General features: G+C 71.8%; 39 protein-coding genes (1 of these 39 running past the window's edge). 11 read left to right on the forward strand and 28 right to left on the reverse strand.

Annotated elements, in window-relative coordinates; genetic code table 11:
- The 5 genes from JNK12_12225 to JNK12_12245 form a co-directional block, all read right to left on the reverse strand.
- Nucleotides 1-1,092: hypothetical protein (locus JNK12_12225; GenBank protein MBL8776699.1), on the reverse strand; the 1,092-nt coding region annotated here is incomplete at its 3' end.
- Nucleotides 1,093-1,161: 69 nt separating this feature from the next.
- On the reverse strand, nucleotides 1,162-2,196 hold the full coding sequence (locus tag JNK12_12230) for an alcohol dehydrogenase catalytic domain-containing protein (GenBank protein MBL8776700.1): 1,035 nt from the start codon (nucleotides 2,194-2,196) through the stop codon (nucleotides 1,162-1,164).
- 149 nt (nucleotides 2,197-2,345) lie between these two features.
- Entirely contained in the window at nucleotides 2,346-2,939 is a 594-nt protein-coding gene (locus tag JNK12_12235) for a hypothetical protein (GenBank protein ID MBL8776701.1), read from the reverse strand.
- Nucleotides 2,940-3,063: 124 nt separating this feature from the next.
- Nucleotides 3,064-4,104 carry a hypothetical protein gene (locus JNK12_12240; protein ID MBL8776702.1) on the reverse strand — a complete coding sequence of 347 codons (1,041 nt, stop codon included), beginning with the start codon at nucleotides 4,102-4,104 and terminating at the stop codon, nucleotides 3,064-3,066.
- Nucleotides 4,105-4,158: 54 nt separating this feature from the next.
- The gene (locus JNK12_12245; GenBank protein ID MBL8776703.1) at nucleotides 4,159-4,908 is read right to left on the reverse strand and encodes an SDR family NAD(P)-dependent oxidoreductase; all 750 of its coding nucleotides are present in this window, start codon (nucleotides 4,906-4,908) and stop codon (nucleotides 4,159-4,161) included.
- A gap of 115 nt (nucleotides 4,909-5,023) precedes the next feature.
- Between JNK12_12245 and JNK12_12250 the strand changes: the two genes are divergently transcribed.
- Entirely contained in the window at nucleotides 5,024-5,524 is a 501-nt protein-coding gene (locus JNK12_12250) for a nucleoside 2-deoxyribosyltransferase domain-containing protein (GenBank protein ID MBL8776704.1), read from the forward strand.
- Nucleotides 5,525-5,748: 224 nt separating this feature from the next.
- Here JNK12_12250 and JNK12_12255 read toward each other — a convergent pair whose 3' ends face one another.
- Nucleotides 5,749-6,549, reverse strand: coding sequence for an MBL fold metallo-hydrolase (locus JNK12_12255; GenBank protein MBL8776705.1), 801 nt, complete (start codon nucleotides 6,547-6,549; stop codon nucleotides 5,749-5,751).
- Nucleotides 6,550-6,668: 119 nt separating this feature from the next.
- Between JNK12_12255 and JNK12_12260 the strand changes: the two genes are divergently transcribed.
- Together JNK12_12260 and JNK12_12265 are read left to right on the forward strand one after the other, a co-directional pair.
- On the forward strand, nucleotides 6,669-7,256 hold the full coding sequence (locus tag JNK12_12260) for a TetR/AcrR family transcriptional regulator (protein MBL8776706.1): 588 nt from the start codon (nucleotides 6,669-6,671) through the stop codon (nucleotides 7,254-7,256).
- A 37-nt stretch (nucleotides 7,257-7,293) separates the two neighbouring features.
- A complete protein-coding gene (locus JNK12_12265) occupies nucleotides 7,294-8,028 on the forward strand; it encodes a phosphotransferase (GenBank protein MBL8776707.1) in 735 nt (244 codons plus the stop codon).
- Between the two features lie 92 nt (nucleotides 8,029-8,120).
- Here the strand turns inward: JNK12_12265 and JNK12_12270 are convergent, their stop codons facing one another.
- Both JNK12_12270 and JNK12_12275 read right to left on the reverse strand, forming a co-directional pair.
- Complete coding sequence (locus tag JNK12_12270; GenBank protein ID MBL8776708.1) at nucleotides 8,121-9,188, reverse strand: RDD family protein; 1,068 nt, start codon at nucleotides 9,186-9,188, stop codon at nucleotides 8,121-8,123.
- Nucleotides 9,189-9,243: 55 nt separating this feature from the next.
- Complete coding sequence (locus JNK12_12275) at nucleotides 9,244-10,209, reverse strand: NAD(P)-dependent alcohol dehydrogenase (protein ID MBL8776709.1); 966 nt, start codon at nucleotides 10,207-10,209, stop codon at nucleotides 9,244-9,246.
- Between the two features lie 705 nt (nucleotides 10,210-10,914).
- On the opposite strand from JNK12_12275, the gene JNK12_12280 reads away from it, so the two are divergent.
- On the forward strand, nucleotides 10,915-13,866 hold the full coding sequence (locus tag JNK12_12280; GenBank protein MBL8776710.1) for an SMP-30/gluconolactonase/LRE family protein: 2,952 nt from the start codon (nucleotides 10,915-10,917) through the stop codon (nucleotides 13,864-13,866).
- 398 nt (nucleotides 13,867-14,264) lie between these two features.
- Here the strand turns inward: JNK12_12280 and JNK12_12285 are convergent, their stop codons facing one another.
- The 3 genes from JNK12_12285 to JNK12_12295 form a co-directional block, all read right to left on the reverse strand.
- Nucleotides 14,265-15,491: an IS256 family transposase gene (locus tag JNK12_12285; protein ID MBL8776711.1), complete on the reverse strand. Its 1,227-nt coding sequence runs from the start codon at nucleotides 15,489-15,491 to the stop codon at nucleotides 14,265-14,267.
- A gap of 377 nt (nucleotides 15,492-15,868) precedes the next feature.
- Entirely contained in the window at nucleotides 15,869-16,555 is a 687-nt protein-coding gene (locus tag JNK12_12290; protein ID MBL8776712.1) for an HD domain-containing protein, read from the reverse strand.
- A gap of 95 nt (nucleotides 16,556-16,650) precedes the next feature.
- Nucleotides 16,651-17,727, reverse strand: a complete 1,077-nt coding sequence (locus JNK12_12295; GenBank protein ID MBL8776713.1) for a sensor domain-containing diguanylate cyclase — start codon at nucleotides 17,725-17,727, stop codon at nucleotides 16,651-16,653.
- Between the two features lie 143 nt (nucleotides 17,728-17,870).
- Between JNK12_12295 and JNK12_12300 the strand changes: the two genes are divergently transcribed.
- Complete coding sequence (locus JNK12_12300) at nucleotides 17,871-27,728, forward strand: DUF11 domain-containing protein (protein ID MBL8776714.1); 9,858 nt, start codon at nucleotides 17,871-17,873, stop codon at nucleotides 27,726-27,728.
- A 165-nt stretch (nucleotides 27,729-27,893) separates the two neighbouring features.
- Here the strand turns inward: JNK12_12300 and JNK12_12305 are convergent, their stop codons facing one another.
- From JNK12_12305 to JNK12_12315, 3 genes are all read right to left on the reverse strand, one after another.
- Entirely contained in the window at nucleotides 27,894-30,233 is a 2,340-nt protein-coding gene (locus JNK12_12305; protein ID MBL8776715.1) for a response regulator, read from the reverse strand.
- Nucleotides 30,208-31,422 (reverse strand): EAL domain-containing response regulator, encoded by a 1,215-nt coding sequence (locus JNK12_12310; GenBank protein ID MBL8776716.1) that lies wholly within the window; start codon nucleotides 31,420-31,422, stop codon nucleotides 30,208-30,210. The genes JNK12_12305 and JNK12_12310 overlap by 26 nt, the downstream gene beginning before the upstream one ends.
- A gap of 117 nt (nucleotides 31,423-31,539) precedes the next feature.
- A complete protein-coding gene (locus JNK12_12315) occupies nucleotides 31,540-32,559 on the reverse strand; it encodes an endonuclease/exonuclease/phosphatase family protein (GenBank protein MBL8776717.1) in 1,020 nt (339 codons plus the stop codon).
- A 127-nt stretch (nucleotides 32,560-32,686) separates the two neighbouring features.
- Between JNK12_12315 and JNK12_12320 the strand changes: the two genes are divergently transcribed.
- Nucleotides 32,687-33,373 (forward strand): response regulator transcription factor, encoded by a 687-nt coding sequence (locus JNK12_12320; GenBank protein MBL8776718.1) that lies wholly within the window; start codon nucleotides 32,687-32,689, stop codon nucleotides 33,371-33,373.
- Nucleotides 33,374-33,410: 37 nt separating this feature from the next.
- Here JNK12_12320 and JNK12_12325 read toward each other — a convergent pair whose 3' ends face one another.
- From JNK12_12325 to JNK12_12380, 12 genes are all read right to left on the reverse strand, one after another.
- Entirely contained in the window at nucleotides 33,411-34,064 is a 654-nt protein-coding gene (locus tag JNK12_12325; protein MBL8776719.1) for a hypothetical protein, read from the reverse strand.
- Nucleotides 34,061-34,612 (reverse strand): heme NO-binding domain-containing protein, encoded by a 552-nt coding sequence (locus JNK12_12330; protein MBL8776720.1) that lies wholly within the window; start codon nucleotides 34,610-34,612, stop codon nucleotides 34,061-34,063. The genes JNK12_12325 and JNK12_12330 overlap by 4 nt, the downstream gene beginning before the upstream one ends.
- Before the next feature lie 37 nt (nucleotides 34,613-34,649).
- Nucleotides 34,650-36,644, reverse strand: coding sequence for a response regulator (locus tag JNK12_12335; GenBank protein MBL8776721.1), 1,995 nt, complete (start codon nucleotides 36,642-36,644; stop codon nucleotides 34,650-34,652).
- A gap of 7 nt (nucleotides 36,645-36,651) precedes the next feature.
- Nucleotides 36,652-37,992: an oligosaccharide flippase family protein gene (locus JNK12_12340; protein ID MBL8776722.1), complete on the reverse strand. Its 1,341-nt coding sequence runs from the start codon at nucleotides 37,990-37,992 to the stop codon at nucleotides 36,652-36,654.
- Complete coding sequence (locus tag JNK12_12345; protein ID MBL8776723.1) at nucleotides 37,989-38,411, reverse strand: STAS domain-containing protein; 423 nt, start codon at nucleotides 38,409-38,411, stop codon at nucleotides 37,989-37,991. The genes JNK12_12340 and JNK12_12345 overlap by 4 nt, the downstream gene beginning before the upstream one ends.
- Complete coding sequence (locus tag JNK12_12350) at nucleotides 38,411-38,773, reverse strand: STAS domain-containing protein (GenBank protein ID MBL8776724.1); 363 nt, start codon at nucleotides 38,771-38,773, stop codon at nucleotides 38,411-38,413. Before JNK12_12350 ends, JNK12_12345 begins: the two co-directional genes overlap by 1 nt.
- 233 nt (nucleotides 38,774-39,006) lie before the next feature.
- Nucleotides 39,007-40,962, reverse strand: coding sequence for a glycosyltransferase (locus JNK12_12355; GenBank protein ID MBL8776725.1), 1,956 nt, complete (start codon nucleotides 40,960-40,962; stop codon nucleotides 39,007-39,009).
- A 97-nt stretch (nucleotides 40,963-41,059) separates the two neighbouring features.
- Complete coding sequence (locus JNK12_12360) at nucleotides 41,060-41,647, reverse strand: hypothetical protein (protein ID MBL8776726.1); 588 nt, start codon at nucleotides 41,645-41,647, stop codon at nucleotides 41,060-41,062.
- The gene (locus tag JNK12_12365) at nucleotides 41,644-42,843 is read right to left on the reverse strand and encodes a hypothetical protein (protein ID MBL8776727.1); all 1,200 of its coding nucleotides are present in this window, start codon (nucleotides 42,841-42,843) and stop codon (nucleotides 41,644-41,646) included. Before JNK12_12365 ends, JNK12_12360 begins: the two co-directional genes overlap by 4 nt.
- 50 nt (nucleotides 42,844-42,893) lie before the next feature.
- The gene (locus JNK12_12370; protein MBL8776728.1) at nucleotides 42,894-46,160 is read right to left on the reverse strand and encodes a hypothetical protein; all 3,267 of its coding nucleotides are present in this window, start codon (nucleotides 46,158-46,160) and stop codon (nucleotides 42,894-42,896) included.
- Between the two features lie 169 nt (nucleotides 46,161-46,329).
- Entirely contained in the window at nucleotides 46,330-48,864 is a 2,535-nt protein-coding gene (locus tag JNK12_12375) for a sigma-70 family RNA polymerase sigma factor (GenBank protein ID MBL8776729.1), read from the reverse strand.
- Nucleotides 48,865-49,102: 238 nt separating this feature from the next.
- Nucleotides 49,103-50,293, reverse strand: coding sequence for a hypothetical protein (locus JNK12_12380; GenBank protein ID MBL8776730.1), 1,191 nt, complete (start codon nucleotides 50,291-50,293; stop codon nucleotides 49,103-49,105).
- Nucleotides 50,294-50,656: 363 nt separating this feature from the next.
- On the opposite strand from JNK12_12380, the gene JNK12_12385 reads away from it, so the two are divergent.
- The 5 genes from JNK12_12385 to JNK12_12405 all read left to right on the forward strand — a co-directional run bounded on the left by JNK12_12385 (nucleotide 50,657) and on the right by JNK12_12405 (nucleotide 56,560).
- Nucleotides 50,657-51,364, forward strand: a complete 708-nt coding sequence (locus JNK12_12385; GenBank protein MBL8776731.1) for a hypothetical protein — start codon at nucleotides 50,657-50,659, stop codon at nucleotides 51,362-51,364.
- Between the two features lie 13 nt (nucleotides 51,365-51,377).
- A complete protein-coding gene (locus JNK12_12390) occupies nucleotides 51,378-52,790 on the forward strand; it encodes an S-layer homology domain-containing protein (protein MBL8776732.1) in 1,413 nt (470 codons plus the stop codon).
- 111 nt (nucleotides 52,791-52,901) lie between these two features.
- Complete coding sequence (locus JNK12_12395; GenBank protein MBL8776733.1) at nucleotides 52,902-53,639, forward strand: hypothetical protein; 738 nt, start codon at nucleotides 52,902-52,904, stop codon at nucleotides 53,637-53,639.
- Nucleotides 53,640-53,694: 55 nt separating this feature from the next.
- Complete coding sequence (locus JNK12_12400; GenBank protein MBL8776734.1) at nucleotides 53,695-55,683, forward strand: TM0106 family RecB-like putative nuclease; 1,989 nt, start codon at nucleotides 53,695-53,697, stop codon at nucleotides 55,681-55,683.
- A gap of 412 nt (nucleotides 55,684-56,095) precedes the next feature.
- Nucleotides 56,096-56,560 (forward strand): hypothetical protein, encoded by a 465-nt coding sequence (locus JNK12_12405; protein ID MBL8776735.1) that lies wholly within the window; start codon nucleotides 56,096-56,098, stop codon nucleotides 56,558-56,560.
- A 232-nt stretch (nucleotides 56,561-56,792) separates the two neighbouring features.
- Here the strand turns inward: JNK12_12405 and JNK12_12410 are convergent, their stop codons facing one another.
- Nucleotides 56,793-57,563 (reverse strand): hypothetical protein, encoded by a 771-nt coding sequence (locus tag JNK12_12410; protein ID MBL8776736.1) that lies wholly within the window; start codon nucleotides 57,561-57,563, stop codon nucleotides 56,793-56,795.
- Between the two features lie 106 nt (nucleotides 57,564-57,669).
- A protein-coding gene (locus JNK12_12415) for a hypothetical protein (GenBank protein ID MBL8776737.1) crosses the window boundary here: on the reverse strand, nucleotides 57,670-57,671 show a 2-nt sliver of it. The gene runs 955 nt beyond the window's last position; only 2 of the gene's 957 nt are visible here; the start codon falls outside the window, past its right edge; its stop codon straddles the right edge of the window (only 2 of its three bases are visible, at nucleotides 57,670-57,671).

Raw genomic sequence — 57,671 nt, forward strand, 5'->3', positions numbered from 1 at the left:
GGCGAGGGCCGGGGCGTCGCTGGTGAGGGTGCCGGCAGGGTCGACCACGAGGACTGCGTCGGCGGAGTTCGCGGCGAGGGCCTGGTGGTAGTGGTTGCTGCGTCGCAGGGCGACCTCAGCGGCGTCCTTGTGGCGCAGCAGTCGCACGCTGCGCATGAGGACCAGCCCCGCGAGCACCACGATGGCCACGATGAAGGCGACCGCCGTCGCGGGCTCGTCGGACAGGTCCGCGGCCGCCGCCGCGACGCCTGGCACCGCCACACAGGCCACCCCGAGCGCGAGGCGGTACGGGCGCTCCGCGCGCGGTTCTCCCCGCTCGTCGGTCAGCGCCGCCATCTTCGGGTGCAGGGCGACGGCGGCGACGAGGAACATGCCCACCAGGAAGAGCTGGTCCAGCCAGGCGGTGGCACCGAACTCGTAGTTCCCGGTGGCCGCCAGCGTCGAGTAGGCGGCATCTGCCACGAGCCACGTGGCGACGGCGATGGCGAAGAGGACGACCGGGGTGCTCCGGAGGCGGGTGTCGAGCATCAGCCGGACGAGCAGGGCCAGGAGCACGACGTCGAACACCGGGTACAGGGCGTAGAGGACAGTGGTGGCCAGGCCGGCGCCGGGGTCGATGGTCGGCTGGATCAACAGGTCCCAGGACATGACCAGCGCCGCGACCCCGACGGCCCCGGCGTCGAGCAACGCGTCGAGGTCGCCGCCGGGCTTGCGGGCGCGGATCACCGCCACCAGGCCGACGGCCACGGTCACGTAGCCGACGACGTACAGGGCATCGGCGACCGAGATGCCGGGATCGGTGTGCCCGAACCACCCGTAGGCGGCGTAGACGACGTCGGCGGTCGCCCACGCGGTCATGCCCGACGCCAGCCAGCGCCAGGGGCGAACGATCCGAGGCCGCCGCAGGGCGATGCCGACCCACATCGCCAGCGCGGCCACCACACTGCCGACGAGGTACGCCGCCTGCACGGAGCCGGCGCCACCGGACGCCGGCGCGGTCAGCCACAGCACGGCGAGCAGCACGGCGCCGACGGCGAGCGCCCGGCCACCACGGCCTCGTCGCCGGGCCGCCGGGGAGGCGGCCTCGTTCATCCCGCTCCTGTCGGCGGCGAGCCCCGTTCGTGAAGGATCCTGGCCTGGCCTGGGCCGGACGGCCCTTCGTCAGCTGGAGAGGTCGGTGAGCACGGCGCGGCCGAGATAGGCGCCGGCCTCGAGCTCGGAGAAGATCTGTGGGACCTCGGACAGGCTGCCGGTGCGCGAGACGTGGGTCTTCACCTTGCCGTCCGCGGCCAGGGCGATCAGGTCGCGCATCTCCTGGACGGTGCCCACCGCCGAGAAGATGAGCGTGGGGTCCCGCCAGAAGAACTCGAACGGGCTGATCTCGAAGTTGCCGTCGCTCGTCGGCGGCAGGCCGACGCCCACGAACAGGCCCTGCTGGCGCAGCATCGACAGGCCGAGCTGGAACCCGGCCACCCGGGCGGCGAACACGAGGACCGCGTCGATGCCGCCCTTCATCATGGCCACGCCGGCGGCATCCTCCGCGCCGACCGCCTCGTCGGCGCCGAGCGAGCGCACGAACTCGAGGCGCTCCTCGCCCACGTCGACGCCGAGCACCTTGTAGCCGAAGGCCTGGAGGATCTGGACCGCGTAGTGGCCGAGGCCACCGGCCGCGCCGATGACGCCGATGGTGCGCCCCGGCGGGATGCCGTGGAGCTGCAGCTTGCGCACGGCGCTGTAGGCGGTGAGCCCGCCACAGGCGAGGGGGGCCTCCTCGTCGCCGATGCTGTCGGGCAGGACGACGAGGGCCTTCGACCAGATGGCGAAGTGCTCGGCGAACGTGCCCATGACGGTGCCGCCCTGGGTGCAGTGCCGGGGGCGGCCGCCGAGGCAGTACTCGCAGGCGCCACACCAGAACGCGCCGCCGGCGCCACCGAGGCCGAGGATCACCCGTTGGCCGACGGAGACGTCCGCCTCGGCGCCCTCACCGAGCGCCTCGACCACCCCGATGGCCTCGTGGCCGAGCTGTGGGGTGGTCACCCCCATCCAGTCGCCCTTCGCGAGGTGGAGGTCGGAGTGGCACACCCCGGCGCTGGTGATGCGGACCAGGGCCTGGCCGGCCGTCGGCTCGGGCACGTCGAGGTCCCCGACGCTGACCACGCCGCCGTCGACCACGATCGCCTTCATCTGCTCGCTCATGGACGAGAACCTACGCCTCGGCGCGGGTGCCCGCGTTCAGTCGGGCAGCAAGGCCTCGATCTCGCCGAGCGTCGAGGCACCTGGCGAACAGAACGGTCACGCTGCCGACCGAACGGGCCGCGAGTGCACCGTGGTCCCACGGAGGGAGTTCAGGTGACCAGAAGCACGACGCGCACGACGAGCGCCACCGGGACGCAGATCAGGAGGGCGAGGGTCAGCACAAGCGCCACGCCGCTGGTGATCAGGGTGTACGGGCGGAAGGGGGCGGTGATGCCGAGGGCGTCAGTCACGTGCCCCTGCAACGGCGAGATGGTGCCCCGGTAGAAGCGCCACGCCCGGCGCACGCGTCCGCCGCCACTGCCTGGGGCAGCGTCTCCGGGCTCGCCCGTGCCTCTGATCCGGGCGTAGGTCTTGAGCGCCGTCGCCGTGGCCGCCGGCGCCAGCTCAGTGGCACGGATGGCGGCCCGGTCGAGCCACCAGCGATGGAACATCAGCCAGCCGCCAGGGGCGCACAGCACGAGGAGCGACACCGCGCTCGACCACCACGGGGGCCGGTCCGGCCACACCGGGGCGGGCAGGAGCAGCCACACCCCCAACCCGGCGACGAGCCCGATCCGGCCCGCGATCCCGACGGGCCGCGACAGGCGTCGGGCGAGGACGCTGACCCGCCCGACGAGCTCCTCCAGCCGGCTGGCGGGCAGCGGCGGTTCGCCCGAAGGGGGCTCTCGCGGGGCGTCGCTCACGGTCGGCCCTTCCCGTTGGGCGCGACTGGATGCCAGAGCATCCTCGTATCTTTCCCCACCGTCACGCCGGGCGGTCATGCCCCGCCGGCGCGCCCGCTCTCGGGCTGTGTCGTCGGCGCGAGCGTCAGGCGGCCCAGTCGGTGGTCGGGGCGATGGTGTAGGTGTGCATGAGCGCCTGGATCCAGTCCACGTCGTGGAACGGGTCACTGGGCTCGGCCACCTCGACCCCCCGGCTCCGGAGGTCGGCGAGCAGCGTGTCCACCACCTGGTCGTGGGTGAGGTCGTCGGTGTGGTCCATCACCTTGTGCAGCTCGGCCTCGTCGGCGTACACCTCCGCGTTCCAATGCACGAGGAAGCGGATCTGGTCCGGGGTGAAGCGCAGGACCACGTCGCCGTCGGTGGTGACCAGCCATTCGTCGGCGGCGGCATCGAAGTGGAACAGCGACCGGGCCCGCACGCCCTTGTGGCTGCGCTCGTCGGGGCGCCCCTGCGAGTCCCCGCGGTGGAACATGAGCTCGTTCTGCACCACGACGCCCTTGTTCCACATCGGGTGCTCGATGCGTTGCGGCGCCTCGTGGGGGCCGTCGGGCCAGTAGGTGAAGGTGCCCTCCTCGCCCTGCCACCACCACGTGACGACCTGGGCCATCTTCACGACGTACTCGGTGAAGAGACCGGACTTGGCCATCACGTTCTGGAGCCAGACGGGGGTGTTCTCGATGCGGACCCCCCGGAAGGTCACGGCGTCGAGGTGCGGCACACCGCCGCTGTCGTGCGGGCCGCTGATGTTGAACAGCATCATCGTGGGCCGGGCGTACCGGCAGCCCCAGTAGTCCTTGACGAGTTCGAGGAACTTCTCGTTGTAGAAGGCGTCGAACAGCTCGGGATACAGCACCGTGGAGTTCTGGGCGAGGTAGCCACGGAACAGCGGCCCGGTGAAGTGGTCGAGGGTGAGGCCGTGGCCCTCGGGCACCACACCGGTCTGGGTGGCGATCATCTCGTCCACCGTCTCGAAGTGCTGGCCGATGATCGTGGCCCACGGTCCGTTGCGCTTCACCACGTCGAGCAGGGCGGCGTGCTGGGCGTCGGTATAGACGTCCTCGAGCACCACGGGAGGCGCGCACGGACGCAGGACGTGGGCCAGGTCGTTCGGGGTGCCGGCGCTCATAACAGCGTTATGTTACTCGGCCCGGACTGCCCGGGGAAGCGCCGCGGACGCCGATCAGCCCTGCGGGTTGATGAGCTCGAGGATCCCCGCCGGCAGGAAGGTCTCGACCGGGGTCTCGTCGGCCTCGGTCAGGTCGGCCATGGCCTGCACCACCTCGTCGGGGTCGAGCTGGCCGGTGAGGACGATGGCGCGGACGAACTCCTCGGCCTCGGCGGCCGGGGCGTCGCCCTCTTCGATGTAGGTGGCGATGCCGTTGACCATGGCGTCGTTGAAGCCGGTGTCATAGGGACCGGGGTTGAGCTTGGTGACGTCGATGCCATACGGGGCCAGCTCGTCACGCAGCGCCTTGGTGAAGGCCTCCACCGCGTGCTTCGTCATCGCGTACGGCGCCGTCATCGGGCCCGAGAGCACGCCCGCGATCGACGACATGTTGATGATCCGGCCGGCGCCCTTGGCCTTCATCCCCGGGATCACCGCCTGGCACATCGCGACCATGCCGAAGACGTTCACCTCGAAGCCCGCCTTCATGCGCTCGAGCGGCACGGTCGGCAGGGGCGCCATCACGCCGAGCCCGGCGTTGTTGATCAGCACGTCGGGGTCCAACGCGGCGACGCCGGCCACGTCGGCGGGGTCGGTCACGTCGAGCTTCTGCGCCGTGAGCTCGGGGTGCTCGGCGGCGAGGGCCGCAGCCTGCTCGGCGGTCTCGGTGGTGGCGATCACCCGGTGCCCGCGGGCGGCGAGCTCGACCGCAGCGCCCTTCCCGAACCCCGAACCTGCACCGGTGATGACGACGGTCTTGGCCATCGCCGCACCGTAGTGGGCCGGTCGGAGCAGGCGTCCCGGCCTACGATCGGCGACCCTGCGTCGGGTCGGGGGCAGCGCGCTCCGGAGCCGGCGTGACCGAACGACGGGAGGACCCTTGGCGACGATCCTTCGAGCCCCGGAGCGACTGACCGCAGCCCAGAAGAAGGCCACGACCACCCTCTTCCTGGCCGGCCCGTTCGAGGAGGCAGGCGTCTCCTGGCGCGACGAGGTGATCGAGGCCTTCGACGACCTCGAGGTCACGGTCATCGACCCCCGCAACGACCGCTGGCCCGAGCTGGAGGTGGGCTCCGCCGGCCGGCGTGGCGCCTACGAATGGCAGTGCGACAGCGCCTTCGACGCCGACGTCGTCCTCGTGTGGGTCCCCGAGGGCAGCCATGCGCCGACCGCACTGATGATCCTCGGCTACCTCGGGGCGAAGAGGAACAACGCCAAGAAGGGCAGTTCGGTGGTGGTCGGCGGCGACGGCTGGGATGGCCTCGTCCGGCTCTTCGCCCAGAACCAGCGTCTCTTCCCCTCCGGCGGCGACCTGGCCGAGATGATCCGCCTCGCCCGCCTCCAGGTCGAGGCCGCCATCGCGGCGAAGGCCGGCGCCTGATCCTCCGACGTCTGTTCCGCGTCCTCAGCGGGGGCCCGGTCAGAGGCGGACGAGCACGTTCACGACCACGGTCAGCAGCACTGAAGCGACGATCGACACCAGCACCATGGTGAGGCATCCGACCCCGCCGCCCAGCGGCCGCACCTCGATCTGGTCGCGCCGTCGGAATCGCATGCCGCCCTCCTACCCGGGCAGCGACCGACCAGCAGCGCGACCGCTCCGCGTCACACCTCGACCCGGAGCGCGGTGCCGGTCGGCGCGTGGTGGACCGCCACCGGGCTCCCGACCTCGGCGAGTGCGCGTAGCGCCCCCACACCTGAGGGGCATCGGATGACGCCCGCCACGGGGCGCTGCGAGCAATGGATCGGGAACAGGTGCCTCGCGCCGAGCGTCCTGGCCGCTCGGACCGCCGCCTCGGCGTCCATGACGAGGCGCCGCCCGAGGAAAGTCAGACCGTCGATCGGGAGCACGGCCGCGTCCACACGATGGTGCGTCGCGCAACGCTCGACCGGCTCGAGCGAGCGCGCCTCCGTCCCGACGTACACGCTCACCTCGGGCGTCTCCACCAGGTAGTTGTTGGTACGCACCCCCAACGGGCGCTCGCCGGGAAGGCAGGTGACGACGAGGTCGTCGTGGATCCGTCGCCGCTCGCCCCAGCGGAGCACCTCCACCCGGTCGAAGCCCGAGTGCCTCGCCCGCCGCGCCATGCCCTTCGTGGCGACGAAGACCGCGGTTTCGGCATGGTGGCGGTAGGCGCGCATCGACTGCGGCTGCCAGTGGTCGAAGGCGGCGTGGCCACCGAGGATCGCGTCGAGCGGCGGCAGGTCCGAGGGTGCGAGCCCGATGGGCTCGATCATCGGGAACCAGCGGTGATCCTCGAAGTACGGGTCGGTCAGCACCGAGGCCACGCCGCCGAGCTCGATCAGTGCGCAGGGGTTGATGATCCGGGTGACGGACACCGCCCTCGCCGATCGGCCGTCGCGCCCCGGGCGGCCGGACCTGGTCGGGTCGTTTCGGTCGTCCATGTGACAAGAATACGAAGTATTCTTCGCTTTCTCGATTCGCATTCCCTTCGAGCGGAAGAGGCCTCACCAGGATGGACCTGTCGCCCAGGAGAGCACCGAAGCAGGAGCGTTCCCGTCGCATGCGCGACCGGATCGTCGAGGCGGCCCTTCGTGTTCTGCGCGAGGACGGTCCGCTCGGGTTCACCACCACCAAGGTGGCCGACGAGGCCGGGATCAGCGTCGGCTCGCTCTACCAGTACTTCCCCAACAAGCACGCGATCGTCGTCGCTCTCCACGACCAGGATGTCCGGGAGGGGCTGGATCGCGTCACCGCGATCCTCGACGACGACCGCTGGTCACCCCGCCGGAAGCTGACGGAGCTGACTCGGTGGTTCTTCGCCAGCGAGGCCGAGGAGGCGGCCGCGCTCGGCGTCGCGATGGGCGACATCGAGCTCTTCCTCCGCCAGGGCGGGACCGACGCCGCGACGACGGAGGCGCGCGCCCTTGCCTTCGAACGTTGCGCGGCATTCCTCGCCACGGCGTCCCCCACCCTGCAGACGGCCGACCAGGTCCGGTTCGCCACCGAGCTCGCGATCACGACGGTGGAGAGCGTGGCCAAAGCCGTGGCCGCCCGCCCCGACGCGCTGGCCGTCAACCGCACGTGGGCGGACGCCCTCTCGGGGATGCTGGCCGAACACTTTGACCTCCACGACGAACCTCCGACCTGACCGGCGGAGGGCGTCTCGCTTCCGCGACGATGTGCTGGTGGGTTGGGACGCACTCGAGCAGTGGGGCGAGGACGTCGTCCGCGTCGAACCATTGACCGGTGGCGTCGGCGTCAACGAGGTGTGGAGCGTGCAGATCGACGGACAGAGCGCCGTCGCCCGTCTCGGTCGGCGCAGCGACGCCGACCTCGCCTGGGAGACCGACCTGCTCCGCCATCTCGACCGTGAGGGGATGGTGGTGCCTTCGCCGATCCCCACCACGGACGGCCGGTTCTTCGCCGACGGACTGGTGGTGATGACCTACGTAGAGGGCGAGCCACCCGCGACCGAGGCCGACTGGCGTCGCGTCGCCGACACCCTCTGCCAGCTGCATCGCCTGACCGAGGACTGGCCGCAGCGCCCGGGGTGGCGGTCCTCGATCGACCTCCTCCACGCCGAGCGCGGGACGAGGGTCGACCTCGGAGCGATGCCCCCCGAAGGCGTGGCCCGGTGCCGAGCCGCATGGGCGCGCCTCGCCGGCCGTGAGCGGCGCGTCGTCCACGGCGACCCCAACCCAGGGAACATCCGCATCACCCCGGAGCGCGTGGGCCTGATCGACTGGGACGAGGCGCACGTGGACGTCCCCGACCTCGATCTGGCGCTCCCCCACAACGCCGCCGGCCTCGACGACGTCGCGCTCGACACCGCGTCGCAGGCGTCGGCGGCGTGGGAGGCGGCCGTCTGCTGGGACGACGACCACGCCGTCGCGCAGCTCGCCGAGGTTCGACCGGCCTGAGCGGGTCGGCATCCTGCGGTCGTGCCCTCGCTGTCGAGGGTGGCCCGACGGCCGCCTCGCTCTGTGGGCACCTGAGGTGAGGTGGACGATCTTCAGGAGCCAGGGGCGAGCTCGCGACGCCGCACCCGGGCGGACAGCTGTTCACGGATCGTCACCGGTTGCTCGGCCTCGCGGGCACCCCAGTCGTAGACCACCGTCGTGCCCGCGGCGCGATCGTGCAGGGTCAGTCGCTCGTCACCGAGCACGAGGCCGAGGAACAGGACCGGGACGAACAACGAGACCGGCAGCAGGAGGGCGCGGACGAAGGCCCGGGCACCGCTGACCACCCCGCCGTCGCGACGGACCACCGCGAGGCCGAGCAGGGCCATCGCCGGCGTCCGTCCGAGGAAGGCCACCGGGAGCCAGAACCACGCGAGGAACAGCAAGGACAGCGTTGCGAGCGAGACGAGTGCGGTCACCCGGGACGACGGATCGAGGCCCAAGATGCTCCCGAAGAAGAACGCCAAGACGGCGACCAGACCGGCGTTGAGCGTCACGACCGCAGCGACGTCGGCGACCACCGCCAGGAGCTGGGTGACCGGCCCGGCGTAGTGGCCGCTCACATCACGGCGCTGGAGTTCGTTCGGGTCGGCGGCCGGCGTCGCCCGCTCGACGACGTCGTCGACGAGCCCGCCCGGCATCGCGGGACGGCGACCGGGCCGGCGCCGCAGCACCCGGCCGACCACGCCGTCCACCGTGGCGTCCATCCGGACGAACTGCCGGCGAACGAGGTCGAGCCCGGACACCGCCACGTCCTGGCTCGCGCCCGCCGTGAGCTTGGCCATGTCCAGCCTGCCGATCAGGGCCTCGAGGTCCAACCGTGCGGCGATCTGGTCCACGTCGAGGCGGGCCAGCAGCGCGTCCAGGTCCAACCGGTTCGCGATCTCGTTGACATCGAGCCGGGCCACGAGCGCGTCGAGGTCGAGTCGGGCCGCGATCTCGTTCACGTCGAGCCGGGCGATGAGCGCGTCGAGATCCAGGTCAGCGGCGATGACGTCGACGTCGATCGCGTCGACGAGGTCGTTGGTGTCGATCTGACGCATCACCACCGGCGCCAGCCGACCGACGACACCGCCGATCAGCCCGGGACGGTGCGGCGTGCCCTCCGGAGGTTCGACCACCACGGCGACGCTACTTGTAGACGCGCCTGATCGGGCCTGCCCGACCACTCAGCGGTCAGGAGGACTCGGCGACGGTGACGACGACCTTCCCCAGCGCCCGGCCCTCGCCGACGTAGGCGAGGGCCGCGTCGACCTCGTCGAGCCCGAACGTCCGGTCGATGTGGATCCCGACGTCGCCATCGACGCAGAGCCGGGCGAGCGGCGCGAAGTGCTCGGGCCCCTCCTGCACGGCGAGCACTCCCATCCGACGGCCGGTGAGTACGCCCGCGATCGACCCGATCGTCAGGATCCGCAACAACGTGGACACCGACCCGCCGACGCAGCGGTACCGCCCACCCCTTCGCAACGCGCGTCGGTAGGCGAACACCGACCGGTGCGCGACGAGATCGAGGATGAGATCGGAGGGCGGCACCGAGCGGGTGAAGTCCTGGGCCCGATGGTCGACGACCTCGTCGGCACCGAGCGACCGCATGAAGTCGAGCTTCGCCCCGTTGTCGACCGCGATCACGTGCGCGCCGACCCGCTTGGCGAGTTGGATGGCAAACGCCCCCGAACCACCGCCCGCCCCGTTGATGAGCACGCGCTGACCCGCGACGGCGCCTTCGGTTCCCTGGAGCGCGATCGCTCCTGACTGCGGGATCGTCGAGGCCTCGCTGAACGTGAGGCCTGGCGGCTTGGGCGCGAGGACCGACTCGCCCGCCAACGCGAACTCGGCGAAGCCACCCTTCAGGGCGAGGTTGTCGCCGTACACCTCGTCACCGACCCGGAACCGGGTGACACCGTCGCCGACGTCCTCGACCCAGCCGGCGATGTCCGAGCCGAGGACCGGACGGGCGGGTGCGCGGAGACCGCCGACGCGGGCGTACAGCGGCGAGCCCCGCAGGGTCTCCCAGTCGCTGAGGTTCACCGACGTCGCCGCCACGCGCACGAGCACCTGGCCGGCACCCGGGCTCGGCGTGGGGAGGTTGCCGATCCTCAGCGCTTCCGGCCCGCCGTACCGCTCGTGGACGACCGCTCTCACCGGCATCTCCCAGGGGCCATCACCCACTCCCCACGAGGGGCAACCTAACCCACCGTCCGGCAGGGACGATCTCGCCAGCCCAGAGGCGAACGTCGACTACGAGCCCCTCGCGGGCTCGGTCGGGTTCACCGACGGCGCAGACACGACTGCAGCACCTGCGTGACGCCGCCGACAAGGCGATCGCGTTCACCGAGGGCCGCGACCGGGCCGCCCTCGATCCGGCGAGCAGGGCGATCACGACGAGCTCCGACGCCTCGCCGGCCTTGGCAGCCAGGACGCTGCGGACGTGTTGGCGGAGCTGGAAGCGGAGTAGGCGTACCGGGCGGACGGTCGCCGGCTCCCCGCATCAATCCGACCAGCTCCGAGGATCGATGCCAGACAAGACCCTCTCGTGGTGATCACGTTCCTCGGCTCCGGCCCCGTCGTGTTCGGTTCTAGCCATAGTCGACCGCGCCGTGCTGTGACGTCGGCTTGGCCCGTCCACGGCCACCGAATTGGGAGCATCGCGATCATCTATGGTTCGCTGCCGTGCGGGCGGCGATCAGACCACGAATGCCGAGGTCGATGCTTGCGGTGTTGCTCGTGTCGGCCGTGAGTGTGGTGGGCCCGACCATCTCAGCCGGAGCGGAGGAATTCCCGCCTACCTACGTCACCCAATTTGGAAGCTCTGGGGCCGGACCCGGCCAGTTCGACCTACCTGGCGGCGTGGCGGTCGACCCTGACGGCAACGTCTATGTCACCGATGCCCTCAACAACCGGGTGCAGAAGTTCACCTCGAGCGGGCAGTACCTCATCGAGTGGGGAAGCCCTGGGAACGCCACGGGGCAGTTCAACACCCCGGCCGGGATCGCGGTAGACCCTGACGGCAACGTCTACGTCGCTGATGTCCTCAACCACCGGGTGCAGAAGTTCACCTCGAGCGGCGAGTTCATCGCCCAGTGGTTCCCCTCCTGGTCGGGCGAGTCGCTGTCGCCACAAGCGCTGGCAGTCGACGCCGACGGCAACGTCTACGTGACGGTCAATGGCAGCATCTACCCGATCTATCCCGGGCCGCGTCTGCAGAAGTTCACGTCGTCGGGAGCGCTCCTCGCAGAGTGGGGCACCTTCGGTGGCGGCGACGGGCAGCTGACCTTCTCGACCGGCGTGGCCGTCGATGCCAACGGCCACGTCTATGTGACCGATGGGGTCAACCGGGTGCAGAAGTTCACCTCGTCCGGGAACTTCCTCGCCCGGTGGGGAACCACCGGGTCGGGTGCCGGGCAGTTCGACCGCCCGGGTGGCGTGGCGGTGGATTCCACCGGCAACGTCTACGTCGCCGACGCCGGTAACAACCGGGTGCAGAAGTTCACCTCCTCAGGCACCTACCTCACCCAGTGGGGAAGCGTCGGCTCCGCCGAAGGACAGTTCGATCGCCCGAACGTGATCGCCGTCGAGGGCAACGGCGACATCTATGTCGGCGAGGGCGGCGACCGCATCCAGGTGTTCGCCTCCTGCGCGACACCGTCACCGGGTGGGACCGCATCACCGACGATCACCCTGAGCGTGGAGGGCAACCACTCCGGGGGCGATGCGCTGCGGCCCACGGTCGCTCGGCGCCTGCAGCCGGGCGTGTGGGAGCAGGACGCGACGGTCGGGTACGCCGAACTGGTGGCCGAGGTGGGAGCGACGGGGTCGTGCCCCTCCAACGACCCGGTCGAGTTGCTCCTCACGTTCGGCCAGGGGCTGGTTCCGGTGGGGCCCTCGACGGAGTCTCAGTCGGCAGGTTGGGCGTGCGACCCGCCGGAGGTCGGCATGAGCCTGGTCGCGCGCTGCACCCTTACCGACCACGCTCCGATCGGCCCAGGGAGTCCCGCTCCGACGCTGACCTACCTCGCGGATGTCGGGTGGGACGCCGTGCAGGAAGCTTCCGCGCAAGCGCTCGCGTCGATCGGGGACAACTCCGCGGGCGCGATCGACACGATTCCGGTGAAGCCGACCATCGTGGGCATGGGCGACTCGTACTCGTCGGGCGAAGGCGCCGGGTCCTACACACCCGACACCGCGGCGAGCGGCGGGTGTCACCGTTCGCCCGCCTCCTGGCAGCACTACTGGGCCACGGCGATGCTGACCGGGACCGATCCCGGCGGGGCACCGGCGACCTACACCGAGGGCTTCCGCCACATCGCCTGCTCTGGTGCTGTGTCCGGCGACGTCATGGGTGACCAACCCGGCGACATCCCCGAACACAACCAGGTCAACCAGTTGAGGGCGATCCGCGATGACACCGGCGTCGATGCCGTCGTCGTCACCATCGGCGGAAACGACGCCTTATTCGCCGCCATCATCAAACGCTGCCTGCTGCCCTCGCTGGGTCCCGCCGGTGAGTGCCAGAACAGCACCTGGAACGCCGCAAGCGGAACCGACCGGGTGACCCGGCGCATCAACTCGCTCTACGCCCGGATGGTGGACACGTTCAGGACAATCCGCCGAGCAACGAGCACCGCTGGCTCGACCGACCACGACTTCGCGCCCGTGTACGTCTCGGGCTACCCGCGGCTCGTCCCGAACGCGGCGGAGGACGCCAACTGCCCCAGCCTCTCGTACTTGTCCCAGAGCGAACGCGTCTGGCTCCGCCGGAAGATCACCGACGCCGACAGCATGCTACGGGCAGCGGCGTCGACCGCCGGCGTGCACTACCTCAGCGTCCTGCCCATCTTCGACGCCAACCAGCGATGCCAGCCGAGCGACCCCCAACCGGCGGTGAACGGCAACATCGTCCCGCGACTCGGACGCTGGCAGCTCCAGGAAGGTTTCCACCCCACCTCGGTCGGATTCGGGCTCTGGGGCCGAGCCGCCCTCACCCAGGCGCCGAGCCCCACGGCGAACCCTGCGCCCACAGCTGGTGGCCAACCGACCCCGTACGACAACCCGGTGCTCGCCAGCAACCTCGCCGCAGACACACCCGACGCCATCGGCACACCCTCGACCGCGACCGTCGATCACTTCCTTCGCGGCTCCGAGCCCACCTCCATCTTCTATGACGGCCTGCGCCCCGACAGCGCGGTCACCGCCTACCTGTTCTCTGACCCCATTGGCCTCGGGTCGTTCCCCGTCGACGCCACCGGCCGGGCCACCGTGGTGCTACCGGCCGGCACCGCCCGCCAGTTGAGCTTCGGGCTGCACCACCTCCTCCTGTCCGGCACCGACGTCGACCAACAGCCCTGGGAGAGGATCCTCAGCGTCCCCGTGAACCCAGCCCCGGACGGGCGCATCAAGAAGGGAGCCACCGGCACCAACCGGGGCAACGATGTCTACAACACGACCGGCACCGACCAGACCGCCAACGGGTCGGCCCCCCGCGGCGGCACCATCACTTACTACGTGTCCGCCCAGAACGACGCCCCTGTCCGCGACCGACTGCGCGTCAAAGGCACCGCGTCCACCAGCAGGTTCACGGTCACCTACACCACCGGCGGCACCAACATCACCTCCGCCGTCACCTCCGGTACCTACCGAACTCCGTCCCTCGAACCCGGGGCCACCCAGAAGATCAAGGTCACCGTCACCGTCCGCACCACCGCACCCACCGGCTCGACCTTCACCGGCACGCTCGCCGTCGCCTCAGACGCCGACCGCGCCGTCAAGGACAAGGTCAAGTTCGTGACGAGCAGGCGGTGACTAGCGCAGCAAGGTCATCGAGTTCAGGCGCTGATCTCGGGGTCACGCGGCCTCACCAAGAACCGAGCTGGCGGAGCCGACCCACGCCACGGGACCCTGAAGGCGACGGAACCCCCGCCGAGACGGGGGTTCCTCCGGGTGGGCGATACTGGTTTCGAACCAGTGGCCTCTGCCGTGTGAAGGCATCGGGCCGCCCCTCGGAAAACCCCAGAATCCCGGGCTGACCAGGGATTACGTGATCGGGGCCTCTATCTCGGGTTGCCCCCGGTTTACCACCCGCGACCCCGGTTCCCGCGCCATTCGCGGACATTTCGCGGACAGTCCGTGGGCACCGTGGCTGGCGCCGCTTGACAGAGTCCCGTGAGGTGGTGGGGTTTCGAGGGTGATCCTCGGTGTGTTCAGCCAGTGATGGCCGGCTGGTCTGGGTCAGTGTCGCGCGGGTGGTCGAGCAGGGCCATCGAGGTCTCGGAGAGGTAGCGGCGGGCGATGGCCCATTCGTCGTGTTGGTCGGCGAGGACCGCGCCGATGAGGCGGATGGCGGACCGGTCGTTGGGGAAGATCCCGACGACGTTGGAGCGGCGCTTCACTTCCTTGTTGAGCCGCTCGAGCGGGTTGTTCGACCAGATCTTGCGCCAGTGGGCCCCAGGGAACGCGGTGAAGGCCAACACGTCGGTGCGCGCGGCGCGCATGGACTCGGCGGCCTTGGGGAACCGTTCGGTGAGGGTGTCGGTGACCTCATCGAAGCGGGCTTCGACCTCGTCGGGGGTGCCGAGCGCGAAGATCGACCGGAACGCGGCGGCGACGAACTCCATATGGGACTTCGGGACCGTGGCCAGCAGGTTCCGGGCGTAGTGGACCCGGCAACGCTGCCAGGACGACCCCGCGAAGCACTTGCGGATCGACGCCTTGAGCCCGGCGTGCGCGTCAGAGATCACTAGGCGCACCCCGCCGAGCCCCCGGTCGCGCAACGTGCGGAGGAACCGGGTCCAGAACGTCTCGTCTTCGCTGTCGCCGATGTCGACCCCGAGGACCTCTCGGTCACCGCGGGCGGTGATCCCAGTCGCGATCACCACCGCACGCGACACGACCTGGCCCAGAGCGTCGTCGCGGACGTTGATGTAGGTGGCGTCCAAGTACACGTAGGGGAACGCGACATGGCCGAGGGTGCGACCCCGGAACGCCTCGACACGGGCGTCGAGCCCTTCGCAGATCCGAGAGACCTGCGACTTCGAGATCCCCGTGTCGATGCCCATCGCCGCGACCAGGTCGTCGACCGCCCGGGTCGAGACCCCGTTCACGTACGCCTCCATCACCACCGCGTACAACGCCTGGTCGATCCGGCGGCGCGGTTCCAACAGCTCGGGGAAGAACGACCCTTTCCGCAGCTTCGGGATCGCCAACTGCAGGTCCCCGGCCTTGGTCGACAGGACCTTCGGGCGCGACCCGTTGCGATGGGTGGTGCGTTCCGCGGAACGCTCCCACGGGTCCGCGCCGATCTTCTCGGTGGCCTCCGCGTCGATCAGCTGCTGGAGCGCCCACTGAGCGAGCTCGCGGACCAGGTCAGTGCCCTCCCCGACGCGGAGCGCGTCGAGCAGAGCCGAAACGGCAGACTCGTCAAGAGCCATCGGTGTGATCTCCTTGGTGTGCACTTTGGTCGGTACACACCGAGCATCACGCCGGTGGCTCACCTCACGGTGGACCCAAACCCCACCACGCCAGGGGACTCATACCGCCGCGCCGCCGCCGCCTTTGCCGAGGCCGCGAGGTGCTGGTCAGCGGGTGACGGAGAGGGCGAGGACTCCGGGGAGGTAGGTGTCGCCGGTGGAGGCGAGGTCGATGGCCGCGTTGCGGGCGCCGGGGGCGAGGAGGGGGCCGACGGTGATCGTGTCGATGTCGGCGCCGAGGGTGTTGGGGTGGTCGGGGGTGCGGCCGCCCGGCCTGAACCAGGCGTGCTCAGCGCCCCTTGGTGAACGTTCTCATGCCCGGTTGAGTGGAGCTGCTGCTAGGAGGCACGCCCGGGCTGAGCCTCAGCACCAAGGTCGCGACCGTCCCACTCCCGCAGGAACTCCTCTAGGAAGCTCTCGAGGTAGGCGTGTCGACGCTCAGCGATGCCCCGCCCAGTCGCCGTGTTCATCCGATCGCGGAGGAGAAGGAGCTTCTCGTAGAAGTGGTCCACGGTCGTGCCCGACCGCTTGAGGTACTCAGCCGTTGTCGCGTGCAAGGTCGGTGTCGAGCCGGGCTCGTGCATGGGCTGCCCTGCGGAACCGCCGTATGTGAAGGCACGGGCGACGCCCACGGCACCGATGGCGTCGAGGCGGTCAGCGTCTTGAACGACCATGCCCTCGAGTGTCCCGATCGAGGAATCGACACCGGCGCCCTTGAACGTCACCCCACCGACGATCGTCGCGATCACTCCGGCGAACTCCTCGCTCTCGCCGAGCGAGACGACCCAGTCGAACGCTACCTGCGGCCCTTTCTCCAAGTCGCCGCCGTTGAGCTTGTAGTCAGAGATGTCGTGGAGGAGGGCCGCGAGCTCGACGACGTAGAGGTCGGCGCCTTCGTGCATGCCGATGACGAGGGCGAGCCGCCGCACGCGCTCGATGTGCCACCAGTCGTGCCCCGACGTGTCGGCGTACAACTCCTCCCTGACGAAGGCCGCGGTCTTCCAGATCTTCTCGCCAGGGTTCACGCTCTCGCCTCCATCGTCTCAACGATAGAATGGACGGGCTGGACGAGTGCCATGAACTCGACGTTCAGGGCCGAAACTGGCCGGCAAGCCCTGTTTCAACCAGCCAAAAGCGAGTCCTGAACCGCCTCGGGATTCGTCGAGGCAGTGGGGTGCCGCAGGGCGACGGACGCGACCACGCCGCCCGGGCGGGCGTGACCGGATGCCGCGTGGCTCAGCCGGGGGTGGTCTGGTGCTTCCGGGCGTACATCAGCGCATCGGCCCAGGCGCAGCATCTCCTCGATCGAGTCGGTGCCCAGCTTCTGGAAGTGGGCGAACCCGATCGAGGCCGAGAGGTCATAGGGCTGGCCCGGTGCAGCGTTCCACTCGTCGAGTGCGGCACCGATCCGCACCAAGACTTCGGGGAGGCTGTTGTCGCCCGGCATCAGCGCGGCGAACTCATCGCCGCCGAGGCGGGCCACGATGTCCGACGACCGGCAGGCGCCGGCGATCAGCCGGCCGAACTCCTGGAGTGCCCGGTCGCCCTCGGGGTGGCCGAACCGGTCGTTGATCGCCTTGAAGCCGTTCAGGTCGAAGTAGAGCAGGCTGGCGTCGGTGAACTGTCGGCGGCAGAGCTTGAGTGCCTTGCCGGCCAACAGGTCGAAGCCGCGGCGGTTGTACAACCCGGTGAGCGCGTCGGCGGTGGCGAGGTACAGCCCCTCGATCTCGCGCTCGACCAGCTCGGCGAGGTCGCGGAGCGACGCGGCGTCTTCGGGGGCCAGCGCCCGCGAGGTCCGGTCGATGATGCACAGGATGCCGAGCTTGGCCCCGGCAGGCCCGCTGATCGGACAGCCGGCGTAGAAGCGGATCTGGGGGTCGGCGAGGACCAGCGGGTTGTCGAAGAACCGGGGGTCGACCGAGGCGTCGGGGACGCTCAGGATGGAGTCGTCGAGGATGGCGTGCCCGCAGAACGACACGTCGCGGGGTGTTTCGGTCACGGCCAGGCCCTGGCGGGACTTGAACCACTGGCGGTCGGCGTCGACCAGGCTCACCAGCGCGATGGGCACCCCGAAGAGGCGTTGGGCCACGCGGGTGACCCGGTCGAAGCGCTCCTCCGGGTCGGTGTCGAGCAGCGAAAGCGAGCGCAGCTCCGCGAGGCGCGCGGGCTCGTCAGGGGGGATCGCCGGTCGCTCCACGAGGTCTTCGTCGGTCGGTGACCCACGCAGTTGATCCTTTCGGGCCCCACGCCCGCGCACTGGGTTCGCGGGTGCAACCCCTTGGTTCCTGGCCCCCCCGACCGATGGATCAGGCGACATCCACTGGGACGAGGCGAAACACGATGAAGTCGAACGATGCACCGCGCCTCAGGCGTGCGGCAGGCGCGGTGCTGGTGGTGGTCCTGGTGGCCATCGGGCTGGCGATGGTCGGTGCCCCGCAGGCCTCGGCCGCCCCCCCGGCGCCCGAGGCCACGCTGAGCGTGCCCGCCAGCTCGTTCATCGGGACCGACGTCAGCTTCTCGGTGTCGTTCGACAACGCCGACGTCGACGCCGCCGGCTATGGCCCCTACGTGGACCTGTGGCTGCCCGTCACCGGCGTCGATGGTGCGGGGAACGCGGTGGACGACGGCCTGACCTTCGCCACGGCCTCCTACCTGGGCTCGGACGTCACCTCGATCCCCCTCACCATCACCAATTGCGGGGGGAGCCAGACCCACCCCTTCACGGGACTGCCCATCGTCTGCCCCGCCGGGTTCCGGGTGGGCGACCAGCTCGTGGTCCTCGAGCTGCCCTTCGGCAGCTTCAGCCCCGGCCAGCCCGCGGCAACCATCTCCGTCACCGCTTCGATGTCCAACCTGGCCGACCTCGGCACCCCCCTCCCGATCGCAGCGAGGGCGGGGTTCCGCTACGGCGACACGCCGACCGGCAGCACGCCCATCGTGCAGGGCGCCCCGGACACCGCCACCGTCGAGCCCACCCTGGTCTCGATGACCAAGACCTACCTGGGCCCCGAGGACGAGACCGCCACCGGCCCGAACTTCCCGCGCCAGTACCGGCTCGACCTGGGCGTCGCCCCCGGCCAGGTCCTCACCGACCTGGACCTCACCGACCTGCTCCCCGACAACCTCGTCTACCTCGGCGCCGGCGCCATCACGCCCGCCGGCTCGATCACCGTCGAGCCGCCCAGCACCACGACGCCTCAGAACGCGCCCGACAACGAGCTCACCGTCAACTTCCCGACCGTCACCGGCACCGGTGGCGCGGGCGACGCCTCGGTGACCGTCGACTTCTACGTTCCCGACCTGGACGCCAACGGCGACCCGGTGATCGACCCGGGCAGCGGTGATGACGCCACCAGCGTGAACCAGTCCTCGGCCCTCGGCGACTGGGCCCCCATCGACACCCGTGATGCCGGCGGCGTCGACAACGTGAGCGCCTCCGCCCAGCACCGACTGACCCCGAAGTCGATCGCTGCCCAGAAATCGGTCGCCGTCGTCGATGATGTCGGCACGCCCGGCGCCTCGCCGGGCGACACCCTCGAGTGGTCGATCGCCGTGCAGGTCTCGGACTACTTCACCTTCGCGGGCGTCACCCTGGACGATGTCTTCACCGACGGCCAGACGCTCGACCCGGGCTTCGACCCGACCTTGCAGTTCGCCGACGGCAACGAGTCGGTGGACGGCACCATTCCCGCCGGGGACCTGACCGTGAGCCGTGCCGACGCGCCGTGTGGCGACGGCTCGACCGCGCTCGGCGTCGACCTGTCGGATGCGGTCGCGACCATGGGCGGCGGCGACGGGGTGCTCACCGGCGGCCTCGCCACCGGCGGCGACACCGGGGCGACCACCGCCACCATCGTGTTCCGCACGGTCGTCGACTCGAACTACCACTGCCTCGACAGCGCCAACACCCTCGACTCGGGCGACCGGCTGTCCAACGACGTCACTGTCGCCGGCGAGGTCTACGACAACGCCACCCAGCTGCCCCAGGCCGTCCCCGCCTTCGAGGACGACGGCAGCGGCGCCGGGGTCACCATCGTGGCGCCCGCCCTGAACAAGTCGATCTACGCGGTCAACGGCGACGTGCCGGCCGACCCCGACGACCCGACGGGCCTGCCCAACCGCACCCAGTTCGCCCCGGGCGACGAGATCACCTACCGCCTGACCGCCACGGTGCCGCTCACCAATGTCGAGCAGTTGCGCCTGGAGGACTATCTGCCCCTGCCCGTCCTCGCGGCCGCCGGCTTCTCGGGCACCGTCGACACCACGCCCAACCCGACCGGGGCGCTGCCCCCCGTGGGCTCGGCCCGCCTGGGGTCGCTCGACACCTTCACCGCCACCACGGGGCGCACCCCCACCGCGTCGGTGGACACCACGTCGAACTCGCTGACCTTCGCGTATGCGGACGTGCAGAACCAGGACGGGCGCAGCTCGGCGGTCATCGACATCCTGCTGCGCCTGAAGCTGTCCGACGACCCCTTCGTCGACGGCCTGTACCTGACCAACCAGGCCCGCCTCTGGTACGCGAACTCGTTCGCCGACGTTGCGAACGCGGACGACATCATCCAGATCGAACTCACCCAGCCGGCCCTTTCCGTGACCAAGGGCGTGGTGGCGTCGAACAACCCCGCGGCCACGTTCTCACCGACGACGGTGGGCCCCGTGGCCTTCACCGCCCCGACGGGGAGCGTCACCCCACCGCGCTGGGCCGGAACGATCGACTCGGCCGGTCTGGCCGCCCACCCGGTGAACAGCAACATCACCGGCGGGGTGGACGCGGGTGACCTCGTCACCCACGCCATCGTGGTGGAGAACACGGGGAGCGGCCTGCACGGTGCCTTCGACGTGCGCATCTCCGACGTGCTCCCTGCCGGGTACGAGGTGCCGGGCACCGTCGCCGCCTTGAACCTGCAGGTCACCGACGGCGCCGGCAACCCCCTGGCGTGGACCGACCTCGGCGGCGGGCTCTTCGGCACCGGCATCGAGTTGGTCGACGACACCGCGTCCGACCCCGACCAGGGGTCCCTGGCCGCCTACCAGGCGTCGGGCGGCGCCAACATCGCCGTCGTCACGTACAACCTGAAGCTGGACCACACCACCGACCCCGACCCGGTGTCGGCCAACCAGACCCTCACCAACACCGCGGCAGTCGACCAGTACGCCGGAGCGGAGGGCGCCGAGGACCACACCGGCCCCACCTCGCTGACCGACGCCGCCACCGTGCGCACGGCACGACCGGCCATCACCAAGACCATCACCGGCACCGACCAGGCCCACACCACCGGCAACGACGTGGCCATCGGCGAGCAGGTGAGCTACCAGGTGCGCATCGCGGTGCCCGAGGGCACCCACCCCGGCTTCACCGTCACCGACACGCTGGCCCGTGACCTGGCCTTCGTCAGTTTCGACTCGGCCTCGGCCTCGGGCGCGCTGACCACCACGGCCAACGGGGGCGACTGGTCCGCAGCCGGGACCACGCCCGCGGTCACGCCGGTCAACGCCGGCGGTGCCAGCGACGGCCGGGTGGCGACCTGGGACTTCGGGACGGTGACCAACACCGACACCGACAACGCCACCACCGAGGAGATCACCCTCACCTACACCGCAGTGGTGGCCAACACCGCGCGCAACCAGAACAACGGAACCCGAGCCAACTCCGTCGTCACGTCGTTCGGCGGCTCGGCCGCCGCGCCCGCAGCGCGCATCCGCGAGCCCAACGTCCAGGTCGACAAGACCGTCGCCCCCTCGGTGGCCGACGCCGGTGACACCGTGACGTTCACGATGGTGGTCGACAACACCACCGGCACCTCGGACGCCTTCGAGGTGAACCTGGCCGACACCATCCCGGCCGGCTTCACCTATGTGCCGGGCACATTCACCCACACCGCGGGCATCGCTCCCACCAGCGGGCCCGACGACAGCGCCGCCCCCGACCTCACCACCGCGTGGAGCCGCCTGAACGTGGGCCAGACCTCCACCCTGGAGTTCGACGCCACGGTCGATCCGGGCATCAACCTCGCCGTGCTGGCCGCGGGCCTCACCAACACCGCAACGGTCGACTACTCCAGCCTGCCCGGCGCCCAGGGCCCCACCAGCGCGCTCGAGAGCACCTTCGGCGTCGAGCGCACCGGTGACACCGCCGACATCGGCGGTGCGGCCAACGACTACCGCGACAGCGACGGCGCCACCGTCATGGCACCCGACGCCACCATCGCCAAGTCGATCGCCGCCACCAGCGAGGCGTCGACCACCGCAACGTCCGTGACCGTCGGCGAAGTGGTCTCCTACGACGTCTTGGTCAACCTGCCCGAAGGCGACCTCAGCTCGTTCTCGGTGGTCGACGCCGTGCCTGCGGGCATGGGCTACGTGGGCGGCTCCGCCCAGGTGTCCACCAGCCACCCCCTGCTGGGTGCGGACTTCGGCGGCACGTTGGGCGCCGTCACCGTCACGCCCGTTGCCGACGGGGCCGACGGCCAGGACGTCACCATCGACGTCGGCGCCACCAGCGTCACCGCGGGCAACCCCGACGACAATGCCATCGTCGTCAGCCTCGACCTGGTCGTGCTCGACGTCGCCGGCAACCGGGGCGACGACCCCGCCACCGGAGCGAACGAGGCCACCTCCCTCGTGAACCGCGCCACAGTGAACGTGGCCGGCCGCTCGATCGTCAGCGCCCCGGCCACCGTCACGGTGGTCGAGCCCCGGATGGTCATCACCAAGGTGTTCACGCCCGGCCAGGCCGCGGCCGACGACACCGTCGACGTGACCCTCGAGGTCACCAACCAGGGCACCTCGACCTCGTTCGACACGGTCGTGACCGACCTGCTCGAGGGCGACGCCTTCCCCGCCGCCGGGATCGCCGAGGGCACCACCCCCGCCGGCTTCGCCTACACGGCCACGGCCGAGGGCGACAACGACACGCGGGTCACCTACACCGGCGGCGACATCGCCGTCGGCCAGACGGTGACCTTCACCTTCTCGGTCACCCTGGCCGACCCGGTGCCCGTCCCCGGCAGCATCGTCAACACCGCCGTGGTGTCGCAGGCCACCACCCTGCCCACCGGTCACCCCGGCGGCGACGGGGCCGAGCGTGACGAGCCCGACGTCACGGGCCAGGACCAGTTGACCTTCACCGCACCCGACCTCCGGGTGGTCAAGGACGACGGCGTCCAGGTGCGCTCGCCCGGCGACGCCTACGACTACACGATCACCGTCCACAACGACGGCGGTCGTGACGCCACCGGCATCGACCTGACCGACAACCTCCCGCCCGGGCTCGCCTTCGCCTCGGCCTCCGACGGCGGCACCGAGGCCGCCGGCGTGGTGTCGTGGCCGGCGTTCGACCTCGCCGCGGGCGCCCAGCGGTCCTTCACGGTCTCGGTCGTGGTCGACAACCCGCTGGCCGACAGCATCACCGACTTCCTCAACACGGCCGAGGCCGCCGACGACGGCACCCACGGGCCCGACCCGGTGCCCGACAACAACCGCGACAGCGACCTCGACACCACCGACGCCGCGGTCGACGTGGCCGTCACCAAGGACGACGGCACCCAGATCCGCACGCCGGGGGAGCAGTACACCTACACCCTCGACGTCACCAACCAGGGCAACCAGGACGAGTCGGGCATCACCTTGACCGACACCCTGCCGCCCGGACTGCGCTTCGACTCGGCCTCTGATGGTGGTACCGAGGCCGCCGGCGTGGTCACCTGGCCGGCGTTCTCGCTGGTGGGTGGCGCCTCCACCTCCCGGACCGTCACGGTCACGGTGGACGACCCGCTGGCCGCGGGCATCGACGAGGTGGTCAACCGCGCCACGGTGAGCTCACCCGACGACGCCAACCCGGCCAACAACGAGGACACAGACACCGACACGGCCGCCGCCACCCCCGACCTGACCATCACCAAGGACGACGGCCAGACCGTGGCCTCGCCGGGCGAGGCCCTCACCTACGAGGTCGTGGTCGACAACGTCGGCGGCCAGAACGCCACTGGCGTGGTGGTCACCGACACGCTCCCCGCGGGCGTCAGCTTCGACTCGGCCTCCGACGGCGGCACGGAGAGCGCCGGCGTGGTCACGTGGCCGGCGTTCGACCTGGCCGTCGGCGCCGATCCCGTGACCTTCACGGTGACCGTCATCGTGGACGACCCGATCACCGCGGTCTCCCTGCTCAACACCGCCACCGTGGCCGACGACGGCACCAACGGGCTCGACCCCACCCCCGACGACAACACCGCCTTGGACGTCGACGGCTCCGTGCCCGACCTGCGGGTGGTGAAGGACGACGGCACCCAGACCCGCACCCCTGGTGAGTCGTACGACTACACCGTCACCGTCCACAACGACGGGGGCGTCGACGCTACCGGCGTGACCCTCACCGACACGCTGCCGGCAGAGCTCACCTTCGAAGGCGCTACCGACGGCGGAGCCCACGACGGCGCCCCGGTCGGTGGCGAGGTGGTCTGGGACCTCGGCACCATTGCTCCGGGTGACGCACGGACCGTCAGCGTCAGCGTCCAGGTCGTGGAACCGCTGCCCAACGGCACCACTCAGGTGGTCAATCGGGCCTCTGCCGTCGATGACGGCGCCAACGGTCCCGACCCGACCCCCGCCAACAACAGCGACACCGACACCGACACCGTCGACGGCACCGTCGACGTCGGCGTGGTCAAGGACGACGGGACACAGACCCGCACCCCCGGCGAGGAGTACACCTACTCCCTGGCCGTCACCAACGACGGTGACGAGAACGCCATCGACGTCGCGTTGGCCGACACCCTGCCTGCGGGCCTGTCGTTCGTCCGTGCCTCCGATGGCGGCACCGAGGACGCCGGCGTGGTCTCGTGGCCCCTGTTCGACCTCGACGGCAACGGCGGGACCACCACACGGACCGTGACCGTGACCGTGGACGACCCGCTGGCCGCGGGGATCGACCTCGTCGAGAACACCACGGAGGTGACGGCCCCCGCCGACGCCAACCCCGACAACGACACCGATACCGACACCGACGAGATCGACGCGGCCCCGGACCTGTCCGTGATCAAGGACGACGGCGAGACCGTCGCCTCACCCGGCGAGCAGCTCACCTACACGCTCACGGTGACCAACCGCGGTGACCAGGGAGCCAGCGGGGTGGCCCTCACCGACGTGCTGCCCGCAGGAGTGACCTTCGACTCGGCCTCCGACGGCGGCACCGAGAATGCCGGGCTGGTGAGCTGGCCGGCGGTCGACCTGGCCGGCGACGGCGCCACGTTCACCCGGACCGTCACCGTCATCGTGGACGACCCGGCCGCACCGGGCGTGCTCGAGCTGTCCAACCGGGCCGACGTGGCCGATGACGGCACCAACGGGCCCGACCCGACCCCCGACGACAACAGCGCGACCGACGTCGACCGGACCATCGGCGACCTGCGCCTGGTGAAGGACGACGGCGTGCAGACCCGCACCCCCGGCGAGGCCTACACCTACACCCTCACCGTCTTCAACGACGGCGGGGCCGACGTGCAGGGCGCGCAGTTGGTCGACACCCTCCCGGCCGAGGTGGTGTTCGACGCCGCCTCCGACGGCGGCACCCACGACGGCTCGTCGGTGGGTGGCGACGTCACCTGGGACCTCGGCACCATCGCCGGTGGCACCAGCGTCAGCGTCACCGTCGACGTGCACGTCCGCCGCTCGCTCCCCAACGGCACCACCCAGATCCTGAACGACGCGGTGGTCACCCACGACGAGGTGGACGGGCCCGACCCGACCCCGGGCAACAACCGCGACACCGACGAGGACTCGACGCAGTCGGTCATCGACGTGGGCGTGGTGAAGGACGACGGCGTGCAGACCCGCACGCCGGGCGAGCAGTTCAGCTACTCGCTCGTGGTCACGAACCAAGGTGACCAGGACGCGGTCGACGTGACCCTCACCGACACGCTGCCCGCCGCCGGCCTCGCCTTCGTCAGCGCCAGCGGCGGTGGCATCGAGGACGCCGGCGTGCTCACCTGGCCCGCCTTCGACCTGGCCGGCGACGGCGGGACGGTGACCTTCACCGTCACGGTGCGGGTCGACGACCCCCTGGCCATCAGCATCGACAACCTCGACAACCGCGCCGACGTCACCACGGTCGGCGACGTCGACCCCGACAACGACACGGACCACGACGTCGACCTGATCGACGCGGCGCCCGACCTGTCCGTGCGCAAGGACGACGCCCAGACCGTGGTGGTCGAGGGCCAGGTCCTCACGTACACGCTCGTCGTCACCAACGCCGGCAACCAGGACGCGGTCGATGTCGACCTCGCCGACACCCTCCCCGCGGGGCTCACCTTCGTGAGCGCCTCCGATGGCGGAACCGAAGACAGCGGTGTGGTCACCTGGCCGGCGTTCGACCTGCCCGGTGGCGGCGCGACCGCCACCCGCACGGTGGTGGCGACCGTCGACACCCCGCTGGCGGCCGACGTCACCTCCCTGCTCAACACCGCCACGGTCGCCGACGACGGCACGAACGGGCCCGACCCGACCCCCGATGACAACGTGGGCACGGACCGCGACGACGTGGGCCAGGCGGCCATCGCCCTGGCCAAGACGGTGTACCGGGGCCACGACGGCGGCGCGGGCTGCGCCGGCTCTGAGTCGGTGACCGGGGTCAACGGTCGGGCCGTGACCTACTGCTTCGTGGTCACCAACACGGGTGCGGTGACCCTGGCGCCCGTGACGCTCGTCGACGGCGACCTGGGCATCGACCAGCGTGACATGACCCTCCTGTCGGGCGACCTGACCACGTTGGCGCCTGGTGACTCGACCGTGCTGTTCTTCGAGACCACCCTCGACGGTGACCTCACCAACACGGCGTCGGCCACGGGCACGCCCGTCGACGGCGGAGGTGCGCCGCTGCCCGGCGTGCCGGACGTGACCGACGACGACACCGCGGCGGTGGACCAGGTGGCTCCGGCCATGACCATCCTCACCGAGGTGCAGGACCCCTTCACCGGCGACTGGTTCGACGCCGACGGCGACGCCGGGACACTGGGCGGCAACGACCCCACCCCGGCCACCTACTCGTCGGGCGACACCGCCAGCTTCCGCTTCACGGTGACCAACACCGGTGACGCACCGATCACCGACGTGGCCCTCGACGCCCCCGGGTGTGACGCGCCGCCGACGCTGGTCAGTGGTGACGACACCAACCCCGGCGTGCTGGACGTGGGCGAGGTGTGGGTCTACACGTGTGAGGTCGCCGACGTCACCGCCGGGCTCACCGTGGACGCCGGCGTGACCGGCGACTCGGTTGACGGGCCCCCGGCGGGCTCCGGCGACCACGAGGTTGCCCGGATCCAGGTGGCGTCGATCCAGGTGGTCAAGACCGTGCAGGACCCCGACACCGGTGACTTCGTGGAAGCAACCACGATCGAGTCCGGCGCGGACGCGACCTTCCAGATCGTGGTCACCAACACCGGAGAGGTCCCGTTGTCGGGGATCGCGGTGGGCGACGAACTCGGACCGGACTGCGCCCGCACCTTCTCGGACACACTCGACCCCGGCGACTCCTTCGCCGCCTACACCTGCGTGGTGGCGGGCGTCGAGGACGGCTTCGTGAACGTCGCCACCGCCGCCGGCACCCCGGTGGATGGCCAGGGCGACCCGGTGGGGGTCGATGTCACCGACGACGACGCCGCCGTGGTCGACGTGGCCGCCCCGCCGGTGACCGACCTGGCCATCACCAAGGACCTGATCGACGTCGATCAGGCAGCGGGGATCGCCACCTGGCGGATCGCCGTCACCAACGTCGGCGACTCACCGGCGACCGAGCCCATCATCGTCACCGACGACCTGCCCGCCGGGCTCAGGTACCGGAACGCCGCTGGCGACGGGTGGGTCTGCGACTTCACGGACCCGACCGTCACCTGTGTGACCGACACCGACCTGGCAACGGGAGAGGCCACCTCGTTCACGGTCGAGACCTACGTCGACGCCGCACCGGGCGACACCGTCACCAACACGGCCCGGGTCGATGGCATCGATGACACCGACACGGACAACAACACCGACGACGCAGTCGTCGATGTGGGCGACCAGGGCCAGCCGGTGCCTCACGTGCCGGGCTCACTGCCCCGCACCGGTGCCGACATCGCCGGCCTCCTCGCCGCCGCCGGCCTGTTGATCCTCACCGGTGCCGGGCTCCGGCGGGCGTCCAAGCGCCCCGGGACGACCTGACGGGACTCGACCGACTCCGGGCGCCGCGACCAGTGACAGGTCGCGGCGCCACGCCGTCCGAACCATGGAAGGCTTCGCTCGGGATGGGGCCACGTACGGCCCTTGAGCTGGCCGAGCAGAGCGGCATCGGCGAGGCCCTGCCCTCGGCTGTCACCCACTGGGCCCTCAGGTCGGCGGCGCGGGTGGACGAACGGAGCGGCCCTCGATGATCCGCTCCACCGCCACGAGCAGCGCACCGAGGTGGACGGGCTTGGCCAGGTAGTCGTCGGCGCCCGCGTCGATGCAGCGCTCCCGGTCCCCTGGCATGGCCAGGGCGGTGACCGCGATGACCGGGGTTTCGGCGATCTCGGGATCGGCACGGATGGCGCGGATGGCGGTGAGCCCGTTCATGTTCGGCATCTGGATGTCCATGAGCACCACGTCCGGCGGCTCGGCCCGCAGTCGTTCCAGGGCGTCGTGCCCGTCGCGGGCGGTGACCACCCGCCAGCCGTTGGCCTCGAGGTAGCGAGTGAGGATGGTCAGGTTCACCTCGTGATCGTCGGCGACGAGCGCGAGTGGACGATCTGCGTGGTCCGGGTGTTCCGGCCGATCCCGGCGGACCGGGTCCTCGGCGGCGGTTGTCGCCGGTCCCGGCAGCCCCTGTGGGATGCGCACCACGAAGGTGCTGCCGCTCCCCGGCGTGCTTCTGCACTCGACGCTTCCCCCGTGCAGATCGGTGAGTCGTTGCACCAGCGCCAGGCCGAGACCGGTGCCGGCGTGCTGACGCGACAGGCTGCTGTCGACCTGGATGAAGGGCTCGAAGACCCGCTCGAGGTCGTCGGGGCCGATGCCGATGCCGATGCCGGTGTCGGCGACGGAGAACCTGATCGCGGACCCGCCGTGCTCCCCTGCCACGTCGAGCGTCACCGACCCTCCCGCCGGCGTGAACTTGACCGCGTTGTCGAGCAGGTTGACCAGGATCTGGCGGAGGCGGAGCGGATCGGCCCACAACGGCCCCAGGCCGTCCTCGATGTCGGCCCGCAGGGCCACCCCTTTGCGGTGGGCGGTCTCGCGCACCAGGCGGAGCGCGCGGGTGAACAGCGAGTCCAGGTCCACCTCGTCGACCTGCAGCTCGAGGTGCCCCGCCTCGTACTTCGAGAGGTCGAGGATGTCGCTGATCAGCTCGAGCAGGTGGCGACCGCTGTCCTCGATGATGGCGATGGCCTCGGACTGATCAGGCGCGAGGTCGCCGAAGGCCCCGGCGTTGAGGGCCTCGCCCATGCCGATGACCGCATTCAGCGGCGTGCGCAGCTCGTGGCTCATCGCGGCGAGGAACTCGTCCTTCAGCCGGGCGGCCCGCGAGAGCTCGGCGTTGGCCGCGGTGAGGGCCCGGCCGCGCTCCTGCAGCCGGGTCTCGCTGTCGCGGAGGGCCGCTTCGGCGGCGAGGCGCAGGACCTCCGCCTTGTAGTGGCCGAGGAGGCTGCCACAGGTGTCGAGGATCGGCTCGAGCCACTCGACGAGCGCCGGGTCGTAGCCGCCGTCTCGATTGGCGACGCCGATCATCCCGGTGACGACCGCGCCGGTCCGGAACGGCACCCCGAGGAAGGCCCGCAGCGGCAGATGGCCGGGGGGCAGGCCACCGGCGCGTGGGTCCGCCGCCGGCTCGTTGGCCATCACCGGCTCGAGGGTGCGCAGGCACGCCCCGAACAGGGTGTCGAGGTTGTGGAACTCCAGGCCGGCCTCGACGTTCTCCTCGTAGAACCGGCGCGTGGCCTCGTCCCACGAGATGTCGGTGATGGCGTGGGTCTTGAGGTACGGCGCCCCGTCGTCGTCGTGGCGGATCTCGCCGATGAAGCCGTATTCGCTGCCGGTGACCTCCAGCACGGTCACCAGGACCTGGTCGAACGCGGTGACGGGGTCGCCGCTGAGGAGAAACGAGCTCTGCACCTCGCTGAGGGCCCGGAGCAGCTTCGTCGAGTCGGCCAACTCGACCTGCGACCGGCGGGCGTCCACGGCGAGGGCGGCCATGGCCTTGAGGTCACGGTCCTGCTCCATGCGGGCGACCGCGGCCTTGGCCAGGACCTCGAGGGCACGGCGCTTGGGCTGATCGAGGACGCGTGCCTCGGTGTCGAGGACGCACAGCGTGCCGACCCGATGGCCGTGCTGCGTCATCAGGGGCGCCCCTGCGTAGAACTCGATGCCCGGGTCACCGACGACCAGGGGGTTGTCGGCGAACCGGGGGTCGCTGGTGGCGTCGGGCACCACGAAGACGTCGTCGCCGAGGATGGCGTGGCTGCAGAAGGCGATCTCCCGCGGTGTCCCGGTTGCGTCGAGGCCGACCCGGGCCTTCCACCACTGCCGATCGGCGTCGACCAGGCTCAGCGCCGCCATCGAGGTGCCGCACAGCTCGGCGGCGAGCTCGACGATCTCGTCGTAGGCGGCCTCGGCGGCGGTGTCGAGGATGCCGAACGAGGCGAGCTCCGCCAGCCGCTCGTCCTCGTCACGCGGCAGCGGTGCGCCGGTCATGTGGGTGTGGCGCGGGTCGGGCGTAGAAGTAGCCCTGGTGGACGCGGCAGCCGAGGTCGATGAGGGTGTCGCGTTCGCCGGCGGTCTCGACGCCTTCGCCGATGAGGGCGATGCCGAGGGCGGTGCAGAGGTCGATGATGGTGTGGACGATGGTGGCGCGGGTGGGTGAGGCCTCGACGTCGGCCACCAGTTCGCGGTCGAGTTTGGCGTAGTCGGGCTCGATGAGGGCCATGTTGTTGAGGCTGGAGTATCCCGAGCCGAGGTCGTCGACGGCGAAGCGGTAGCCGCGGTCGCGTAGCGCCTGGAGGCGGCGGGAGAGGTCGGGGACGCGCTCGAGGGATTCGTGCTCGGTGATTTCAAAGACGATACGGCACGCGTGGGGTGCCAACGGGTCGTCGTGGTAGAGGGCGTCGTCGGCCAGGTCGGCGCTGGTCACGTTGACGAACACGGTGCCGGTGAGATGGCCGTGCTCGAGCAGGGCGGCGACGCGGGCGCGGACGGCGCGTCCGACGTCGGCGAGGCGGTCGAGGCGCGCGGCGGTGTGGAGGACGGCCATGGGGTTCGGGAACGCGGGGTCGTTCGGGCGCATGAGCACCTCGTGGGCGTGGACGTGGGGGGCGTCGTCGCCGTCGAGCTCGACGATGGGTTGCACGGCGAGGGCCATGGTGGCGAGGCAGCGGTCGAGGGCGGTGTCGTGCTCGACGGTGGAGAGGTCGATCAGCGCGTCTTCGGTGGCGGGTTCGGGCAGGGTGGCGAGGCGGAGTTGGTGGTCGCGCATGGTCCGGTAGCGGTTGACCCGGGCGGCGCCGCTGATGCGGGCGAGCATCTCGGCCCGGTTCATGGGCTTGGTGATGAACTCGTCGGCGCCGGCCTCGAAGCCGCGGAGCCGTGAGGCGGGGTCGTCGAGGGCGGTGAGCAGGAAGACCCGCAGGTCGGCGTTGGCGGGCTCCGCGCGGAGTTGGCGGCAGAGCTCGAAGCCGTCGGTGTCGGCCATCATCACGTCGAGCAGGACGACGTCGGGGCGCCAGGCCTGGGCCATGATGAGCCCGTCGTGGGCGGTGGTTGCCATGCGGACCTCGTTGCCCGAGCCTCGCAGCATGGCGTCGGCGGTGGCCCGCGCGGTGGGTTCGTCATCGACCACGAGGACCCGGGCCAGGACGGGCCGGGGCCCCGGGGACCGGTGGGACAAGCGGTCATGGGAGGCAGGGGTGGGGTCGGGCGACATGGTCGGCCTTTCGCAGAGGTCGCGTGCGAGGGCGAGCGGGGCGGTAGGGGTGGCGGAGACGCAGGAAGAGGACACGGCGGGTTACCGTCCGGTGGAGGCGACGTCGACCAGGACGCCGCGGTGGTCGCTACCGGGCACCGAGAGGGTCTCGGCCCGATGTGCGGTGAGCCCCTCGCTCAGCAGGGCGTGGTCGAGGCGGAGCAGCGGTGGCACGAGACGGTCGGCGGGCCACGTGGCGGACCAGCCGCTCCCGTCGAGGGCGTCGGCGAAGCCGGATGCCTTCAGTCGGCGGAATCGGGCGTGGTCGTCGGTGGCGTTGAAGTCGCCCATCAGCACCACGCGGCGGTCCGTCGCCCGGTTCCGCAACTCGTCCAGCGCGTGCGACCAGACCGAGAGGTGGTGGTCGTCGAGAGGCGGCGGAACGTGGACGTTCACGATCCGGACGGCGCGGCCACCGACCCGCACCGTCGCCGCGCTCATGGGCCAGCCCGCGACATCGATGACACCGGCGCGGGTGAGCGGACGGGCCGAGAGGATGGCCGAGCCGAAGTAGCCCGGGCGAGGGTCGACCACACGGTGGGGATAGCGCCCGGCGAGGGCCGATCGTCCGAGCGCGGCCACGGCGGATGCGTCCACCTCCTGCAACAAGAGGACGTCCGCGTCGAGCGACGCCAGGTGGTCCAGCGCCGCCGGGAGGTGGTCGTTCCCCACGAGCAGGTTGGCCGAGACGATCCGGAGACCCGCGGGGGAACCAGCCGCGGCGGCAGGCCGTGCCCATGGTCGGTCCAGCAACTCGTGTGCATGGAGGTGGCCGGCGATCAGCAGCGCGGCGAGGAGGAGGGCGCCGGGGCGGCGCCGCGCCGCGGCAAGGGTGACGGCGCCGGCGGCCGCCACCATGCCGAGCGGGCTGAGGGCCACCAGCATCTCGAGAAGCGGTTGCGACCACGCCCGTTGGGGCAGCCACAGCAACAGCGCGGCACCGGCGAGCAGGACGGCGAGCAGGACAGTGAGGGCGAGGTCGCCAAACCGTCGGGCCTGCACGCCTCGGGCCTGCACTCGTCGGGTCGTCGACCCCTGCTCGCGTCGCTCGGTGCTCTCCATGGGTGCAGCATCGCGGGCCGGTCTCAGATCCTTTTCACCCCGTCGGCAAGGTTTCGTCAAGGTTCGGCCGCGGCAGATGTCGGGGCGATGGCACCTCCGGGCAACGGTCGTGCGGCAGACTGCACGGGTGCGCGTGCTGATCGTCGAGGACTCCCCGGAGACCCTCGCCATGCTCGAACCGGTCCTCACCGCGGAGGGGATGGACGTGCGCACGGCCACCGACGGTGAGGAGGGCCTGCGCCTGGTCGAGTCGTTCGCCCCCGACTTCGTCGTGCTCGACGTGGTGCTGCCCAAGGTGGACGGCATCGAGGTGTGTCGGCGCCTCCGGGCGGTGTCCGACGCCTATGTGATCATGCTGACGTCGAAGTCCGAGGAGATCGACCGGGTGGTCGGGCTCTCGGTGGGGGCCGATGACTACGTCACCAAGCCCTTCTACCCGCGCGAGCTGGTGGCCCGCATCACCGCCATGTCCCGCCGCCCCCGGCGGGACGAGGCCCCTCGCCAGGGAGATGTGCCCATCAGGCGGGTGGGTGAGATCGAGGTGGACCCGGCCGCCCGCCGGGTCACGGTCGCGGGCGACGAGGTCGGCCTCACCAAGATCGAATTCGACCTCCTCGACGTCATCACCGAGCGGCCCAAGATCGTGCACACCCGCGAGATGCTGCGCGAGCGGGTCTGGGGCGGCGACTGGTTCGGTGACGACCACGTGGTGGACGTCCACATCGGCAACCTGCGCAAGAAGATCGATCGCGGCCGCAAGCCCAGCCGCATCGAGACGGTGCGCGGGGTCGGGTTCCGGCTGACCGACCAGTGAACCGGAGAGGCTGACCCCGGTCGTCCGGCGGCGTCGCTCAGGCGGGCCCGACCGCGATGGCCAGGCCGGCGTCGGCATCGGAGCCGGCCCGCAGTGCCAGCTGGATCGACCCCGTTCCATGCTCGGCCAACGCCGCGCCGAGGAGGGCCTGGGCCCGCTGGTGGTGCTCGGTGACCGATCCGCGAGCCCAGTGCGGCAGGTCGGGGGCCAGGTCGACGACCAGCAGGCGGCCGGCCAGCGCAGCCTGCCGTTGCCAGTCGGCCTCGTGGCGGTCGATCAGGTCGCGCACGGCGAAGCCCGCCCCGCTCGTCTCGGACTCGTCGAGCACCCCGCTCACCTGGTCACGCAGTTCGAGCGCCCCCGATCGGGCCTGCTCGACGAGCGAGCGGGAAGGCCCGTCGAGGGGCTCGTGGGTCAGCAGGTCGAGCGTGGCAAGCACCGCATGCAGGGGCGTGCGCAAGCGGTGGGTGGCGTCGGCCAGTCGGTCGGCCCGCTGCTCCAGCGCGGCCTCCGCGGCGAGGCGGGCGTCGTCGGCTTCCCGGGCGCGCCTCGCCACCTTGTCGTTCAGCTCCTGCTGGTGGACCCAGAGGTCGCGGGTGACCCGCTCGGCGATGGCCTCGGCCTCCTGTCGGGCCCGGCGCTCGCGGTCCAGCCGCCGCTCGAGGCGGGCGATGCGCTCGCCGTCGGTCATGCGCCGTCCGGGTGAGGCGGCGACACCACCAGGACGCATTCGGTGTCGCCCCGGAGCCGACAGGACGACTGGTGGACGGTGAGGTCCTGGCCGAAGTGGTCGCCCGCGCCCAGCACCAGGCCCTCGGCGAAGACGCAGAGGTCGCGGGGGGACCAGTAGGTCATCGTCATCGAGCCGTCGGCGAGGTGGTCGACCCGGAACGTGGGCAGGGTGGCCCCCGGCAGCAATTTGAGCACCTCGGGGTGGATGATGTCGTTCACCGTGGGCAGGAAGGTGTCGATTCCCACGTGGCCCTTGGCGAAGTCGGGGTAACGGCGGTCGAGGCCGGCGAAGGCGTGGCGACCGACCGCCCGCAGCACCTGCTCGGTCGTGAGCCCGAAACGGGCGGCGGCCGCATCCACCAGCGCGGCAAGCTCGGCGTCGGTGTACGTGCCGAGCGCCGTGTAGGCCCCGTCGAGCCCGGCCGCGTCCAGCAGGTCGTCCCAGTCGTCGGCCGACCACTGCTCGGTGACGAACTCCTCGACGATGTTGAACACGACGCCCTTCATCGCGGCACCATGCGGAGCGGGGCGTCAGCTACATACGTCATGAGGTCCTTGGTCCTGGGTCAGGGTGATGGGCGCGGAGCTCCACGGCCGTGCGTCGCGCCATGGCGCGGAGGCTGACCGGATCCACCGGGGGCATCGGCTCGGCCGACTCCTCGATGCGGCGGCACTCCTCGGCGAGGGCGATCGCCGCGAGCATGGCACTGGGCGAGCGTAGACCGTGAGCGGCCCGGCGGAGCTGCTCAGCTTCGCCCGTCGTGTGGGCGGCGACGATGGCCTCGACTCGCCCGTCGAGCTCGGCGATGTAGGTGTCGATCACCCCGTGCAACGCGTGGGCCGGCAGGTCCTCGGCCAGTCGGGCGAGCCGCTCGGCGTCGAGGAGGGTCGACCCCTCACCGGGCGTGACCGGCGCGGGACGGTCCGCCGATTCGGGGCGGTCGACGATGTCGGTGGACCCGGCCGGCCCGGTCCACGGCGCCAGCGCCTCTTCGAGGTCGCGCAGCTCGACCGGCTTGGCCAGGAAGCCGTCCATGCCCGCCCGCCGACAGCGCTCGCGGTCGGTCGACAGCGCCGAGGCGGTGAGGGCGACGATGGGCACGTGGTGCCTCGTCCCCTGTTCGAGGGCCCGGATGCGCCTGGTGGCCTCGAGGCCGTCCATGCCCGGCATCTGCAGGTCCATCAGCACCACGTCGAAGTCCTCGGTGGTGGCGGCGCGGACCCCGCTCTCGCCGTCGGGCAGCACCACCGACTCGTGGCCCAGCAGCCGCAGCTGCGCGGTGACGAGCAGCCGGTTGGTGGCGTTGTCGTCGATCACCAGGACTCGTCCGCCGTCCACCGCGCCCGTCTCGACAACCGTGCCGTTGTCGCCCGACGGTGCCGCGGCGGTGGCCAGGGGGACGCGGCAGGTGAAGGTCGAGCCCTGGCCGACCAGGCTCGACACCTCGATGGCGCCACCGCCCATCAGCTCGACAAATCGGGCGCTGATGGCCAGTCCCAGTCCGGCGCCCTCCCTGGTGTTCGAGGCGTCGGCCTGCTGGAAGGCCTCGAAGAGCCGCTCGCGGGCGTCGGGGTGGATGCCAGGGCCCGAGTCGCGCACGCGGAACACGACCTCGCCGCCGACCGGGTCGGGCGGTGCCTCGCTCGGCCCGATCTCCAGCTCGACGAAGCCGGCGTCGGTGAACTTCACCGCGTTGCCGACCAGGTTCACCAGCACCTGGCGGAGCCGGTACGGGTCGCCGACGCGGGCATCGGTGACCGTGGCGCCCACGTCGAGGGTGAGGCGTACCCCCTTCTCGGCGGCGCGGGCCCGGAACAGCGACAGCACCTCGTTCGCCGTCTCTCGCAGCGAGAACGGCTGCGACACCAGGGTCATGCGGCCCGCCTCGATTATCGACAGGTCGAGCACGTCGTCGATCACCCGGCGGAGCCGGTCGGCCTCGCGGTGGATGCCGTGGGCCCAGGTGAGGGGCTCGGCGTCGAGCGGCTCCTGCTCGAGGAGCTCGGCGAGGCCGAGGATGGCGTGGAGGGGTGAGCGCAGCTCGTGGCTCACCGCGGCGACGAACTCGGATTTGGCCTGGGCGATCCGGAGGGCGTCCTCGCGGCCTGCCGACAAGGCCTGTTCGGTTCGCTTGGCCTGGGTGACGTTCCTGGAGGTGAGCACGATCCCCGCGACGTCGGGATCGTCGAGGAGGTTCACCGCGGTCACCTCGAGCCATTCCTGGTGACCGTCGGCATGGCGGACGCGGAGCTCGGCGGCGACCTCGCGGTGAGGGCTCTCGAGCGACCGCTCGAGTACGGCAAGGCCGCGGGCCACGTCCTCGGGGTGGGCCACGTCGAGCAGGCTGCGGCCTTTCCACCACGCAGGGTCGTAGCCCAGGATGGGTCGCCCCTGACCGGTGGTCAGCTTCACCTGGCCGGCCTCGTCGATCACGGTCACGGTGACCGACAGGTTGTGCAGCAGCGTCGCGAGTCGCTGCTCGGACCGGGCGACCTCCTCGGCGCCACGGCCCTCCGGCGGCCCGGGAGTGAGGCTCATGGCCCGGTCACGACACGGCGAGGTCAGGCACGGCCATGTCGGGCATGGCGTCATGTTGCACCACCGGGGCGGGCCGGCGCGGCCGGGAGGCGCGGGCGGCCACGACGGCCCGTCGGCCCATCACCCCACAGAGCAGGGCCATCACCCCGATCTGCACGCCCACCACCTGGCCCGGCGAGCCGTGGATCAGCACCAACGAGGCGGTCTGGAGCGCCGCCGCGGCAAGGAGCAGGCGTGGGCCCTCGGTCCGCCGCCGGGCCAGGTCGTCGGCCGCCAGGAGGCTGGCCACCGCGAACAACGAGGTCGCCAGCGCGTACGGGCCGAGCAGGTGGCCGAGCGACGCGTACTGCGGGCCCAGCGCGGTGGCCAGGCCCTGCCCGCCGGCCAGCCATGCCGCCGCGGTGAGCGACAGCGAGACGCCGCCCACCACGCCGACGGCGACGAGCAGCATCCGGCCATGGGCGCGGTCGTCGGTGTCGCCCCGGGCCACGGCCGGGAAGAGGGTGGTGACGACCGACGAGGTGGCGAAGAACACGGCGCGGCCCACCAGGGCGACCGCCGCGTACGCGCCGGCCACCGCGGGGGTGAAGGCGGCCTTGGCCACGAGCACGTCACCGTTGTTCACCAGGATCTGCCCGACGAGCAGCACCACGGTCGGGGCCGCCGCCCGCCGGACCGCGGCGAGGTGGTCGAGCGGCACCGCCGACCGGCGGTCGCTCGCGGTGGCGCGGGCCGGCCGGGCCAGCCACCAGGCCACGACGACGCTGCCGGTCAGGCCGACAGCCGTGCCGGTCACCCCCCATCCGATTCGCACGAGGGCGACCGAAAGCGCCACCCGCACCCCCGCCTCCACCACGAAGCTGGCGGCGAGCGGACCGAACCCCAGGCGTCCCTGGAGGCCGCCCCGGTGCACCGCGAGGGCCAGGTAGGCCGGGAGGCCGGCGGCGAAGACCACCAGGGGCAGCGGGTGGGCCATGCGGAACAGCCCCGCGAGCAACGGGGAGGCGACGGCCAGGGCCGTGGCCAGGGCGACCCCGATCAGGGCGGCCCGGCGGGCCAGCCAGCGCTGGAGCCCGTCGGCCGAGTCGGGGTCGGGCCCGGCGTCGAGCCGGGCGACCTCGCGGGCCGTGACCATCTGCAGGGTGAGGCCCACCGCCGTGGTGGTGAGGAACAGGGTGACCAACAGCGTCGCCTCGCCGAAGTCCGCGGCCGAGAGCCACCGGGCCAGTCCGACGTTGAGGGCGTAGTTGCCCGCGTTGGCGACCATCATGGCCACCCCCAGCAACGCGCCACCCCGGGCCAGGGCCCGGCCGGTCACCGGGGCCGGGGCCGGGGTGGGGCGGTTCATCGGACGGTGCCCGCGGCGGCGCGGTCGAGCAGCAGGCGATCCATGCCGGTCATCTCGAGCACCCGGCGGGGGCCGGCGGCGCGGGGGGCCAGCACCCGGCACACGATCCCGGCACGCCGGGCGGCCAGGGCCGCATGGCTCACCGCGGCGAGGCCGGCGGCGTCGAGGTCGGTGACCGCGCCGAGGTCGATGACGAGGGTGCCGGGCCGGCCGACGATGGCCCGGGCTGCCGCGTCACGGAGGTCGCGGGCGGTGGTCACGTCGAGGCGGCCGGCCGGCGCCAGGTGGATCGGCGCGGGGCTGGCAGGTGTCACCGGGGCGACGTGCCTCCGCTCGGCCGGCAGGGACGGGGCGACGGTGTCGCCGTAGATGGCCCGCTCGAGGGCGTCGACCTGGACGAGCGTGTCGGTGAGGGCCATCACGCCGCCACCGCCATGGTGACGTCGTCGATCTCGATCGGGTTGCAGGCCTCGTAGCGGCCGGCCAGTTCCAAGACGATGCGGGCGGCCGGGCTGGGCGCGGCCAGGATCAGCTCGCCGCCCCGCTCGCGGCACTCGAGCCGGGCGGCCACCAGCGCGTCGATGGCAGTGGCGTCGAGGAAGCGCACGGCGCTGGCGTCCACCACGACCACGAGGTCGCCGCCGGTCAGGGCGTCGGTGAGGTCGTGGCGGAAGGCGGGCACCTCGTGCACGTCGAAGCGGTCGGGCAGCACCCGGGTGGCGGTGGCGCCGTGGTGCGAGTGCGCACTGGGATGCAGGGGGGTGATGGTGGCGAGTGACACGGTGGTTCCTCCGGGAAGGTCGTTGGGCTTGACCCGTCCGACGCTACGGATCGCCTTTCAAGGCCTCGCCGGGAGGATCGGAAGGATTTCGTCAAGAGATTCTCAGGGCCGTTCACCCCGACGGGACCGTCGGACCGGACGCGGGACGGGCCACGCGCGCCCCGGGGGGCGACGCGTGGCCCGTCCGGCGCAGGGCCGGCGGTCTCGGGAGTGGTGTTGAGACGGCTCAGCGGTCAGGCGGCCAGGTCGGCCAGGTGCAGCAGGTGCCAGTCGGCCACGTCGGCCAGGGGGATGCCGCAGGCGGCGGCCCGGTTCTGCTCCCCCATCGCCACTCGCCGCTCGGGGTCGACCAGGAGGCGTTCGATCGCGTCGGCCAGGTCGCCGGCGTCGCCGGGCGCGAAGGTCTCTGCAGCGAAGCCCTCTTCGCGCACCAGTTGGGCGAAGTCGCCGATGTCGGGCAGCACCGCGGCGCAGCCGTACGAGCCCGCCTGGTGCAGGACACCTGACGACCCGGTGGTGCTCGTGTAGGGGAACACCGCCACGGCGGCCTCGGTGAACAGGCCGGCCACGTCCTCCTCGGCCACGTAGCCGGTGAAGGTCACGCCGGGCAGGTCGGCGTAGCGGGCCTGCACCCCGGCCAGGTAGCCGGCCGCGTTGTGGCTGTCGGTGCCGGCGACGATCACCTCGAGGTCATGGCCCCGGGCCAGCAGGGCCCGGTGGGCGTCGAGCAGCTCCTCGACCCGCTTGTAGGTGCCCCACTTGCCGAAGGCCAGCACCTTCGCGGGCCCCGGTCGGGGCCCCGAGGGGGCCCGGTCGGGCTCCTCGAAGCTCCCGTGGGGGGCCAGGTACACGTTGGTGGCGGCGTAGCTGTCACGCAGCACGTCGACGTACTGGGGGATGGTCACCGCCACCCGGTCGGCGACCAGGACCAGCCGGGTCACGAGGCGGCCGGCGACCCCGAGCAGGCGGGTGACGAGGGGGTTGGAGGAGAAGCCGGCCTGCTCGAGGTCGACCGTGTCGACCAGGTTGTGGAGCAGGACCACACTGGGCACGCGCAGCAGGCGCAGCAGCAGCGGCGTGAGCAGGCCCAGGGTGGCGGCGACCTTGCCGGCGCCGAAGCTGGTGAAGTGGGCGTTCACGAGTACCACGTCGGGTCGCTCGCGGCGCACGGCCCGGGCGATGCGGAGGGGGTTGGCCGGCGAGCCGTACCGCCAGCAGGGCACCGCCGTGGCGCCGGCGGGCAGGTCGGTCGGCACGCCCCCCGGGTGGTCGTCGCACAGCACGCTCAGGGCGCCGACCTCGGGCTTGGCGGCCAGGTGGCGGGCCAGGTGGTAGCCGTACTCGTTGAGGGTCGTGGTGCTGGGCGGGTAGGCCGTGACGAGGGCGACCCGCATCGTGTCGGGGGCGGCCTGCGGCGCGCCGGGGAGGCGGGGGTACACGCCCCGCGCCGAGCGCCAGCGGAGCGCGCCGACGTCGCGGAGGAAGCGGACCGACTCGCGGAGCGGGCGCACCTTCGACCCGGGTGCGTCGATCCAGCGGACCGGCACCTCGGCGATCTCGTAGCCCCAACGCTGGGCCAGCCACAGCACCTCGAGGTCGAACGAGAAGCCGTCGACCTGCCCGGCGGCGAACAGTGCGCGGGCGGCGTGGCGCGTGAAGAGCTTGAACCCGCACTGGGTGTCGCCCACCCGCACACCGGTGAGGCGGCGGACGCCGCCGCGCAGGGCCCCACTGACGAGGCGACGGAGGGGTGACCGGCGGGACTCGTCGGCCCCCACGGCGGCCCGGGAGGCGATGGCCACCTCGGCACCGTCGGCAACGGCCTCGGCCAGGCGGTCGAACTCCTCGATGGGGGTCGACAGGTCGGCGTCGGAGAACAGGATCAACTCGCCGCGCGCCGCCAGCACGCCGTCGCGGACCGCGGCGCCCTTGCCCCGGTTCACGCCCGGGTCGAGCACGGTCACGTTCGCCAGGCCGAGCGAGCGCACGAGGGCGACCGTGTCATCGGTGCTGCCGTCGTCGGAGACGATCAGCTCCCACGGCAGCCCGGTCGTGCACAGGTGGGCGGCGATGGCGCCAATGGTGGGCACCACCCGCTGCTGCTCGTTGTAGGCGGGGATCACGACCGACACGACCGGCCGCTCGCCGATCGGGGTGGTCTTCCAGTGCAGGTACTCGTGGTAGCTCATGTGGTCTGTCCTCCTCGGGTGTGAGGAAGACGCTACGTACCGTGGTTCAAGGCTCACGGAGGGCGGCTGGCAAGCCTCCCTCAAGAGTCCGGCAACCTCAGGGGGTGGGCGCGGGCGCCGCCGCCACGCGTTCGAGGCCGTGGATGCGCCAGTTGCCGTCCTGCAGGAGCAGGCTCACCCGGTGGGTCTCGACCAGCTCGAGCGGTTCGCCGCCGGGCACCGAGCGCGCCACCACGGCGCGGTCGACCAGGGTGAGCACGGTGCCGTCGTCGCTGTAGAACTCGGCCCGCAGGCGATGCGAGCGCTGCTCGATTCCGCCGCGGCCGGTGGCTCGCACCTGGTCGAGGGCGCGACCCGTGAACCAGTCCACGGCACCGTCGCTGTTGCCGGTGCGCTGCGCCAGATCGAGCTCGGCCCAGCCCTGGGCGATCGCCGAGGCGACCTGCTGGCGCGTTCGGGGCTCGAGGGCCCGCCCGAGATCACCGGGGTCCGGCGCCCACCTGACCGCCACGCCGAGGTCTTCGGGAACGGCTTGCGTGCGGTTGAACGCGTCGGCGGGGTCGGCGCCGGTTCCCGCCTGAACGACCAGAAGGGCCGCCTGGGCGATACCGACGACGGCGACGAGTGCACCCAGTGACAACAGTGCAACCGCCAGCCATCGCTTGGCGCGGGTCGTGGCGATCATGGGCCCGAGACCGTGGTGGTCGCACCGGAGGACGACAGCTCGACGCGCCAGGGCCGATCGGGGTCGATGGAGCCGAGCCGAGCATGACCTCGACCGTCGACCAAGACGATCCGGCCCTCGGCCACGACCGGGGACGCCGAAGCCGCGTCCCCGGCCGCGGCCTGGCGCGCAAGGAAGTACACGACCGTTCCGTCGGCGACATAGGCACCCCGCCCACCGAGGACCGGCCCCACCCGGACGGTGACCACGCCGTCGACCACGCGTGCTCGGCCAGGAAGGGCGCCGACGGCAGCACCGAACTCGATGGTGACCACGTCCGAGGCGCGGTCCGAGACCCACGCCTGCACCCGCACGGGGCCAGGACGGGCCGGCGCCTGCAGGACGACCGTGGCCTGGCCATCGACGGTGACGCCCTGGAAAGTGGCCGGGCCGTCAGGGCCGGTCAGCCGAAACTCGACGACGGTGCCGTCCGGGACGAGGTTGGCGTACCGATCGATCAGGGTCTCGGTGTGCACCCGCACGAGGGTCCTTCCGTCGGCCTCGGGCCGGAGCGGGTCGGTGGCGTCGCGTTCGAGCCCGAAGGCGATCGGGAGTCCGGCAACCTCGGTGAACGGGCGCTCAGGCCCGCGCACGTCCCCGGCGCTGACGGAGACGTGGTCCTCGCCGGCACGGGTGCCGGCGACCAGCCGTGTCCGGGCCACGTGGTGGTCCACGGTGATGGTCTGGGTCCGCGTTCCCCCATCCGGGAGGCGCCGTTCGAGTTGGAGGGGGGTGCCGTCGGGAAGCGGGTTGCCGAACCGATCTCCGGCGAGGACCGACACCATGGTGAAGTCCTCGCCGTCGGCCACGACGGACCGGGGCCCGATCAGCGCCACGATGGGCTCCGCCGCGGCGGCGGCCCGCACCGTCACGTCGACGGTGCTCTGGATGAGTCCTTCGCCCGTGGCCACCAGCGTCATCAGGCCCGCAACGGTGGTGTCGGCGGGCCCGATGTTGAACGTGGCCGACCCGCCGGTGACGTCCCGGCGGAGGGTGGTGGTGGCGAACGCGTCCAGGAGGCTCAGGTCCACGGCATCGACCCCGGGCGGGACCGACACCTCGACGTCGAAGCCGGTGCCGGCATCGACGGCCTCGGGGGCATCGATCTGTGCAGGCCCCGCGGGGGGCGCACCCGCGCCGGACGCGGGGGCAGCCACCACAGTCGCCGCCAGGACCAGAACGGCGGTCGCCGCGTGGAGAGCCCGCCTCATAAGTCGCCCTCCCGCTGGAACGACACGGCCTGCACGGTCACGCCCGACCAACCGGTGGCCGGGTCGAGGGCGATCATCGGCGGCGGCGGACCACCCGGTCGGTCGGGCGAGATCACGCCGTTGTCGAAGATGCCGGGAACGACTCCCGTGTCGCGGATGTCACGATCGTCGGGCAGCCTGATCGAGAAGCCCAGGTTGCGCTGCGGACGTACGGCGGTGGTGAGGTAGCGGTCGACGACCCAGGCCACCGTCCCGTCGGCGGTGTGGAGCGTCACGAGCACGTGAGGAACCGTGGCTTCACGCGTGCTGTCGTTGCGGAGCACTCCTTGCAGCCGCCACCCACGCGACCCGTCGCGGGCCCGCACCACCCGCAGTTCCTGCACCGTGAGTGCCGTGTCGAGCTGGAACGGTGTGACCACCGCCTGGGCGTAGACGTCGAATCCCTCCACCTCCGCCTCGTCGAGGTAGAGCGGCGTTGCCAGACCGGGTCGGAATTCGCCGGCCGTGGGGTCGTTCGGGTCCCGCTCGCCCGCCACGCCTTCGAAGTCGACGCGGAACGGCACGGTCTCACGAGGCCGCACCTCGTGGATAAGACCCTGGCCGGCGTCGTAGGAGGCGGCCACCTCCCCGTCGTCGCCGATGAGTTGAGCGGTGACGGTGACGTCGGCGGGAACAGTGTCCGCGTTCAACAGGCGACCGACCACCGCCCACCGTTGGTCGACCCGGACGAGGCGCGCATCGAGCACCCGGACCTCGGGGCGGTCGATCACATCGGCGGCCGTCGTGATGCCGGTCGTCACTCGACGCCGGCCCTGCGAGAGGTAGTCGATCCCCGGACGCGCCACGAACTGCTCCGGAGGCTCGGACGGGTCCGGCGCCGGGGACTCGAGGTACCAGCGCCCGTCGACCCGCCGCAGTTCGTGGCGCTCGGTGGTGTCGAGTTCCTCGAGCGACGTCACGCTGACGAGGTGGGCGTCCACCACGGCGCGGTCGCCATCGCGGGCGACAAGGGTCGCGGTCACCGAGTCGAGCGACGAGTAGGAGGCGAACAGGCCGTTCTCGACCGAGCGCTGGAGGCTCCATTCATCGAAGCTGGGTCGAGTCTCCGGGTCCAGCCGGGCGTGCGCGGCTGCGAGCCGTCGCACGTCGAGGTCCTGGTGGTAGGCGATGACCACGGACTCGGGACCGTCCGATCGCGTCGCCTGCGTGGCCGTCACGACGACGAGCGTCGCCACCATGGCCGCCACCACCGCGGCGGCCTGCACCCGCCGCCGGGCCGGGCGGGCGGGCGCCACGACACGCCGACCGGCGCGTTCGAGGACTGGCTGCCAGGACTGCCATCGCGTGGGTGTAGGTGGTCCGTCGACGATTCGGCCGGCGACGCCGGCGAGGCGCCGGTCGCACCAACCCCAAAGACGTCCGAGGGTGGCGTTCCAGGACCCGTCCACCACGAAGCGGACCGCGACCGCTGCCCGCCTGGGCAGTGGTCGCCCGGCGGCATGCCAGAGGAGCGCGAGGAGGGCGAGGATGATCGCCGTGAGGGGGATGGTTCCCCACAGGAGGCGCTGCCAGCCGGGGATCTCGCGCTCCGCCGTCACCGCGGGGAGCGGCGCGACATCGGCGCGTTCCCACACGACGATGCCGTTCTCGAGCGTGCCGATTCGGTGCCACCCGGAGAACCGCAGCAACGGGTCGTAGAACCGATCTGCGGAGAAGACGAACTTGAGGTGGAAGCGACCCGGCACGGTGAGGAACTGCTGGAGGGACCCGAGACCCGGAACACCCCGGAACTTGGCCCCTTCCAGCCGCTCGACCGGCGTGCTCACCAACTCGGGGAGCCGGCGCGCCGAGTGGTAGTTCCCGTCCACCGTCTGGGCGGTGGTGTTGGCCGACAGCCAGGCCATCTGGTCGCCGAAGCCGAGCGTCAGATAGCGCCAGCGCGAATGGTCGTCCTTGTCCAGGAACGCGGTGATGGGTGCAGGGTCGATGCGGGCCGGCTGGGACGGACGGAACTCGGCGAGGTTCAGGGCCCAGAGCGCCGACCCCAGCACCGCCAGTGCCGTCACGACGGTGAGCGTGACGGTCAACCATCGGCCCAGGTTGACCTCGAGCAGGTGGCGAATCCGTCCACTGGTCGCCGAGACCACGAAGGCACCGACGAACGGGAGGATCGCGATCGTCGCCCAGAAGGTGAAACGGTCGAGCGTCAGGATCTCGTAGGCGCCGCCGAGCAGGAGCCGAGGAACCGGGGTGGTGCCGCCCGTGCCCAACAGGGCCAGGAGGGCAACACTCGCGGCGAGCGGCCACGCCCGGCTCGTGAACCCCCGGATCAGCGCGTACGGCAACAAGAGCAGCGTGAGGCCCCACGGCACCACGAAGAAGACCAGGCCCGCGTTCGGATCCGCAAGGAAGTCGGCTCTGCTCGCGTGCGGGATGGGCACCTGGGTGATCGGGTCGCTCGACGACCACAGCCAGTAGGGCAACACGACGATGAACAGCGCGGCCAACACTGCGCCGCCGTAGAGCGCGGACCGGGCCAGCGGACCGGCCACGCGGCGCAGACGTCGGGCCACCACCGGCCAGGCCGTGGCCCGATCGAGCCGGGTCGGGTGAGCGGCGACCTCCCCGGAGAGCGGGGTGCGCAAGCCGTCGAGCAGCGCGGCAACCACGACGGGCCCGAGGAAGAACACCGAGCCGAACAGCGTTGTCACGTGGTGGGCGGCAGTGGTCGCCGCTGCGCAGGCGATCGCAGCAACCAGCGCGCGTCGTCGGCCGTGACGGATCCACTCGTCGGCGAACGGAAGGGCGTTCAACAAGAACGCCAGCGAAAGGGTGGTGGGCAACTGGCCGAAGGTGTGCACGGTCTCGGCGAGGCCCGTCGACACCACTGCGGCCACCGCCGCCCACGATGCGGCCCTCGGGCTGACCCACAGGCAGGAGAACCGGTACACCCCGAGCACCAACAGCACCACTACCGCGGTCTGCACGACCACGAACGCCAGCTCCAGGCCGGTGAGGCGGGAGACGACGGCGATCAGCTGGTGGGCGGCCGGGGGGTAGGACGAAGTGTTGAAGCCCGTGTACCAGCGGGGCTCCCAGGTGGTGAACCAGCCGCGGGCGTAGTGGTCGGCAAAGAAGATGTGCACGTAGGCGTCGTAGGTGCGCCGGTACGACCCGGACAGCAACAACCCGCCGTGGAGCAGCAGGGCGCCGGCGAGGGCCCACAACAGGACCGGCTCGGGCCGGCGCACCCTGGCGTCCATGGCGACGAGGCTACGTTTGCGCTGTCAACACGCCCGCGATGCCAGTCCAAGATTGCGGCAAGGATGTGGCGGAAGCGGGTGAGCGCGGCGACGTAGGGGTCGGCCCAGGTAGCCAGGACGAGGCTGATGGGCGGGACGAAGGCCGGAGCGAGGCCGCGGGGGGTGCTGGTCAGCGGGTGACCGAGAGGGTGAGGACGCCGGGGAGGTAGGTCTCGCGGGTCGAGGCGAGGTCGATGGCCGCGTTGCGGGCTCCGGGGGCGAGGAGGGGGCCGACGGTGATCGTGTCGATGTCGGCGCCGAAGGTGTTGGGGTGGTCGGGGGTGCGGCCGCTGGCCGGGTCGCCGCGAGCGGTGATGGTGCTGTTGAAGAGGTTGTCGGCGGGGTTGGCGGGGTCGGTGAGGGCCTGGCCGTCGATGGTGGCGGTGTCGCCGGTGAGGGTGGCGTCGCCTTCGTAGGCGACGATGCCCAAGGTGGCGTCGGTGGGCCCGGTGTCGGGGGTGCGGAACCCGCTGACGTCGAACCGGGCGGGGTGGTCGATGTCGACCACGGCGAGCCCGTCGAACACGACGAGGCGGCGAATCGGCCCGGTGGGGGTGTCGTAGACGACGGCGAGGCTCCAGGCGGCGTAGCGGTCGCGGCCGGTGCCGGCTTGGATGTCGGCGGCCCAGTAGGTGCCGTCGCCGGCGGCGGCCACGAGGGCGGTGACGTCGGCGGCGGCCTGGTAGCGGCCGGCGCGGTCGTCGACCCGTTCGGCGGTCACGGTCTGGTAGCTGCCGGCGGCGGGGGTGGCGAAGCGGATGGTGCCGCGTGCGGACGGGGCGGGGGCGGGTCCGCCGCCGACACCGGCGGTGGTGTCGGCCCCCCAGTACAGGCGCGCCCAGGCAACGGTCGCCCCGGCGGGCCGGGTGAGGGTCGCGGCGCTGGACGCGGTGGTGGCGGGGTCGGTGTCGGCGTCGAGGGGCCTGGTCGCCCAGTCGTTGTTGTCGAGGTCGTCGCCGATGCGGTTGCGGGCGTCGGTGCAGGCGGCGCCGGCGGTGTCGGGGCAGCTGGCGAGGGTGTTGCCGATCAGGGCGATGTCACCGCGGCGTTGCCCGGCGTAGGTGGCGGGTAGCCCGGTGTCGTCGATGGACAGCGGTTGGGTCGTGCTGTTCGAGGCGGGGGTCGGGTCGACGGTGGCGGCGGTGAGTTCCGCGGTGGCGGTGAGCGCGGCGTTGGCGGGTGCAGCGGCGTGGACGCGGAGGTAGACGATCTGGTCGGCGCCGGCGGCGAGGCGGTCACGGTCGCAGGTGGCCCCCTCAGCGGTCGGGGTGCAGCGCCACGACCCGCCGGTCGCGGCGACGAAGGTGAGCTGGGCGGGGAGCTCGACGCGCAGGCGGGGCGAGGGGGCGGTCCCGGGGCCGGTGTTGGCCACCGTGACCGCGAGGATGCCGTCGCGTTCCGCGACGAGGGCCCCGACCGGCTCGACCTCGACGGACAGGTCCGCCGGCGCCGCCGGGGGCACGGTCGTGGTGGGTGTCGCCGGCGTGGTGGTGGCCGTCCCGGCCGCTGGTGTTGGAGGTGCCGGTGGTAGCGCCGCGGGGCCGGCCGCTCCGGGCGGGGTGCGGGCGACGGACTGGGCGGACACGACCGCCGGTTCGCCGCCCGCGATGCCGGTCGGGCCGTTCGCAGCGGCGGGGACCGCAGCCGAGGGGGTCGTGGCAACGGGACCCGGGGGGGCGGTGGTGCCCGCGGCCGGCGCCGCCGCGGGGGCGGTAGTGGTGGGGTCGGTGGTGTCGTCGGCGACCTGGGCCCAGGCCAGCCCGGCGGCGGCCAGGACGGTCACCACCGCGGCCGCGGCGATGGCGTGGCGCTGGTCGGGGCGCTTGCGGATGGGGCGGGCGGACCGCCCCGGGGGGTGGGTGACGGTGAGCGCGGCCCGGTCCCGGAGGTAGCCGGCGGCGGCGGGGCCGAGCACCGCGGGGCCGACGAAGGCGCGCATCCCGGCGTTGACCCCCACGAGCTCGGCGTAGAACGCCCGGCAGTCGTCGCAGTCGCTCAGGTGGCCGTCAACCTCCGCGGTCTCCGCGGCGGACAGCCCGCCGCGGACCATCGCGGGCAAGGTCTCGCAGACCCGGTGACAGGTCTCGTTGCGGGTGCCGGCCCCCACGTGGACGTCCAGGAACGAGCGGCGGAGCGCCTCCCGCGCCCGATAGGCGAGCGCGGCGACCGCGTTCGGGGTGATGCCGAGCAGCGGGGCGACCTCGGCGGGCTCGAGCTGTTCGACCTGGGTGTGCCACAGCACCAGCCGCCACCGTTCCGGCAACCGGGTGAACGCCTGCACCGCGAGGGCGCCGTCGAGGCCGTCGAGCGCCGGGTCGATGAACAGCTCGCCCAGATGGTCGTCCGCGGTGAGATCGGCCGGGTCGGTCGGGTCCTCCCGGCGGGCGGCGTTCACGCGTTCCCAGTGGATCCTGCGCAACGCGGTCAACAGGTACGGGCGGAACGCCACATCAGGGCCCTTCCCGCGTTCGATGGCGCGCAGCACCCGGGTGAACGACTCGCTCACCAGATCGTCCGCATCGGCCCCGTTCCGGGCCAAGTGACCGGCCAGGCTCCGCGCCGCCAGCCGGTGCCGCTCATAGAGCACCCCGAACGCGGCCTGGTCCCCCGCCCGCACCCGGGCCAACAACTCGGCATCGCTCGACGCCGACCCCACCTCCGTCACGACCGACCCGATGACACCAAGCATCCCCGCTGCACGAGGGACGAGACAAGCCGCGCCCGACGTCCTGACGACAGGCCGGCGGAATGTGCCGGCGAGTGAGCCGAGCTCGGACGTCGAACATCATCGAGGCGCGGCCACCGGTCGAGGCCCGGACCACCACCCCACGCCCGAGGATGCCGAGCATCCGGGCCGAGACACGCCCGGCCCGGATGCTCAGCGCCCGCCGAGGGCGGTGGCGTCAAGCGGCAACCTCGACGGGCTGATCCTGGTCGCTGGGACCCCCGCCGGTGCCGAGTTGGCCGTCGGTGTTGGTGCCCCAGCAGAACAGCCGGCCGTTGCTGCGCCGGGCGCACGTGTGGTATCCGCCGGCGGAGACCCTGGTCCAGTCGGTGCGGTTGCCGGCAACCTGGTCGGGGGTCATCTCGATCTGGTTGGCGGCGTTGCCGTTACCCAACTGGCCGTTGCCGCTAGCGCCCCAGCAGAACAGCCGGCCGGTGCTCCGCCGGGCGCACGTGTGGTTCACGGAGCCGGCGTGGATGGCGCCGGTCCAGTCCGTGCGGCTGCCGGCAACCTCGACGGGACGATGCCGGTCCCCCGGGCTCCCGATGCCCAACTGGCCGGTGCCGTTGGCGCCCCAGCAGAACAGCCGGCCCGTGCTGCGCCGAGCGCACGTGTGGGACCCACCCGCGGTGACCGCAGTCCAGTCGGTGCGGTTGCCGACGACCTGGACGGGACTCGACTGGTCGCCCGTGGTGGCCCCGTTGCCCACCTGGCCGTTGTCGTCGTTGCCCCAGCAGAAGAGACGGCCCGTGCTGCGCCGGGCGCATGTGTGGTTGCCCCCTGCGGCGACCTTGGCCCAGTCGGTCCGGCTACCCGCGACCTCGACGGGGCTCGGTTGGTCACCGGTGGCGGCCCCGTTGCCCACCTGGCCGTTGTCGTCGCGGCCCCAGCAGAAGAGACGGCCGCCGGTGCGGATCGCGCACGTGTGGGTGCTACCGATGGCGACCTTGTTCGTCCAGTCGGTGAACCCGCCGGCGACCTCGACGGGGCTCGGCTGGCGTCCGGTGGTGGCCCCGTTGCCCACCTGGCCGTTGTCGTCGTTGCCCCAGCAGTACAGGCGGCCGGTACTGCGCCGACCGCACGTGTGGGTGCTGCCGGCAGCCACGGCGGTCCAGTCGGTGAACCCGCCAACAACCTCGGTGGGCGTGGTCCGGCTGTCCGGGGCGACCCCGGTGCCGAGGAAGCCGAAGCTGCCGTAGTCGGTGCCCCAGCAGTAGAGGCGGCCGGTGGTGCGGATGCCGCACGTGTAGCCGCCGCCCGCAGAGACGCTGGCCCAGTCCGCCGTACCGGCCTCGGGCCCACCGCCAGCCGCCTGGGCCGCAACGGTCTCGCCGCCGACGGCCAACCCGGCCAGCACCAGAAGCGTCACGACGACGACCCGGAGCGGGCTGCTGATCCTGCCTTTGATCCTGCCTTGGTTGCGTGTCATGGGGGTTGAGACACGCGACGCGCCCCCTCATGACGCCGGATCCGCGGAAACCTGCCGGGCCGGTTCGGTACCGCCGGGCACGCCCGGGATCGGCCCGGCGACGGGCCCGCGCGCCGTTCGCGCTCGCCGCCGCGCTCAGCACCCGGTGGCTACGGGCCGCCGGGTCATCGCCCCGGGACCCCCGCCGGCGTTCGGCTCCCCGCGTCATGACCGCAGGCCGGCGGTGTCGGAGTGGGTGTGAGCCGTTCCCGAACGTTGAGCACTGTGGAGGCGTGGTTGGGCGAAACACGCCGCCGTGTCGGTGTGTCGCGTGAGGACTGGCTCCACCCCGCCGTCGAGGCGCTGGCGGAAGCCCTCGACGGCGGGTCCCCCGACCCCGGCCCCGCGCTGGCCCGACTGGGCCGTGCCCGCGCCGCCACCGGGTTCACCCTCGACGAGGTCATCGAGGATCTGCGCTGCCTCTACGACGTGGTCGACCCCGCCCGCCGGGCGCGCCTCGACCGTCTCGACACCCTCGAGGTCGCCCGCGGGTGGGCCGACGGGTTCGTCGAAGCCACCCATGACATCGGCTGCGTGGACGCCCTCACCGGGCTCGCCACCGAAGCGTTCCTGCGGGCCCGCCTGGCGCAGACCTACCGTCACTGCGACGCGCTCGGCCTCGCCGCCGGCGACGGCCACACCCTCGTCGTAGTGCGCCTCGCGCTCGACGGCGTCCGAGAGCCCGACCGGTCGCTGCTGGCCGTGCGGGCCGCCGAGCGGCTCCGCACGGTGTTCACCGGCGGCGAGACCCTCTCCACCATCGGCCCCGGCAGATTCATCGCCCTGGTGGCCAACACCCCCGAGCTCGGAGCCGCGCTCGCTGCGCTCGCCGACCCGCTCCTACCGACCACCCGCCCCGGCCACCCGTCCGCCACCGGCACCCGCACCTACCGAGTCTGGGTCGAACCGCTCCCCGCTACCGTCAACCACGCCATCGCCCTCCTCGACGACCTCGCCAGACCCGCGGACTGAGCAACCCCCAACCGTGAACGCCAGCACCGCCCCCACCGGGCTTCGTCCCGTCCGCGTCACCATCACCTACCTCGCCGCGGCGCTCCTCGCCGCCTCTGGGGCGCTCGCCCCGGTACCCGCGGCGGCGCAGGTGGCCGGCCCAGCCGCGCCGCGAGTGGCGTTCTTCGGCGACTCGATCGGCTACAACGCACGAACCGAGCTTCGCGACGCGATCACGCCGCTGTACCCATTCGCCTACCACGCCGAGAACGCCGCTGACGTCGCCGACTGGACCGATGACATCGCCGCGCTGGCCCGCAGCACGAGCCGCCCCCACACCCTCCTCGTCGAACTGGGCACCGCGGACGCCGGGTGGGACCACTCGACCGCCACCTTCGAAGCCGACGTGCGCGCCCTGCTCGACGTGGCCAGCCCCCGGATTGCGTGCATCCGCTGGTTCGACCTGCGCGCCGAGCCCAGCCTCTACCGGTACGTGAACGCCCACGCCGTCGCGTTCAACCGGGTCCTGTGGCGCGTCGCGGCCGACTACCCCAACGTCGAGATCGTCCACTACGCCTACTGGGCCACCCTCGCCCACGACGGCCCCTACTGGCACCCCGACGGCCTCCACCACAGCCCCGCCGGGCGCCGCCAGTTCGCCCGCCTCGCCCGCCAAGCCGCCATCGGCTGCGACCCCGCACGCACCACCGGCCCCTTCTGGGACGTCCCCGACGGCCTCCCCGCCGCCACCGCCATCAACTGGATGGCCGCCAACGGCATCTCCTACGGCCACCCCACCAACCGCACGTTCCGCGCCGTCGTCGGCACCCTGTTGCCGCCCGTCACCCGCGCCCAGGCCGCCACCTACCTCTGGCGCCTCGCCGGCCGACCCACCGGCAGCCCGCCCAACCCGTGGCCCGACGCACCCGCCCGCAAAGCCGCCGCATTCGATTGGGCCGCCGCCACCAACATCCTCACCCCCGCCCCCGACGGCGCCATCCACCCCACCCAACCCCTCACCCGCGGCGAGCTCGCCACCGCACTGTGGCGCCTCGCCGGATCACCCACCGGCCTCGCCCCCCACCCCTGGACAGACGCACCACCCGAGCTCGACGACGCCCTCAACTGGGCCCACCAGACCGGCATCATCACCGGCTACGCCGACGGCACCTTCCGCCCCACCCGCAACATCACCCGAGCCCAGAACGCCAAAGCCCTCCACGCCTACCACCAGGCCACCACTCCCCCACCCGCCCCCGCCGCCAGCCAGCCCGCACCGACAACCACCACCACCACGGCCACGGCGCCCACCACCACGGCGCCCACCACCACGGCCCCCACCACCACGGCCCCCACCACCCCGCCCACCACCACGGCCCCCATTACCCCGCCCACCACGGCACCAACCCCCCTGCCCACCACCGCTGCGGCCCCCACCACGGCGTAGGCCGGGTCCGACTTCACGAGTTCATCGGCCTCCCCAGCGTCATGACGGCCCACCGGCGCTGTCTCAAGGGAGGTGAGCCGTTCCCGAACGTTGAGCACTGTGGAGGCGTGGTTGGGCGAAACACGCCGCCGTGTCGGTGTTTCGCGTGAGGACTGGCTCCACCCCGCCGTCGAGGCGCTGGCGGAAGCCCTCGACGGCGGGACCCCCGACCCCGGACCCGCGCTGGCCCGACTGGGCCGTGCCCGCGCCGCCGCCGGGTTCACCCTCGACGAGGTCATCGAAGACCTCCGCTGCCTCTACGACGTGATCGACCCCGCCCGCCGGGCGCGCCTCGACCGTCTCGACACCCTCCAGATCGCCCGCGGGTGGGCCGACGGAACCACCGAAGCCACCCGCGACATGGGATGCGTCGAACCGCTCACCGGGCTCACCACCCCCGCGTTCCTGCGGGCCCGCCTCGCCCAGACCTACCAGCACTGCGACACGCTCGGGCTCACCGCCGGCGACGTCCACACCCTCGTCGTGGTCCGCCTCCCGCTCGACGGCACCGCCGAGCCGCACCGGTCGCTGCTGGCCGTGCACGCCGCCGAACGGCTCCGCTCGGTGTTCACCGGCGGCGAGACCCTTACCGCCGCCGCCGGCACCTTCCTCGCGGTGGCCGCCAACACCCCCGACCTCGGTGCCGCCCTGGCCGAGCTGTGCGAGCCCCTCGAACCCGCCACCGCCACCGCCGCCGGTCACCTCGCCGCCACCGTCGCCCGCACCCACCACGTCTGGATCGAACCGCTCCCACCGGACCTCGACCACGCCATCGCCCTGCTCGACGACCTCACCCGACCCCACCGATGACACCCCCCACCGCCGGCGACCACCGGCAGCGCGCCGCCCGTAGGAGGATGAAGCGATGACCGAACCGAAGGCGTTGGGGTCCTATGTGGCCAAGCGCTGCCCCGTGCGGGCCCAGTTCGACAACCACCCCGACACCCGGGACCTGCCCCTGCCCCCACCCGACCGGGTCCAGCAGCTCATCATCGACGAGGGCAACGAGTTCGAACGTGACGTCGAACGGCAGCTCAAGGGCAGTTTCGCTGCCGACGCGATCTGCTTCGCCGATGACGACATCGCCACCACCGCGAAGGCGATCGAGGACCGGGCGGCGGTCATCGTGGGGGCGCAGTTGCCGACGGTGGACCGCCGGTCGGGCAAGCCGGACCTGTTGCTGGCGCACCCCGACGGCGGCTACGTGCCCGCCGACATCAAACACCACAAGACCCAGGCGGCCGCCGGCGGCGACCAGAACCCGGCCACCGTCAGCCCCCTCGACGACCCCTGGGCCCGGTCCGAACGCGGCGGGGTGGCGCTGCGCAAGCACGCCGGGGACGCGTTCCAGCTGGCGCACTACTGGAACATGCTCGCCGCCCTCGGCTGGGCGCCTCCCGACGGCGCAACAGCGGTGGGCGCGATCGTGGGCAAGGAACTGGAGTTCACCTGGTACGACCTGACCGCCAAGCTGTGGCAGACCCGCTCCACCTCCCAGCGGGACGACCCCGACGACCCCGACAGCCCCCGCAAATCGACCCGCGTGATGCGGTCCACCCTGGAGCGGTACCGCCACGAGTTCGAGTTCCGGGCCAAGGTGATCGACACCGCCGCCGCCGCCGACCCCCGCAAGTGGATGCTTAAGCCGGTCAAGATCAGCGACTGCGCCACCTGCCCCTGGTGGACCGTGATCTGCGCCGACCACCTCGACCACGGCGGCGACGCCGGTGACCACATCAGCCTGCTGCCCAACGTCCGCTGGGACCAGATCCGCCGCCACCGCCACGCCCGCGTCCACACCTGCGGCGACCTCGCCGGCCTCGACCTGCGGACCGCGACACTGCTCGCCGGCCGCCACCCCGACACCCCGAATCGGGTCGACATCACCCGCGACGACCTCCAACCCCGACCGGGCGCCGAACCTGACGAGCCGGCCGTGGCCAACCCGCGGGCCACCGCCAAGCAGCGGCTGTTCGAAAGCCAGGGCATCACCACCGTCGGCGACCTCGAGAAGCTCGACGCCGGGCTCATCGACCGCTACCTCGCACCAGCCGGGCCCGACATGGTCCCCGAGAACGTCCCGATTGGGCTCGCGGAGCTCGTCGTGGCGGCCCGGGCCCGGATCCGTGGTGGCCTCTACCGCACCGAGTGGCCCGTTCCCGACGACCTGCGCGCCCAGATCGAGATCGACATCGACATGGAAAGCGACCTCGGCGGCGGCGTCTACCTGTGGGGCGCCATCCTCACCGACCGCACCGCCCCCACCGCACCCCACACCGGCGACTACCAGCCCTTCGTCGACTGGGCCCACCCCCTCACCAGCCACGACGAAGGCCAGGTCCTCGCCCGGTTCTGGGCCTGGCTCAGCGCCCAACTCGGCGACGCCGACAGGCGCGGTGCCACCGCGAAGGTGTACTGCTGGAACGAGCAGGCCGAAGCCGGCCAGCTCGCCGCCATCGCGGCACGCAGCCACGGCAAGGTCGACGGTGTCCCCTCCCCCGCCGACATCGAAACCCTCGTGAAGGACACCAACCGCTGGGTCGACCTCAAGAAGACCGCCGAGAAGGCACTGTTGAGCCCCGCCGGATACGGGCTCAAGGCCATCGCACCCCACGCCGGGCACCACTGGCAAGCCGACGACGCCGCCGGCGACCTCTCCGCCGTCTGGTACCGCCATGCGGTCGCCCCCGGACCCGGCGACGACGCCGACGCCCTCAAACAGAAGCTCCTCGACTACAACGCCGACGACGTGCGCGCCACCCTCGCCGTACGCGACTGGCTCACCAGCGCCCACTTCGACGCACTCCCCTCGGTCCAAGAGCTCCACGACTGGCCGCCGAGCGAGGCGCCATGAGCCCCGCGAACCCCCAAGCGGCCCCGCCCCCCAACCCGGAGCGCCCATGACCGGCACGGACCGTCCCCCCGAACCGCCGCGGCTCGGTGTGCCCGAATGGGTCAACGGGCACACCGGCACCTACGAGCAGATGCGGACCCTCCTCGGCGAACAGCCGGAGTGGGGCTAAGCCATCCCCTGGGCGTTCCGGGCGCTCGCCGCCCCACCAGGCTCAGAGCCCCTACCCGCGCCACCCCGGCCCGGCGACACCCACCCGGCCGGCGCCGGGTACTGGGCCCCCCTGGTCCACGTCCTCGTCTACTCCCTCGGGTGGTCCCGGCCCGCCCAAGGGCTCCGCTGGTGGCTCGACGCCGGCAAACCGACCGGCGACGACGCCCGCCTGCGCCTCCTCGCCACCTACGACGGTGACGGGATGCTCGACCTGTTCACCGCCTGGGCGGCAACGGGCTTCACCGCCTCCCCCCTCGCCCCCCTCGCCGAGGCCACCGGCGACGAACCCGCCACCCGGGCGGCCACCATCGCGCCGGGCCGGGAACACGACGCCGAACGGCTCCAGGGCCTGTCCCCCTACGGCGGCGGCACCGACCCCCTCCACCTCTCGGCGCACTGCTCCGGCCCCCTCGACGACCCGCCCGGCGACACGCTCCTGCTCCGCTCCACCAGGACCGAGCGCACCGCCGTGCTGCTACTCGACTCGATGCAGGGCTGGTACCGGGCCCTCACCGACGCCGGCCCGACCCTGCCCCCGCTCAACGGCCGGTCCTGGCGGGTCGAGGTCATCGTCCGCCCCATCGGCCACCTCGGCACCTACCGCCGGTCCCGCCGCACCGGCCTGTGGTTCGCAGGCCGCCACCGGCACCACACCCCCGGCAACTGACCCAGGCCCTGAGGAGTGCACCCGGTGGCGGTTCTCACCAGAGGCCCGCGGCGGCCTCGGCGGCAGGCGGGGCGTCGCGGCCCTCACCGCAGCAACCCACGCCTCCTTGTCGCGGTCGGCGGCAAGCACGTCAAGCGGAGCCAGCCGGGCGTGGAACACCCAGTTCCGCACATCCGGACCCGGATCGTCGACGAGGTCGACGAGCACGACCGGCAGGGTGTTCGTGCTACTTCTAGTCCGCCAGGAGCCCGCCGGCGGCCCGACCGGCCTTAGGCGTTTTCGGGTTCTTCACCGCTGCGGCCCGCACCGTTCCGTCGGCGTCGGCGGCGAGCAGGGTGAGCGTCTCGGGTGGCGTGGCCGGGTTGGCCGCCACCGCACCACGCACCTCGGGACTCGCGTCGGCGGCGAGTGTGGTGAGGGACTCGGGCGGAGTCGACTTGTTCCCGGCCACTCCCCCCCTCACGGAAACCTTCTCATCCTTGGCCAAGCCGGCGAGAGTCTCGGGCGGCGTCGATGGGTGGATCGCGCCAAACCACCGAAGCCTCCAGTCCTCGTTGTCTGCCCATTCGGCCGGGCTCTTCCCCGTCCAGAAGCTGTCACTGGTGCAGGGGTCGATACTCCCGGGCCTACTCAAAATGGTGGCCATGACAGCCAGCCTGACATCGGGATCCTCATCTTCGAGCAGTTGAAAGAGGAGGGGAGCACCAACCGCCCGGTTATGTGCGAGGTGGTGCCGGACGCGCGGATCAAGGTCACCGGCCAAGCGGCTTTGGAGTTCGGCGGATTCAGTGACTTCTGCAACGTTTGCACGCACGGCACCGACCTGGTCTTTAGCCAGATTCCTGAGAGTTTCCTCCGAAGCGTTGTTGTGATGCGCGGCCGACCCACGAACTACCCAGGAATCACGCTCCGCCGCCTCCGCGACCCTGTCCGCTGAGAGCTCTGGGTCTTTCAAGTCCTCAATCCATCGAATATCGCGTTCATAGTTCGCATCGGAAGTCACGATTCTTCTCCATTAGTCGTATGTGTAGCCGGATTGACATCTGTGTTGTCGGTGGCTGGTTCGGTCGGGGTCGGGTGGGGTTGGCAGGTGGGGGCCAGGGCGGCGGTC

The sequence above is a fragment of the Acidimicrobiales bacterium genome, assembly GCA_016794585.1.
GTDB lineage: Bacteria > Actinomycetota > Acidimicrobiia > Acidimicrobiales > DATDAH01 > JAEUJM01.

Coding starts and splice junctions, on each gene's coding strand:
- JNK12_12340 (MBL8776722.1), bottom strand. CDS start 37,992: ATGAACCGCCCCACCCCGGCCCCGGCCCCGGTGACCGGCCGGGCCCTG.
- JNK12_12335 (MBL8776721.1), bottom strand. CDS start 36,644: ATGAGCCTCACTCCCGGGCCGCCGGAGGGCCGTGGCGCCGAGGAGGTC.
- JNK12_12370 (MBL8776728.1), bottom strand. CDS start 46,160: ATGGACGCCAGGGTGCGCCGGCCCGAGCCGGTCCTGTTGTGGGCCCTC.
- JNK12_12260 (MBL8776706.1), top strand. CDS start 6,669: ATGCGCGACCGGATCGTCGAGGCGGCCCTTCGTGTTCTGCGCGAGGAC.
- JNK12_12245 (MBL8776703.1), bottom strand. CDS start 4,908: ATGGCCAAGACCGTCGTCATCACCGGTGCAGGTTCGGGGTTCGGGAAG.
- JNK12_12230 (MBL8776700.1), bottom strand. CDS start 2,196: ATGAGCGAGCAGATGAAGGCGATCGTGGTCGACGGCGGCGTGGTCAGC.
- JNK12_12360 (MBL8776726.1), bottom strand. CDS start 41,647: ATGATCGCCACGACCCGCGCCAAGCGATGGCTGGCGGTTGCACTGTTG.
- JNK12_12400 (MBL8776734.1), top strand. CDS start 53,695: ATGACCGAACCGAAGGCGTTGGGGTCCTATGTGGCCAAGCGCTGCCCC.
- JNK12_12300 (MBL8776714.1), top strand. CDS start 17,871: ATGAAGTCGAACGATGCACCGCGCCTCAGGCGTGCGGCAGGCGCGGTG.
- JNK12_12255 (MBL8776705.1), bottom strand. CDS start 6,549: ATGGACGACCGAAACGACCCGACCAGGTCCGGCCGCCCGGGGCGCGAC.
- JNK12_12315 (MBL8776717.1), bottom strand. CDS start 32,559: ATGGAGAGCACCGAGCGACGCGAGCAGGGGTCGACGACCCGACGAGTG.
- JNK12_12240 (MBL8776702.1), bottom strand. CDS start 4,104: ATGAGCGCCGGCACCCCGAACGACCTGGCCCACGTCCTGCGTCCGTGC.
- JNK12_12345 (MBL8776723.1), bottom strand. CDS start 38,411: ATGGCCCTCACCGACACGCTCGTCCAGGTCGACGCCCTCGAGCGGGCC.
- JNK12_12355 (MBL8776725.1), bottom strand. CDS start 40,962: ATGAGCTACCACGAGTACCTGCACTGGAAGACCACCCCGATCGGCGAG.
- JNK12_12405 (MBL8776735.1), top strand. CDS start 56,096: ATGCTCGACCTGTTCACCGCCTGGGCGGCAACGGGCTTCACCGCCTCC.
- JNK12_12330 (MBL8776720.1), bottom strand. CDS start 34,612: ATGAAGGGCGTCGTGTTCAACATCGTCGAGGAGTTCGTCACCGAGCAG.
- JNK12_12305 (MBL8776715.1), bottom strand. CDS start 30,233: ATGACCGGCGCACCGCTGCCGCGTGACGAGGACGAGCGGCTGGCGGAG.
- JNK12_12285 (MBL8776711.1), bottom strand. CDS start 15,491: ATGGCTCTTGACGAGTCTGCCGTTTCGGCTCTGCTCGACGCGCTCCGC.
- JNK12_12325 (MBL8776719.1), bottom strand. CDS start 34,064: ATGACCGACGGCGAGCGCATCGCCCGCCTCGAGCGGCGGCTGGACCGC.